Source organism: Rhodococcus sp. NPDC059969, assembly GCF_042738325.1.
Classification (GTDB): Bacteria; Actinomycetota; Actinomycetes; order Mycobacteriales; family Mycobacteriaceae; genus Rhodococcus_F.
Map to the genome: position 1 here is coordinate 173,015 of NZ_JBHWUF010000009.1, position 57,149 is coordinate 230,163.

The following is a 57,149-nucleotide window of genomic DNA, read 5'->3' on the forward strand; positions in this document are numbered from 1 at the left end:
CACGTCACAAATGCCGGATAGAAGTGCGGTGGGGTAGCGACTAGGCTCGAGCCGTGAACCGACGGACAAAAATTGTATGCACACTTGGACCTGCGACAGCTTCTGGCGACCGCATCCGTGAGCTCGTGGAGAGCGGCATGGACGTGGCTCGCCTCAACTTCAGCCACGGCGAGCATGCCGATCACGAAGAAAACTACATTCGCGTCCGCGCCGCGTCGGACGCCACCGGAAAGGCCGTCGGTGTTCTCGCCGACCTCCAGGGGCCCAAGATTCGCCTCGGCCGATTCAAGGACGAGCGGACCACCTGGGCCAACGGTGAAGAGGTTCGAATCACCGTCGACGACGTCGAGGGAACACACGATCGCGTCGGGACCACGTACAAGGAATTGGCGCGCGACGCCAAGGCCGGCGACCGACTGCTGGTCGACGACGGAAAGGTCGGCCTGGTCGTCACTTCCATCGACGGTAACGACGTCGTCTGTCGGGTCACCGAAGGCGGTCCGGTCAGCAACAACAAAGGCCTTTCGCTGCCCGGCATGAACGTCTCCGTTCCTGCCCTGTCGGGCAAGGACATCGCCGACCTCGAGTTCGCCCTCAAGCTGGGCGTCGACTTCATTGCACTCTCCTTCGTTCGCTCACCCGCGGACGTCGAATTGGTTCACGCCATCATGGATCGAGTCGGGCGCCGCGTTCCCGTCATCGCGAAGCTCGAGAAGCCCGAGGCCATCGACAATCTCGAAGCCATCGTGCTCGCATTCGACGCCGTCATGGTCGCCCGCGGTGACCTCGGTGTCGAGTTGCCGCTCGAGCAGGTCCCGCTCGTCCAGAAGCGCGCAATCCAGATTGCTCGTGAGAACGCGAAGCCGGTCATCGTCGCCACGCAGATGCTCGAGTCGATGATCGAGAACTCGCGTCCCACTCGTGCAGAGGCATCCGACGTTGCCAACGCCGTCCTCGACGGTGCGGATGCTGTCATGCTGTCGGGCGAGACTTCGGTGGGCAAGTACGTCATGGAAACCGTTCGCACCATGGCCCGCATCGTCGAAGCCGTCGAGAACGAATCGACCCGAGTCCCACCCCTGACTCACGTCCCGCGCACCAAGCGCGGTGTCATCTCGTACGCAGCGCGTGACATCGGCGAACGTCTGGACGCCAAGGCATTGGTTGCATTCACACAGTCTGGTGACACGGTGCGACGACTGGCTCGCCTGCACACTCCGCTGCCGCTGCTCGCCTTCACACCGTTGCCCGCAGTACGTAGTCAGCTGACGCTGACGTGGGGAACCGAGACGTTCCTGGTCGATGCGGTGGCCACCACCGACGAAATGGTGCGTCAGGTCGACAATGCTTTGCTCTCCCTCGGGCGGTACGTCAAGGGCGACCTCGTGGTCATCGTTGCCGGGTCCCCTCCGGGAACCGTCGGCTCCACCAACCTCATTCACGTCCACCGCATCGGCGAAGAGGACCACTGAGTGACCCACGCGAATGCGTCCACCGACCTCGGCACTCTCCTCGGTCTGTTGGATCTGGAGCAGATCGGTGACGACGCGTTCCGTGGACACCACCCCGAGCAAGTAGGTTCGCGGACGTTCGGCGGTCAGTTGGTGTCTCAGGCACTGATGGCCGCCGGACGGACCGTCGACGGTGAGCGCCCCATCCATGCCGTCAACGCCCATTTCATTCGGGGTGGAGATGTCAAGGCGCCCATCGAGTATCGGGTGGAGCGTCATCGTGACGGGCGTGCTTTCGCCAACCGTCAGGTGACGGCCTATCAGGGTGAGAACGAATTGTTCGTGATGCTCGCGGCGTTCCAGGACTCCGGCAAGGGGCTCGACCATGCCGTCGAGATTCCGGATGTTCCACTTCCGGAGTCCCTGCCGCCGATCGGCGATCATCTGGTCGGGTACGAGGAGAAACTGCCGCATTTCAGTGCGGCGCTCAAGCCGATCGACATGAGGTACGCCAACGATCCGGCGTGGATACTCAAAGGCACCGGTGAGAAACTCAACCACAATCGGGTGTGGATGCGCCCCGACGGCGATCTTCCGGATGATTCACTCGTACACGCTGCGACGCTTGCATATTCGTCGGACACCACTGTGCTCGATTCGATTCTGACCACTCATGGATTGTCCTGGGGCCATGATCGTATCGTCGCGGCGACGGTCAACCACTCGATCTGGTTCCACCGTCCGTTCCGATTCAGCGATTGGGTCCTGTACGCGACCGAATCGCCCGTCGCTGCAGGTTCGCGTGGTTTGGCGACCGGACGGTATTTCTCGGTGGAAGGACTGCTGTTGGCAACAGTGGTTCAAGAAGGAATGATCAGGCACTTCCCGCGCAAGGGGGAGTGAGAAGCGGGCCCGGGTCTGTGCTCGGGCCCAGGTTCAGGCCGACTTGCGATACTGCGGTGAGAGTTCGTCGGCGCGGTCCCACGGAGACCAGTCGACTTCGCGTCCATCGAGTTGGGCCGCAACAACTTCCAAGCCCGCGTGCCAGCCCGCGGCATGGGCGTACGCGGACTCTTCGTCTTCCATCGTGTGGGTGAGGGTCAGCCAACAGCCGCCGGTGCCGTCCGGAGCCAGCTCCCAATGCAGAGTGTCTGCGTCCCAGAGGAATTCGAGAATTCGGTGTGGGTGGACGCTGATGACCGTGCCACGTGTCACGTGATCTGCGGGTAGTCCGAAACGCTCGACCTGTTCCGGCGTGACCTTGAACAGCAGATCTGCGCCGGGAGTGAGATCGAAATCGACGTCCGCCGGGAACCAGGCGTCGAGGTACTCGCGTTCCGTTATCACTTTCCAGACTTTGTCCGGTGCGTGCGGAATCGCCAGTTGGAAGCTCAGTGACACCCGACCGTCATAGGTCAGGTTTATCTTGCCGTTGTCCATCGGTGCCTCCAATGCTTGGTGCCCGTGCGGTTGCCCCCATCGTGCCATCTAATTGCACAGGATGGAATAACTGCAGGTCAGATCGTTACCTATTGATAGGTTATGTCGATTTGTCTCGTTTTGAGAGCGGCGTTCTCGATGCGTTTCGTGGCGGTGAAACAACCGCGCGGTACGCTGGCCACGCACGACTGGCGCGGGTGGGAATTACCACCGGGGAGTGCACATCGCGAGGCATCGACCGCCTGGGTGCTTCACACATCTTGTGTGAAGGGGGATTCATGTCTACCGAAAATCTGCCCAACCGGAACGTGGTGGCTCGAATAATCGACGGACGCGCAATTGCCGATGCTGCGCTCGCGGACTTGTCACTGCGCACGAGGCAGTTTCGTGATGAGACCGAGCACGTTCCTTGCCTGGCAGCGGTTATCGTGGGAGCGGACCCGGCCTCGAAGGGCGTATGTACAGATGAAGGCCAAACGGTCTGTCGTCGTCGGAATGACGTCGCGGACGGTCGAACTCCCGGTGAGTATAACCACTGAAGAACTCGTCGACGTGCTGAGAGCGTTGTCGGCGGACCCTTCGATCGACGGCATACTCCTGCAACACCCGGTGCCAGGCCACATCGACGAACGGGCTGCGTTCGACGCCATCTCGGCCGACAAGGACGTCGACGGCGTCACTTCGGCATCTTTTGCGGCAATGGCGTTGTCCGGAGGTGGATTCGAATCGTGTACGCCGAGTGGCATCCTGCGCCTCCTCGACGCCACAGGCGTCGAACTCGCCGGAAAGCATGCCGTTGTAGTGGGCAGAAGCCCCATCCTCGGATTGCCGATGGGAATGCTCCTCCTGCGTCGGGACGCAACCGTGACGTACTGCCATTCGCGAACCGTCGACCTGGCCGCTCACGTCGGTACGGCGGACGTCGTCATCGCTGCCGTCGGCGTGCCGGAACTCGTCAAGGGTTCGTGGATCAAGCCCGGGGCAGTAGTGATCGATGCGGGGTACAACGCGGGCAACGTCGGCGACGTGGAGTACGGCGCCGCGCTCACTCGCGCCGGTGCAATCACACCGGTGCCGGGTGGTGTCGGCCCCATGACGGTTGCAGTACTGCTGGAACAAACTCTCGCCGCGGCAGTTCGGGCGACTGAGGTTCGGGCATACAGTGAGAATCATGACAAACGTGGTGGACCGAATCGGTGATGTAAGCGCTTCGCTTGTAGATCTGTACAAAGATCTGCACGCGCACCCCGAGTTGTCGTTTGCGGAGCATCGGACCGCCGGAATCGTCGCGGATCGATTGCGAGACCTCGGCTTCGAGGTTCATTCCGGAGTCGGCGGAACCGGAGTAGTAGGCGTTCTCCGAAACAGCAGGAGCCTCCGAAAGAGCATTAGCGCAACCGTTCTGCTTCGGGCGGACATGGACGCATTGCCGGTCGAGGAAGTCACCGGTCTCGATTATGCAAGCACGGAGCGAGGAACCGACAAGGAGGGCAACGACGTTCCGATCATGCACGCGTGCGGGCACGACATGCATGTTGTTGCGTTGCTCGGCGCCGCTCGGATCCTCAGTGAAACCGTCGACTCGTGGTCGGGCACGCTCGAGGTCGTGTTCCAGCCTGCAGAGGAACTCGGTGCCGGCGCGCAGGCGATGGTCGACGACGGGTTGTACGACCGCATTCTCAAACCCGATGTGGTTCTCGGCCAACACGTTGCGCCGGCACCGGCGGGAATCGTCGGATTGCATTCCGGGGCAGCATTCGCTGCGGCTGACAGCATGCTGGTGCGGATGTTCGGGAGGGGCGGGCACGGATCGCAGCCTGAGACCACGATCGATCCGATCGTCATGGCGGCATCGGCAGTGATGCGGTTGCAGACGGTGGTCTCCCGCGAGATTGCCGGCAGTGATACAGGTGTACTGACAGTGGGCCAGTTTCACGCAGGTACGAAGAACAACATCATCGCCGATCATGCGGAGTTCGGTTTGAGCATTCGGACCGTCGAACCGGAAGTCCGAACCCGGGTATTGGACGCGGTGCACCGAATCGTCCGCGCAGAGGCGCAGGCATCCGGCGCCGTCCGTGATCCCGAACTGATTGCACAGGAGTCGTTTCCGGTGCTGATCAACGACGGCGCGGCCTGCGATCGTGTGAGCGCTGCGTTCAGAGGCGTGTTCGGGGAACACGGCGTCATCGATCCTGGACCGGTCACCGGGAGTGAAGACGTCGGGATCCTCGCCGACGCGGCCGGAGCGCCGCTGGTGTACTGGCTCCTCGGCGGTGCGGATCCCGAGGCTTATCTGAAGGCCGCAACAGCGGGAACCGTCGGGGAGGACATCGCATCGAACCACTCACCGCGGTACGCCCCGGTGATCCAGCCGACCCTCGACAACGGAATCGCCGCGTTGACCACAGCTGCGCTGGAATGGCTGAGCTGAGCGCGCAATTGGGTATCGAGGGTCAGTTGTCGGCTGCGGGGATGTCGATAGTCAGCTGGGACGGGGAATCGGATGTCGACACCGTGTACGCCGGCCGGGTCTGGAGAGTGCCGATAAACGACTGCAGGATCGTATCGTTCGTACCGGCACTCTCCATGCGGGTGATGTTTGTGACGTCGAGGGGAGCCGAGACAAGACTCGGATGCGACCGGACTCCCATCAGATCGACCTGAAGTATCGATCGACTACCGACATCTACGACTGTGCTGTCTCCCGCTCGGATTGCTTCACTGACGTATTCGGTTTTCCAGAACACCGGTCCGTCGCCGTCGAAGCGATAGGTGATGCGGGTGAAACCATCGTGATCGGTCACGTCGATCGCGGTCACGTCGACGGGTGGATTCGGTGAAGCGATCGCTGTGTCGCTGGGCAATGAGGGAAGTGTGGAGATATCGGTGGACGCGGCCTCGATCGGGCGAGGGCCGACCTGAAGGGTGCCGGTCCGTGTTGCAGCGTCGAGGAGGACCTGGGTGGAAGAGACGACCTGGGTGGAAGATCCGCCGGCAGTGTCGGATTCGTCGTCTGTCTGACATCCGGTGAGCAGGCAGATACAAGACATGGTTCCGAGCAGAGCAATCAACCGGCGACCGTTCATGGATCGAACCTAGCGGCGGTTGATCCGGGGTACAGCCGAATGCCGAAACCTTGCGGTACGGCCGGCTGCTGCAGTGGTGCCCTCGGTGAGACTCGAACTCACACTGGACGGGTTTTGAATCCGTTTCCTCTGCCAATTGGGATACGAGGGCTTGTTGCGATGACTACATTAGAAGATGCGATTTCAATGTCAAACACCGGTACCCTCTAATCGTTCGCGTCTCGTGTCGGGGCGGTTCGATGGAGGAGGATGGTGGCCATGAATTCGCCGCAGCCGCAAGGCAATCAGCTCGCACCCCGTCGTGTTGTCGTCGCTGAAGACGAGGCGTTGATCCGCATGGATCTGGTCGAGATGCTCCGCGAAGAGGGCTACGACGTCGTCGGCGAGGCCGGTGACGGACAGGTGGCGGTCGAGTTGGCCGAGTCACTCAGGCCCGATCTGGTCATCATGGACGTGAAGATGCCCAGGAGGGACGGCATCGACGCGGCTTCGGAGATTGCCGCCAAGCGCATCGCTCCTGTTGTTATTCTCACAGCGTTCAGTCAGCGCGAGTTGGTCGAGCGCGCACGCGATGCCGGCGCCATGGCCTACTTGGTCAAGCCGTTCTCCATCAGTGACTTGGTGCCTGCCGTCGAATTGGCGGTCAGTCGCTTCCGAGAGGTGACCGCGCTCGAGCGTGAGGTCGCCGATCTGTCCGACCGACTGGAAGCACGCAAGCTCATCGAGCGCGCCAAGAGTGTTCTGATGGTTCGCCAAGCGCTCACCGAACCCGAGGCGTTCAAGTGGATTCAGCGCGCCGCGATGGACCGTCGCTCCACGATGAAGGCCGTCGCACAGGTCGTACTCGAAACTCTGGGCGGCGAACCGGACGCTTGAGCAAAGTGTCCGAGTTTCGGCTGCTGCGTCGACCGTCGAAACGCCGCGCAGCGCTACGGCCGTGTAAACACTGTGCGCCTTCAGATAACAGTCAGGTCACAGGGCTTTCTTGAAGGATCGCGAAACGGTTCCAAGGTCTAGCGTCTGATCCCACAGCGAGCGCCAGTTCGGGTGGCGCGAGCACCGGCTGATCTTAGGAGCGTGGGATGGCTAGACGAACACTTGTGCGTACTGCTGCAGTTCTCGGCGCGGCATCACTGGCACTTGCAGGCTGTAGCTCGGACAAGTCGGATGACTCGTCTTCGAGCGGCTCTACGTCCGGCGCTTCCGCCGCGACGACATCCGTCACGACCGATTGCACCCCGGAGCAGGCCAAGGCCGGCGCCACCCCGTCCACGGAAGCGCTGCGCATCGGCACGCTTCTTCCCGACACCGGCAGCTTGTCGTTCCTCGGGCCGCCGATGGTTGCAGGCACCCAGCTCGGCGTCAACGATGTCAATGCCGCTGGAGGCGTTCTCGGCCAACCCGTCCAACTGATCCCTGGCGATTCGGGTGACACCACGACGGACACCGCCAATTCCACCGTCGACCGCGAATTGGCGGCAGGCACTCAGGTGATCGTCGGCGCCGCGTCGTCGTCGGTCTCGCTCAAGGTGATCGACAAGATCGCCAGCGCGGGCGTCGTGATGTTCTCTCCTGCCAACACGTCGGACCAGTTCGTCTGCTATCCAGACAAGGGCATGTACTTCCGCACCGCTCCGACGGACGTACTGCAGGCTCAGGCCGTCGCACAGCTCATTTCGGACGACGGTGGTCAGCGCGTAGCCATCATGGCTCTCAACGACCCGTACGGGACGGGTCTGGCCGACAACATCGAAAAGAATTTGATCGATTCGGGTGTCCCCTCAGATCAGATCGAGAAGATCATCTACGACCCGAACGCGCAGTCGTTCAACTCCGAAGTCGATCAGGTCAAGAACTTCAATCCGGATGCAGTTGCATTGGTGGGCTTCGAAGAGTCGGCGAAGATCATCACGCGCATGCACGAAGTGGGCATCGGCCCGTCGGACGGAATGGCGATGTACGGCGTCGACGGCAACATGGGTAACGCGCTCGGAGAATCCGTGGCGAAGCCGTTGCTCGACACGATGCAGGGAACGACGCCGCTGACGGATGTCGGAGCTGCCTTCCAAGATCGTCTGAAGGCGGTCAACCCCTCTCTGATCGACTTCAACTACGCCGGAGAGTCGTACGACGCGGTGGTGATCTCGGCACTTGCTGCCGAGCAGGCGAAGTCGACGGCGGGCACAGACATCGCGGCGAACATCAACAGCGTCACCGAAGGTGGCACCAAGTGCACGTCCTACGTGGAGTGCTTGCCGTTGGTGAAGGCGGGTACCGACATCGACTACGACGGCATCACCGGTGAGTTGGACTTCAACGATTCGGGCGAGCCGTCCATCGGTTCGTACGGAAAGCTCAAGTTCGGCCCTGAGAACACGCTGACCACAGAAGGATTCGTGGTGGTGGGTAAGTAAGTCGTAGGCAAGTAAGCAGTCGACGAGAATGGGCCAGGGTCGCGAGACCCTGGCCCATTCTCATGTCGTGCCTACTTCTCTTTGCTCCCGGCGAGCGTTCCCAGATACAGCTCGATCACCTTGGGATCGTTCATCAGATTGGCGCCGGTATCGGTGTACGCGTTCTTGCCCTGATCGAGTACGTAGCCGCGATCGCAGATCTGAAGGCAGCGGCGCGCGTTCTGTTCGACCATGATGACCGAGACACCCGCAGCATTGATCTTCTTGCAACGGATGAACACCTCGTCCTGGAACATCGGGGACAGGCCCGCGGACGGTTCGTCGAGGAGCAGGACCGACGGATCCATCATCAAAGCCCGGCCCATCGCGACCATCTGACGTTCGCCGCCCGAGAGTGCGCCGGCCTTCACCTTTCGTCGTTCACTCAGGAGTGGGAACAATTCACTCACGAAGGCGAATCGCTCTGCGAATGCCTTGGGTCGCAGATAAATTCCCATCTCGAGGTTTTCTTCGATAGTCAGAGTCTGAAAGACGTTCTGTGTCTGGGGGACGTACCCGACTCCCTTCTGCACGAGGACGTGAGCGGGCGCGGACGTGATGTCGTCCTCACGGAGAGTGACCGATCCTTCGCGAACCGGTATCAAACCGAACAATGACTTCAGGAGTGTCGACTTGCCTGCGCCGTTCGGTCCGATGATTCCGACGATTTCTCCCTCCTTCAGGAAGAAGTTGCACTCACGCAGGATGTTGACGCCGGGAATGTAGCCGGCGACGAGGCTGTCGGCGCGGAGCAGTGCACCTGCCGACAGTCGCTGATGCTCTTGCGCTGTCGCGGCGAACTCTGCGGGCGTGAGTGAACGTGCTTGGTTCTCGCTCATGGCTTCTCGTGCCTTCCGCGCGGTTCCTCGGGACTCGATTCCAGCGTCGCGGCGAGATCGGCCGGGAGATTGTCGATGTCGGGCTCCGAGAGGTCACCGCCCGCCTCGAGGGTTTCGACCTCGGCTTCTGCCAGGGCGGCTGCCAGAACGGCCGTCTCGCCCACCGGATTTCCGTCGTCGTCGAACTCGAGGGCCTGGTCGTGGTGGCTGCCCAGATACGCGTCGACGACAGCTGTGTTGGACGAGAGTTCGTCCGGAGTGGACTCGGCGATGACGCTGCCCTGTGCCATGACCACCACCCAGTCGCTGATGTCTCGGATCACGTCCATGTCGTGCTCGACGAAGACGACCGTCATTCCGTCGTCGCGCAATGACTTGATGTGACCGAGCAGGCTTTGCGTCAGAGCGGGATTGACGCCTGCCATGGGTTCGTCGAGCATCACCACCGAGGGCGAGGTCATGAGTGCGCGAGCCATTTCGAGCAGTTTGCGCTGTCCGCCGGAGAGGGAACCGGCGAGGTCGTCAGCTTTCGTGTCGAGTTTGAAACGCGCGAGGAGTTCGTTGGCGCGCTCGGTGATCTCGCGTTCCTGACCCTTCCAGATCCACGGGACAAGCGAGGCGAAGATGCGTTCACCTCGTTGACCGGTGGCGCCCAGACGTACGTTGTCCAGCACCGTGAGTTTGGACAGCGCCTTGGTCAACTGGAACGTCCGTACCACTCCTTTCCTGGCTACCTGGTGGGGATACATGCGGCCCAGCGATTGACCGTCCATCGACCACGTACCGGTGTCCGGACGGTCGAAACCGGTGAGGAGGTTGAAGAGGGTGGTTTTCCCGGCGCCGTTGGGGCCGATCAGACCCGTGATGCACCCGCGTTGAATTTCGAGGTGGCCGACATCGACGGCTTTGAGGCCGCCGAACGTGCGCGAGACGTTGTCCGCGATCAGTACCGGGTCGGGTTTTGCCGATCCCGGAAGATGTGGAACGTCGGCAAAGATCTGTGCTCTGGTATCGGCGTCAAGCATTGAGTTGCACCTCCCGCTTGTTACCCAGTATTCCCTGCGGTCTGAAGACCATCAGAAGAGCGATCATCAAGCCGAGCAGGACGTACCGAGTGGCTCCGACCTGTTGTTCGGTCAGCGAGAGCAGCGGATTTTCGCCGGAGATCGCCTGACGCAACAAAGCGTCGGGAATGGCGAGGAGGAACCAGAACAGCATTGCGCCCACTACCGGGCCGAAAACCGTTGCCGCCCCGCCCAGAATCAGTGCGCCGAATGCAAAGAACGTCTGCGCGGTCGAGTAGAAGTCGGGGTTGATGGACTTGGTCTGGAGGGCGTTGAAAACACCGGCCAGACCACCGATCACGCCGCCGAGAACCAGGGCCTGCATCTTGTACACGAAGACGTTCTTGCCCAACGATCGCGCCGCATCCTCGTCTTCACGAACCGCCTTGAGGACACGCCCCCATGGGCTGTGCGTCAACAGGTAGACAAATCCGCACAAGATCAGGACCAGCGTCCAGCCGACGACCATGGACCAGAGATCGTCGCCGTAGAACTTCACGCCGAGAAACGAGTACTGCTTGGCCGAGTCGAACGGGCTCAGTGCGGTGAACGGATCTGCGAAACCGAACAGGCCGTTGGTGGAACCGGTGACCGAATCCGACGCGGTCGAGCGGAAGATCAGACGCAAAATCTCCGAAGCCGCAATGGTGACGATGGCGAGATAGTCGGCGCGCAGACGCAGCGTCGGAATACCGAGCACGAGCGCGAGAAGACCGGCCGCGGTGAGTCCGACGAGGATGCCGAGCCAGAGCGGCTGGTCGTAGGTCACGGTCATGATTCCGACGCCGTAGCCGCCGAGAAGGGCAAAACCGATCTGACCGAAGTTTAGCAGTCCGGCGTAGCCGAAGTGCAGGTTCAGCCCGATTGCCAGCAGCGCGTAGAAGATTGCCGACGGCCCGATCAACTGGGCGAAGGAAACCTGGAAAGCTCCCATGATGTCCATGTTCGTCACCCGATCCTTTGTCTGGATCCGAGGATGCCCTGGGGGCGAACCACGAGGATCACGATCAAGACGAGAAGTCCGCCGATGTATTTGAGGTCGGGGTTGATGATTAGCGTCGAGAGTTGGACCAGAAGTCCGACGATGACGCAGCCGAGTAGCGCCCCGTACGCCGTTCCCAGACCACCGAGGGTGATTCCGGCGAACATCAGCAGCAACAGTTTGAAGCCCATCTCCCACTGGACGCGTCCGCCGAGCTCGGAGATACCGAACAGCACACCGCCGAGAGCAGCCAATCCGCCGCCGAGGCCCCAGACGAACATGATCACGCGCTCGACGTTGATACCGGACGAAGCGGCGAGGTCGCGGTTGTCGGAGACGGCGCGCATGGCTTTTCCGATGCGAGTCCTCTGCAGAAGTAGTGCGACGCCGACCAGGACTACCAGACTGACGATCATGACTACGGCGTTGGCGTCGGTCAAAGCGATGGGGCCCCAGTTCTTCTCGACCTGCCCCTGGTAGTCGTCGAAGGGTTCTGCTCGATCGGAGAAGAAGATGAGGATCAGGTAGCGCAGGGAAATCGCGAGACCGATGGAGACCACCAGTTGTGCGATCAACCCGGTCTTGCGTTTACGTAGGGGCTTCCAGACGATTCCGTTGGTCAGCAGTCCGATCCCGATACCGACGAAGATCGCGAGAACGGTGGCGGGAATCAGCGGAATGCCGAACGAGGTGTTGATCACCCAGGCTGCGACGGCACCGAGGGTGACCATCTCGCCGTGCGCGAAGTTCGTCAGACCGGTCGTGCCGTAGATCAAACTCAGACCCACACCGGCGATCGCGATCACGAGACCGAACCGCAGACCGTCGACCGTCGTGCGGATGAGTTTCTCGCCGAAGCTGACATTCGAGGCGGTACGAACCTCGCCGAACGAGAAGATCACGGTGTTCGCGCGGCCGGCCACCACCTCGCGTTCGACAGTGGCTTGCACACTCACCCCGTCGGGGAGGGTGTCCGCAACGATCTCGAATGTGTAGGTGCCCGGGGCTACGGCCAACTCCCAACGGCCGTTCGATGCCGACTCGCCGGTGGCGACCTCGGTGCCGGAGGAATCGAGCGCGCGCACCGTAACGCCCTCGAGTCGGGTGCCACCGTTGTTGAGATTGCCGCTGACGGGCACGGCGTTGTCGGGAACCGGTTTTGCCGGTCCTGACGAGGTCGGCGGTGCAGGGGAGTTGGTCGGTGCAGGGGAGTTGGTCGGTTCCTGGGCCCCGGCAGTTCCGGCCAGGCTGAGTAATGCGAAGAACGTGAGTAACGCAAAGGCCAGTAGTCGGCTGAGTGTTGCGAGGGTATGCCGTTTCACTACGGGTGGAGCCACGTACGTCCTCCGAGCGGGTCGGGACTAGCGCGTCTGGACAAAGGTGCCACGCAGCGGAGGGCTTGATCCGTTGCTGCGATTTCCGGACTCTAACGGCTCTGTTCGCTTCAGATGGGGTTCTGAGATTTCCGGGATGTTTCGGTTCCGTATCGAAGGCCGATGGCTGCATCAATTGTCCGATTCTTGTGCCTGTTCCTGCGTAAACAACGGCGAAGGCGTCGATGTCGGTCGCGATCCCTAGACTGATGAACCGTGAGCCCCGCAACCACAACTCGGTCCAGCACGTCCACCGCTTCAGCCGGCACCACCGGCAAGGCGGACGATCGCCCTCTTCTGATGCTTCTCGACGGGCATTCGTTGGCGTTTCGCGCCTTCTACGCGCTGCCTGCAGAGAACTTCAAGACACACAGTGGGCAGGCCACCAATGCGGTGTACGGCTTCACGTCGATGTTGATCAATCTTCTCCGCGACGAACAGCCGACCCACTTGGCTGCGGCCTTCGACGTTTCGCGTCAGACGTTTCGCGCCGACCTGTTCCCTGAGTACAAGGCGCAGCGTGCGAAGGCTCCGGACGAATTCAAGGGCCAGATCGACATCACCAAGGACGTTCTCGGCGCGCTGGGCATCCCGGTCATGGCCGAGGAAGGTTTCGAAGCCGACGACGTGATTGCCACGTTGACCACGCAGGCTGAGGCCCTCGGATACCGAGTTCTCGTCGTGACCGGCGACCGCGACTCGCTGCAGCTGGTGACCGACAACGTCACTGTGCTCTACCCGAAGAAGGGCGTCTCGGAGCTCACCCGATTCACGCCGACGGCCGTCGAGGAGAAGTACAGCCTCACTCCGTCGCAGTATCCGGATTTTGCTGCCCTGCGCGGCGACCCGAGTGACAACCTCCCCGGTATCCCCGGCGTCGGGGAGAAGACCGCCACCAAGTGGATCCGTGAGTACGGCGACCTGCAGGGTCTGGTCGACAACGTGGACAAGGTCCGTGGCAAGGTCGGCGACTCACTACGCGAGAACCTTGCAAACGTCCTGCTCAATCGCCAGTTGACCGAAATGGTTCGCGACGTTCCGTTGCCGTACACGCCCGAGCAGTTGGTGTTGGCTCCGTGGGACCGCGAGAAGATTCATGCGTTGTTCGACGATCTCGAGTTCAAGGTTCTCCGCGATCGACTGTTCGCGACCCTGTCGTCGTCCGAACCCGAAGCCGAAGAGGGCTTCGAGGTCAGTGGCGACGCACTCGCCCCGGGTGCGGTTGCCGCATGGCTCGACGCTCACGCGCGAACCGGTGAGCGTCACGGCGTGACGGTGCTCGGAACCAGAACTCCGTTTGCCGGCGACGTCACTGCACTCGCGATCGCGGCCTCCGACGGCGAATGCGCATACATCGCGGCATCGACGGCAACGCCGGAAGATGAAGCGGCTCTCGGTGATTGGCTTGCGGATGCATCCCAGCCGAAGGCGCTGCACGAAGCCAAGTGGGCGATCCACGCTCTGCGTGGGCGCGGTTGGACGCTCGGCGGACTGACCAGCGACACCGCTCTGGCCGCCTATCTCGTCCGGCCGGGTCAGCGCACCTTCAATCTCGATGATCTGTCGCTCCGCTACCTCAAGCGTGAACTGCGTGCCGAAACATCCGGCCAGGAACAGCTTTCACTTCTCGACGATTCCGAACAGCTCGACGCCGAAGCTGCCGAGACCGCGATGCTCAGCGCTCAGGCCGTTCTCGACTTGGCGGCTGCGTTGGACACGGAGTTGGAGTCGATCGAGTCCAAGGCGCTCCTCTCCGACATGGAACTGCCGTTGACGATCGAGCTCGCGCAGATCGAGGCCACCGGCATCGCCGTCGACAGCGCGCATCTGCACGATCTTCAGAGCCGTTTCGCGTCCCAGGTCGCCGACGCCGCAAACTCCGCGTACGAGGTGATCGACAAGCAGATCAACCTTGGTTCGCCGAAGCAGCTGCAGGTGGTCTTGTTCGAAGAACTCGACATGCCCAAGACCAAGAAGACGAAAACGGGCTACACCACCGACGCCGAGGCGCTGCAGGGTCTGTTCGACAAGACGGGACACCCGTTCCTCGAACACCTTCTCGCGCACCGTGATGCGACGCGTATGAAGGTGACCGTGGACGGTCTTCTCAAGGCCGTGGCCGAAGACGGTCGCATCCACACGACGTTCAACCAGACGGTTGCCGCGACCGGACGTCTGTCGTCGACCGATCCCAACCTGCAGAACATCCCGGTCCGCAACGATGCGGGGCGCGAGATCCGCGACGGATTTGTGGTCGGGCAGGGGTTCGACGTTCTGCTCACTGCCGATTACAGCCAGATCGAAATGCGCATCATGGCGCACGTGTCAGCTGACGAGGGACTGATCGAGGCATTCAACACCGGTGAGGATCTGCACAGCTTTGTCGGCTCCCGCGCATTCGGTGTACCGATCGAAGAGGTCACTCCTGAACTGCGTCGCCGGGTCAAGGCGATGTCCTACGGTCTGGCTTACGGACTGAGCGCTTACGGATTGGCTTCGCAGCTGAAGATTTCGACCGAAGAAGCGAAGCAGCAGATGGATGCGTACTTCGCTCGTTTCGGCGGTGTGCGGGATTACCTCCACGCCGTAGTCGAGCAAGCGCGTAAGGACGGTTACACCTCGACGCTCTACGGCCGTCGTCGGTATCTGCCCGATCTCAACAGTGACAACCGTCAGCGTCGTGAGGTGGCCGAACGTGCTGCCTTGAACGCGCCGATCCAGGGCACGGCGGCCGACATCATCAAGGTCGCGATGATCAACGTGCAGAAGGCTCTCGCCGACGCCGGATTGAAGTCGCGCATGCTGTTGCAGGTTCACGACGAATTGGTGCTCGAAGTGGTTGCCTCCGAGTTGGAGGAGGTCACTGCATTGGTCAGGGACAAGATGGCCACAGCCATCGAGTTGTCGGTACCGCTGGATGTTTCGGTGGGAACTGGTCGAAGCTGGGACAGCGCGGCTCACTGAGTCGGCAACAAAAGGGCTGGCTACGAAAAAGGCTGGGCCGGAATCGCATTCGATTCCGGCCCAGCCTTCTTTCGCTACTCGGCAGAGGCGGTCTGCTCTGCGATCTGCTTGCGGACCTCGTCCATGTCGAGTGCCTTGACCTGAGTCACCAGCTCTTCGAGCTGAGCGGCGGGAAGTGCGCCGGCCTGGTTGAACACGAGAACGCCTTCACGGAAGGCCATGATCGTGGGGATGGAGCGGATGTTGGCGGCCGCTGCGATTCCCTGCTCGGCTTCGGTGTCCACCTTGGCGTGAACGACGTCGCTGTGCTTCTCGGAGGAGGCTTCGAACGTCGGCGCGAACTGGCGGCACGGGCCGCACCAGGAAGCCCAGAAGTCCACGAGGACGACGTCGCTGCCGTTGATCGTTTCGTCGAAGTTCTGTTGGGTGAGTGTCTGGGTGGCCACAGGGGTCCTTTCCATTGTGCGGGCTGTTGGTGTGTGCAACGCCCCGGAACCGCTGATTCTTCCCTGAGTGGATTTCAGCTTGCGTTCTCGGTCGCCCGAAACGTCCGGCGGTACGCCTGGGGCGTGGTGCAACGCAGGCGAATGAAGTGCTGGCGAAGTACGGCGCCGCCGCCGAATCCGACGCGCTCTGCGATGACGTCGACGGAGAGGTCCGAATTCTCGAGTAGTTGCTGGGCGGCCAGTACTCGCTGATCGCTGAGCCAACGCGCGGGGGTAGTCCCTGTTTCCGCTTGGAAACGACGCGCAAAGGTGCGAGCGGACATGTTCGCTCGCGCTGCAACCATGCCGACAGTGAGGTCGACGGCGAGGTTCTCCGTCATCCAGTCGAGGAGCGGGGCAAGAGTTGCGCTCGGCGTCGAGGTGAGGGGAGTGGCGACGTACTGAGCCTGACCGCCGTCACGATGGGGCGGTACCACCATCCTTCTCGCGATGCCGTTGGCCACGCGAGAGCCCTGTTCCTTGCGGACGATATGCAGGCACAGATCGATTCCTGCTGCGGTGCCGGCACTGGTGAACACCGGATCTTCGTCCACATACAGCACGTCCGGATCGACCTTGGCTTCCGGATACGTCTGGGCCAGCCTTTCGGCGTGACGCCAATGCGTCGTGCATCGCTTCCCGTCCAGCAGTCCCGCCGCCCCGAGGACAAACGCGCCGGTGCACAGGCTAGCCACCTTGGCGCCCCGGGCCACGGCCTCACGGAGCTTGATCAGCAGGGGATCGACACTCGAGTCGGGGCTCGGTGAGCACATGTACGCGTCGCCTGCGTCGTAGGTGCCACCGGCGGAAACGACGATGAGATCGGCGTCATCGAGAGAGTCGAGGTTGTACGGAACATCGATGTTGTAGCCGAAGCGTGTTCGGATCGGGCCCGGAACTGCGGCGATCAGAGAGAAGTCGTACGTCGGGAGGCCGTCGTCGGATCGGTCGAAGCCGAATACTTCACATGCCACGCCGAGTTCGAACGCCTCGGTCATCGGCATCAGTGGGACCACCACTTTCGCGAGCATCTTTCGAGTGTGACAGAAAAACGGCAAAGTGGCAGAAAATCGTCCAAGTCTGGCTTTTCTGCCACTATTGAAGGGCGCGGCCTTGCGTCAGGCTGGACACATGGCAATCATCGTCATTACTCTCCTGGTCCTCCTGGTCCTGAACTTACTAGCTCTTGCCGGCCGTACGCCCGACACCCGTCACGACGTCAGTCCTCATGGAGACTTCACTCTGTGAGGGTGAGTCTAGTTTTTCAATACACCGCAGCTGCGGTGGTGTGGGGAGCCAGTTTCCTCTTCATGAAGATCGGGCTCGAGGGTTTGTCCTTCACGCAGGTAGTTCTGTGGCGCTTGGTCTTCGGCGCTCTCGCGCTTGTTCTCGTGTCAGCGGTGAGTCGGATCTGCATACCGAGGGACTTTCGCGTCTGGAAACACATGGCGTTTCTCGCAGCGACGCAATGCATCGTGCCGTGGCTGCTGTTCAGTTGGGCCGAGCAGAGCATGTCTTCCGGACTCGCGAGTATCTACAACGCCACCACACCATTGATGACTATGGCTGTCTCGCTTGCCTTTCTGCCGGGTGAGACGCTGACGCGATACAAATCGCTGGGGTTGCTGCTCGGATTCGCCGGAGTGCTGATCGTGTTGGCGCCGTGGAATCTCGGCGTCGGCGGAAGCCTCAGTGCTCAGTTCGCCTGCCTGGGAGCGACTGCGTCGTACGGGATTTCGTTTGTCTACCTCAGACGCTTCGTGCTTCCGCTCGGGATCGACACCCGCACGGTCGCGTTATTGCAGATCAGTATCGGTGCACTCGTGATGGTTCTCGCCTCTCCGGTCATCGCGAATACACCGATGCACCTGACGCCGGCAGTTGTCCTGTCGATGATCGCGCTGGGCGCGCTGGGGACTGGGCTCGCGTTCATCTGGAACACCAATGTGGTTCAAGGGTGGGGGCCGACTGCAGCGTCGACTGTCACCTACCTCAGCCCAGTCGTGGGCGTCGCGCTCGGGGCAATAGTGTTGAACGAGAGCATCGGCTGGAATCAGCCGGTTGGTGCACTCGCGGTGATCGCGGGAATCCTGGTGACCCGACGAGCAACCCGATCTGTCACAGTGGCTGCGTCAGTAACCATTCCGTCTTCTGTTCGCCGTCCCAGCGCCTGATCGCTCCACTGCGCCCGTGAATCACGTCGGTGCCGACCAGAGCGATGGCCTCACCCAGACGTGCAGGTTCGACGCGCCGGGCGAGCGTCACATGCGGCGTCCACCCGCCAGGCTCGACGTGGGCGGGAAGCGCAGTCGATCCGACTGTTGCTTCGGCTATCTCTCGGTGCAGGTGAAGGAGCGCGCGCGAAGGAATGACCGAGCGGGCCAAGACCATCTGCTTGCCGCCGAATACGACGTAGCCACCCAGCCGGATTTCGAAGTCCGGGGCCGAGAAGCGTCGCTTCAACAGTTCGTCGATCTCCGCGGGGATCTCGCGGGCGACGAACAGCGTGATGTGCGGGCGGTTGGACGGGCTGTGATGGGACGCCTGACTTGGGAATCCGGCGTCGGCGAGAAGCTGCCATTGCGCGCGCACTGCCGACTCACTCACCGGATCGAGGAGCAATTCCACCGACTGGACCATGGTGAGCAATGATTGCCTGATGACAGGTGCGAGCGCAATCGGTACGCCGGCCATGCGGCTGGGACTCATGCACGGCGACGGAATCGGCCACGAAATCGTCCCGGCCACACGGCAGATCGTGGATGCGGCGTTGTCAGCGGTTCATGCGCCGCCCGTCGAGTGGGTCGAGCTTCCGCTCGGGAGCACGGCCATCGACAGCCACGGCACACCGATTCCCGACGAGACCATCGATGCGTTGGAGCTGCTGCAGGGTTGGATTCTCGGACCCCACGACAGTGCGTCCTATCCGGAGAGGTTTCGCGGACAACTCACACCCGGCGGCGTCATCCGGAAGAAGTTCGAGTTGTTCGCGAACATTCGACCGGCAGCAGCGTTTCCCGGTGTCAAGGCGATGGTGCCCGACATGGATCTGGTGATCGTCCGCGAGAACACCGAGGGGTTGTACGCGGACCGGAACATGGCAGTCGGCAGCGGCGAATTCATGCCGACGCCCGACATCGCCTTGGCAGTCGGTGTGTTCACGCGCGCCGCATGTGAACGGATCGCACGCACTGCCTTCGCGTTGGCGTCGCGCCGGCGCAATCACGTCACCATCGTCCACAAGGCTAACGTCCTCACGCTGACCACCGGCCTCTTCCGCGACGCCTGCCGAACCGTCGCCGCAGAGTTCCCACACGTAGTCGTCGACGACGAGCACGTCGACGCGATGGCGGCGCACCTGGTTCGGCGCGGCGGCGACTTCGACGTCGTAGTGACCGAAAACATGTTCGGCGACATATTGTCCGATCTGGCGGGCGAGCTGTCCGGATCACTCGGAACCGCGCCGTCGATCAACGCTTCCGAGACGCAGGTCATGGCTCAGGCCGCGCACGGTGCAGCACCCGACATCGCCGGGAAGAATCGCGCGAACCCAACGGCACTGTTCCTCTCGAGCGCGATGATGCTCGACTGGCTCGGTGATGCGCGTGGCGATCGGTTGTTGTCTGCGGCGGCAGGCCGGATTTCGGACGCCGTTCGCACGACCATCGCGTCGGGCATCGCCACCGCCGACCTCGGCGGTTTGGCATCGACCAGCGAATTTTCCGAAGTCGTGTACGCACACACTCTGCGTCGCTGATTCTTGTACGACAGGCCGGAATCTTGCGAAGTCGGCGACGGTGGAACTCCTGCCGTAACCTACCGTTCGACTGAATTTCGGATGGACGTTGCAAGTGCGGCGATCGACGAGTGGAGAGCAGAGTCGTGGTCGGTGAAAACGCACGGGCACCAAGGCCACGTGGCGTAGGTAGTGGCGCTGGTAGTGGCGAGGGAATGCGTGCCAACCTGGTGCGAGTCTTGTTGGTGGGCTTGATCGTCGCTCTGTGCGGTGGGTGCGTCACCAACAACGAGGGTCTCGTTCCCGAAGGACCTCCACTCGATGTCCAGAAGGTGCCGGAAATCGCTGCTCTCCTGCCGCCCAAGGTGACGGAGTCGGGCAAGTTGCAGGTCGGGGTGAACATTCCGTACGCCCCAAACGAATTCAAGGACGCGGATGGCAACATCGTCGGCTTCGACGTCGACCTGATGAACGCCGTTGCGGCCGTGCTCGGTGTCGAAGCTGTCTTCAACCAAGCCGACTTCGACAAGATCATCCCCGCTATCCAATCGGGAAGCTACGACCTCGGAATGTCTTCGTTCACCGATTCCAAGGAGCGGGAGAAGACAGTCGACTTCGTCACGTACTACAGCGCGGGTATCCAGTGGGCGCAACGTCCGGACAATCCCGTCGATCCCAACAATGCGTGCGGATTGAGGGTTGCGGTGCAGACCACAACCACCGAGGACATCGACGAAGTACCTGCCAAGAGCGAGGCGTGCGTTGCCGCGGGCAAGCCGCCGATCGACAAGATCAAGTACGACAGCCAGGACGATGCGGCCAATGCGCTCATTCTCGGTCGAGTCGACGCGCTGTCCGCTGATTCGCCAGTGACCGGCTATGCGATCAAACGGAGCAAGGGCCGGATGGAAGCTGCGGGAGAACCCTTCGATTCGGCACCGTACGGCTGGCCGATTGTGAAGGGTTCGGCCCTTGGACCCGCCCTGCAACAGGCAATGCAATACCTGATCGACAACGGCGTCTATCAACAGATCGCGCAGACCTGGAGTGTCGAGGCCGGCGTCATCGAAGTATCCAAGATCAACGGCGCGGAGAGCTGATGAACATGACAACAACTGAGACTGGCGATCCGGTGCCGATCAAGGCGATCCCACTACGTAGACCTGGTCGTTGGATTGCCGCGGTCGTCGTCGTGGTCCTCTTCGGACTGTTCGTTTACGGCGCGGCGACCAACGAAGCCTTTGCGTGGGGGACTTACGGTCAGTACCTGTTCGACAAACGGATCTCCGCTGGTGCGTGGACAACGATCCAGCTGACGGTGCTGGCAATGGTGATCGCGATCGTCCTCGGTGTGATCTTGGCAGTCATGCGACTCTCTCCCAACCCGGTGCTTCGCGCCGCGGCCTGGGGCTATCTGTGGATCTTTCGTGGAACCCCGGTTTACGTGCAGTTGGTCTTCTGGGGCTTGTTCCCGTCGATCTACAAGAGCATCGATCTCGGTATTCCTTTCGTGCATCAGTTTGCGCACATCAATCTCCAGGACTTGCAGGCAGCGTTTCTGTTTGCGGTGATCGGTTTGGCATTGAACGAGGCCGCATACATGGCCGAGATCGTCCGTGCCGGCGTGAGTTCGGTCAACGAGGGCCAGACCGAAGCATCTGTCGCGTTGGGTATGACGTGGAGTCAGACGATGCGCCGCACGGTCTTGCCGCAGGCCATGCGCGTCATCATTCCGCCGACCGGTAACGAAGTCATCAGCATGCTCAAGACCACCTCACTCGTGACGGCAGTCCCGTACAGCTTCGAGTTGTACGGTCGAGCGCGCGATATCTCGGGCGCCAATTTCGAGCCGATTCCCCTGTTGATGGTTGCGGCAACGTGGTATCTCGCAATCACGAGTTTGCTCATGATCGGGCAGTACTACGTCGAACGTCACTATTCGAAGGGCGCAACTCGTGCACTGACCACGCGCCAGCTTCAAGCACTAGCCGACGCGCAAGGCAAAGCTACGGTAGTGGAAACGCTTCCGGACACACCCGGAGGAGAACGCAAATGACACCCATGGTGAAAGCCGACCGAGTCTGTAAGAACTTCGGCGCACTCGAGGTCCTGAAAGGGATCTCGCTCGAAATCGACCCCGGCCAAGTTCTGTGCCTCGTCGGACCGTCAGGGTCGGGCAAGTCGACCTTCCTGCGCTGTATCAATCACCTCGAGCAGGTCAACGCCGGCCGTCTGTACGTCGACGGCGACCTGGTGGGCTACTCGGAGAAGAACGGTAAGCTGTACGAACTCCACCCGCGAGCCGCGGCCAAACAACGCCGCGACATCGGGATGGTGTTTCAGCACTTCAACCTGTTCCCGCACCGCACCGCTCTCGAGAACATCATCGAAGCGCCGACGCAGGTCAAGCGTGTCAGCAAGAAGAAGGCCGTCGAACGAGCGAAGGACCTCCTCGATCAGGTCGGGTTGAGCGCCAAAGCCAACGCGTACCCGGCCCAGTTGTCTGGCGGTCAGCAGCAGAGAGTTGCCATCGCCCGCGCTCTCGCGATGGACCCCAAGCTGATGCTGTTCGACGAGCCGACGTCCGCGCTCGACCCCGAACTGGTCGGTGAAGTTCTCACCGTGATGAAGCAGTTGGCCAAAGAGGGCATGACGATGGTGGTCGTCACCCACGAGATGGGCTTCGCCCGCGAGGTCGCAGATCAGTTGGTGTTCATGGACGGCGGAGTTGTGGTCGAGGCAGGCGAGCCCCGCGAACTCCTGGCCAATCCGCAGCACGATCGGACCAAGGCGTTCCTGTCGAAACTGCTGTAGCCGTCAGGGTTTGACGGCGCTGAAAATTGCAGTGCCCGGAAAGAGTTGGCCGCGGAGGGGACTCCACTGTCCCCATTCGCGGTCCAACCACTCCGGCCATTCGGGCTCGATGATGTCGCGGATCTGAAGTCCGGCCGCGACGATCTCACGAACCCGGTCACCGATGGTTCGGTGATGCTCGACGTAGGTGGGGACTCCGTTGTCGTCGACCTCGACGTACGGGGTGCGGTCGAAGTAGGGGAGCGTTGCCGTCAGTCCCTTGGGCCCGGGATCGTCGGGGAAGATCCATCGGATCGGATGGTTGACCGCGAAGACCCACGATCCGCCGGGACGCAGAACTCGGGCGACCTCGTTCATGACCCGTTGTGAATCGGCCACGAACGGGACGGCTCCGAACGCCGAACAGACGATGTCGAAACTCTCGTCGGCAAATGGCAGGAGTTCGGCACTCGCCTGAATCAACGGGACTGCCGGTCCGCCGGCCTTCATTGCGTCCTGTCCGCGCGCGAGCATCCCCATCGAGATGTCGAGGCCGACGGCCCGAGCGCCGTGTCCGGCGAGCCACCGGGCACAGGGAGCCGAGCCGCAACCGACCTCCAAAATATCTTTGTCGACTATGTCACCCAGCAAGTGATGATCGCCCTCGTGCAGTCCTTCGGGGCACCAGACGAATTCACCTTCTGCGCTGTTCACGCCCAGAAACTCGCCGTGGGTTCTGTGGTAATCGTCGGCGTCGGCGTCCCACCACGCGCGGCTGGCGCGGTCGCTTGCACTCGAATCGACACGGACCCGGCCGACACCGCTGGTACCGAGAATGGAATTGGCGGCGGCATGGCGCTCGTCAGACATGAACAACACAGTAGAACGGGTGACTCGGCCGCAGGGTACCCGGGTTTGCCCGGCAAGATAGCCGACGCGTAGTCTTACCCACGCGAGTGTCTGTCATCCGACCGATTGTCTATACGAGGTCTTTACCAAGATCATCTTGGCCAGGATCTCGGAGTCAGTCGGAACGAGAGAGCTCGCGGTGCGGTTCTGCGGTGTGGAATGTGATCCGGTATTCGGTTGTTCGTTATTGATGCAGCTGGGTACATAGATCTAGTACTTCCAAAAAAGTACTTCCAACATTTGTACGCCACAGTTGCGCATCTCGTCCGACAAAATCCATCAACCGACCACAACTCGTCCGGAGCAATTCAACATATGCCCTCCACAACCGTCACCTCGCCGCAGGTTGCCATTAACGACATTGGCTCCGCCGAGGACTTCCTCGCCGCCATCGATGCCACGATCAAGTACTTCAACGATGGTGACATCGTCGAAGGAACCATCGTCAAGGTCGACCGCGACGAGGTTCTGCTCGACATCGGTTACAAGACCGAAGGCGTCATCCCTTCTCGTGAGCTCTCCATCAAGCACGACGTCGACCCCAACGAGGTCGTCTCCGTGGGAGATGCGGTCGAGGCTCTCGTCCTCACCAAGGAGGACAAAGAAGGTCGACTGATCCTGTCGAAGAAGCGCGCTCAGTACGAGCGTGCCTGGGGCACCATCGAGGAGCTCAAGGAGAAGGACGAGGCCGTCAAGGGCACCGTCATCGAGGTCGTCAAGGGCGGCCTCATCCTTGACATCGGTCTTCGTGGCTTCCTCCCCGCTTCGCTCGTCGAAATGCGTCGCGTCCGCGACCTCCAGCCGTACGTCGGCAAGGAGATCGAGGCCAAGATCATCGAGCTCGACAAGAACCGCAACAACGTGGTCCTCTCGCGCCGCGCATGGCTCGAGCAGACTCAGTCCGAGGTTCGCAGCGAATTCCTGCACCAGCTCCAGAAGGGCCAGGTCCGCAAGGGCGTCGTGTCCTCCATCGTCAACTTCGGTGCATTCGTGGACCTGGGCGGCGTAGACGGTCTGGTTCACGTTTCCGAGCTGTCTTGGAAGCACATCGATCACCCGTCCGAGGTTGTCGAGGTCGGCACCGAGGTCACCGTCGAGGTTCTCGACGTCGACCTGGACCGCGAGCGCGTCTCCCTGTCGCTCAAGGCAACGCAGGAAGATCCGTGGCGTCAGTTCGCCCGCACGCACGCCATCGGTCAGATCGTGCCCGGCAAGGTCACGAAGCTGGTTCCGTTCGGTGCATTCGTGCGCGTCGAAGAGGGAATCGAAGGCCTCGTTCACATCTCGGAGCTCGCTGAGCGCCACGTCGAGGTTCCGGACCAGGTTGTCGGCGTCGGCGACGATGCACTCGTCAAGGTCATCGACATCGACCTCGAGCGTCGTCGTATCTCGCTGTCGCTGAAGCAGGCCAACGAGGATTACAACGCCGAGTTCGATCCGTCCAAGTACGGCATGGCCGACTCGTACGACGACCAGGGCAACTACATCTTCCCCGAGGGCTTCGATCCCGAGACCAACGAATGGCTCGAGGGCTTCGACAAGCAGCGTGAAGAGTGGGAGAACCGCTACGCCGAGGCTGAGCGTCGCCACAAGATGCACACCACTCAGATGGAGAAGACCGCTGCAGACGAGGCCGCTGAGGCTGCCACCGCTGCTGCCGGCTACTCCTCGGAGACGGCTGCTGCAGACGACACCGAGGCTCCGGCTGCTGCCGGCTCCGCTCCGGCCGAGTCTGCTGGCGGATCGCTTGCCAGCGATGCACAGCTCGCCGCACTTCGCGAGAAGCTGTCGGGCAACGCATAAGGATTACCGCTTGATCTGATCAAGCGAGATCTGTGAAGAACCCCGCCCCTGCACTTGCAGGGGCGGGGTTCTTTTCCTGTCAGGTATCACTTGCCGGCGCAAGATTGCGTGAGTGAACACAAAAATGACCGGCACCGAATGGTTGCCGGTCATTTTGTATTTCGTGAAGAAAACTCAGTTTGCGGGAGCAGGCACCCAATAGGTGGCGGTCGCTTCGGCTGTGCGCTTACGCATCGATGCGAAGCTGTGTCGGCCTTGGCTCACGAGCATCGTGAACCACGTACGACGGTGCTCTGCCAGGGCAAAAGCAACTTCGGGAAACTCTATGCAGTGCACGCCGTTCGGCATTCCGAGGCGGTGCTGACCGTGATGGTCGCGATCTGCTCGCATGGCGTCCACTTTCTCGAGAAGTTGCAGGTACAGGTGCGTTCGCTAGAACATAACCGCACGGTCACCGAAATTGTGGTATTTGAGCCTCGAAGGCCTCGGCGTGTTCGATCCGTAGGCGTGTCTGAATCTCTCGGGCGCAGAGATGAGAGACTGTCGAGTGTGTTGAGAGTAGGCCTCACTGGAGGCATCGGAGCCGGTAAGTCGACAGTGTCGAAAATCCTCAGCGAACTGGGAGCCGTCATCGTCGATGCCGACTTGATCGCCCGAGAAGTGGTCGAGCCCGGTACTCCTGGACTTGCCGCTCTGGTCGATGCATTCGGCGACGGGATTCTGTCCGAGGACGGCAGCCTCAACCGCCCCGCGTTGGCGTCGTTGGCGTTTGCCGACGACACGTCACGCGGAACTCTGAACGGCATCCTTCACCCATTGATCGGTGCGCGGACGATGGAGCAGATCTCGTCCGCGCCGTCGGATGCAGTGCTCGTTCAAGACATTCCGCTCTTGGTCGAGGGTTCCATGGCGCCGGCATTCAACTTGGTCGTCATCGTCTACGTCGACGAGGAGGAGCGAGTTCGACGCCTGGTGGGCGCACGCGGTATGCCGGAATCCGACGCGCGTGCGCGCATCGCAGCGCAGGCAAGTGACGATCAGCGTCGTGCTGTTGCCGACGTGTGGCTCGACAACAGCGGCGAGCAGGGTTCACTTGACGACGTGGTCCGCGACCTGTGGGCGAATCGACTTGTTCCCTTCGAGAAGAACCTCCGCGAGGGCACGGTGGTGCGCGCGCTTCCCGAGCTGACTCCTGCTGACCCGACGTGGCCGGCGCAGGCGGAACGAATCATCGGCCGGTTGTCACTGGCGGCCGGTGACCGCGCGCGCCGTATCGATCACATCGGATCGACCGCAGTGCCTGGTCTCGATGCCAAGGACGTGATCGACATTCAGATCACTGTCGAGCACCTCGGCGTTGCCGACGACCTCGCGCAGGATCTGGCCACTGCCGGGTTCCCCCGGATCGAGCACATCGTCGCTGACGACCCGAAACCGTCGTACCTCGGTGGCGAGACCGATCCGGCGGTCTGGGCGAAGCGAATTCACGGCAGCGCAGATCCAGGCCGCCGCGCGAACATCCACATTCGGGTGGACGGTTGGCCGGGTCAGCAGTTCGCGATCCTCTTCCGTGACTGGCTTCGCGCCGACGCGTCGGCGCGTGCCGAGTATGCCGAACTCAAGGTCAAGGCAGCTTCGAGCGCTGCCGGCATCGACGACTACGCCTCGGCGATCGACGCCTATCTGGGGGTCAAGACCCCGTGGTTCGACGCCGCATTCCACCGGGCGTGGGAATGGGCCGAGAAATCAGGCTGGTCCCTCTAACGGCTCAGCGCCACGTGACCGGCATGCCCAACGAGTCGAGCCAGGCGTCGAGGTTGTGACCGTGGGCGGCGATACCGTCGATGGCTCGGGCAGCCTTCAGCATTGCGCGCTCGGACGTCTTCGGGTCGAGGATTCCGACGGTGTTCGCCTCGAGCAACTCGTCGACGTCGAGCAGTTCGATGCTGTGTCCGGTCTGCACGATCAGGTCCAGGTAGTGGTCCTCCGAGGTCCACAAGTGCTCGCCGCGGGTGAATTCACCGATGTCGACGTAGAAATCCCAGTCTTTGACGTGTTCCGGGGTGAAGTGGAAAATCGATGCCCGAATTCCGAGGTCGGGAATGATCCAGGACTCGAGATAGTGAAACTGGGGATGGTCGGCGTGGCGCGCCATGTACAGCCCCCACGGTTCCTCGCGGTAGTGCTCGACCGGGCGAACGAAACCCTTGGGATCGACGTTGGTGCGAGCTGCGATGTCGAAGGTTTCGACCTTCGGCCGGTGAATGTGGGGACGTTCCTCGCTCATGGTCGAAGAACCTACCGCCGAAGTGCGATTTCAGCTGAATGCGGACGAGCGGGCATTGTGTCGGTGGGTGCGCTTACCCTGGTTTCATGGCGTTTGCTTCCGAACATCCCGTGGTCGCCCATTCCGAGTTTCGTCCGGTTGGTGACATCGAGCGCTCAGACGCGCGCTTCGAGGTCGTCAGTCCGTACGAACCGGCAGGCGATCAGCCGGCGGCTATCGCCGAGCTGGAAAAACGGATCAACGAGGGGGAGAAGGACGTCGTCCTTCTCGGTGCGACCGGTACCGGTAAGTCCGCGACCACAGCGTGGTTGATCGAAAAGCTGCAACGCCCCGCTCTGGTGATGGCTCCGAACAAGACTCTGGCTGCTCAGCTCGCGAACGAGCTTCGGGAGATGCTTCCCAACAATGCGGTCGAGTACTTCGTCTCGTACTACGACTACTACCAACCCGAGGCGTACATCGCCCAGACCGACACCTACATCGAGAAGGATTCGTCGGTCAACGACGACGTGGAGCGGCTGCGCCACTCGGCGACGTCCAGCCTTCTCTCACGACGGGACGTGGTCGTGGTGGCCTCGGTGTCGTGCATCTACGGCCTCGGTACGCCGCAGTCGTACCTCGATCGCTCGATTCAGCTCGACGTCGGTGTCGAGGTACCGCGCGATGCATTCCTGCGTCTACTCGTCGATGTCCAGTACAACCGCAACGACATGGCGTTCACGCGAGGTTCGTTCCGCGTGCGCGGCGACACGGTCGAGATCATTCCGTCCTACGAAGAGTTGGCGGTACGCATCGAATTCTTCGGTGACGAGATCGAAGCGCTGTACTACCTGCATCCACTGACCGGTGACATCGTTCGTCAGGTCGACACGGTCCGTATCTTTCCGGCGACACACTACGTCGCCGGCCCAGAACGCATGGAGCGTGCGGCCAAGGACATCGAGGCAGAACTCGAAGAGCGGCTCGCCGAACTCGAGGGCAAGGGCAAGCTTCTCGAAGCTCAGCGTCTGCGCATGCGAACGCAGTACGACCTCGAGATGATCAAGCAGGTCGGGTTCTGCTCCGGCATCGAGAACTACTCGCGCCACATCGACGGCCGCGGTCCTGGAACTGCCCCCGCAACGCTGATCGACTATTTCCCCGAAGATTTCCTTCTGGTCATCGACGAGTCGCACGTGACCGTCCCGCAGATCGGCGCCATGTACGAAGGCGATATGTCGCGCAAGCGCAACCTGGTCGAATTCGGATTCCGGCTGCCGTCGGCCACCGACAACCGCCCCCTGACGTGGGAAGAATTTAGTAAGCGGATCGGTCAGACCGTCTACCTGTCGGCAACCCCCGGCAAGTACGAGTTGGGTCAGTCCGGCGGTGAGTTCGTCGAGCAGGTGATTCGCCCGACCGGATTGATCGATCCCGAGGTCATCGTCAAACCCACCAAGGGGCAGATCGACGATCTCGTTCACGAGATCCGTGAGCGCGCCGAACGCGACGAGCGTGTGCTGGTGACGACTCTGACCAAGAAGATGTCGGAAGACCTGACCGACTATCTTCTCGAACTCGGTATTCGCGTCCGGTATCTGCACTCGGATATCGATACGCTCCGGCGAGTCGAGCTGCTCCGGCAGCTCCGCCTGGGGGAGTACGACGTGCTGGTCGGCATCAACCTCCTGCGTGAGGGACTCGACCTTCCCGAGGTGTCGCTGGTCGCGATCCTCGATGCCGACAAGGAAGGCTTCCTCCGTAGCTCCACCAGCCTTATTCAGACGATTGGTCGAGCGGCTCGAAATGTGTCCGGCCAAGTGCACATGTATGCGGACAAGATCACCGCATCCATGGCGCAGGCGATCGAGGAAACCGAGCGACGGCGCGAGAAGCAGGTCGCCTACAACGAGAAGATGGGCGTCGACCCACAACCGCTACGCAAGAAGATCGCGGACATTCTCGATCAGGTGTACGAGGAGGCGGAGGACACTGCGGCGTCCGTGGACGTCGGTGGTTCGGGTCGCAACGCGACGCGTGGTCGGCGCGCGCAGGGTGAGGCCGGTCGCGCGGTCAGTGCCGGTGTGTACGAGGGGCGCGATACCAAGTCGATGCCTCGCGCCGAATTGGCGGATCTGGTCAAGGAACTCACCGATCAGATGATGAATGCTGCACGCGACCTTCAGTTCGAGTTGGCTGGGCGATTGCGAGACGAAATCTCGGATTTGAAGAAGGAACTTCGAGGGATGGACGCCGCAGGCCTCAAGTAGGTCGCCTCGCGCACGTTCGTGCTCGCGCCCGCTACGGTTTCAGGTATGGATGCACAGACTGCAGGCAAGACCGCGCGGACTCTCGAACTTCTTCACTCGCTGGCCTACTTCGTGCCGGAGACGGAGAAGGAACTTGTCGGCGTCGGGTTGGAACCTGGCCGAATGGTGTACTTCGCGGGGCGATCAGCGCCGCTCGGCGCTCCGCCCGCGACTGTCGTCACGGCCACCTTCTTCAACTTCAATCCTGAACTGATCGCCAGTGTCATTCCGCGTGCCTGGGAATTGGCAAGGGCCACAGAGGTTGTCGCGGCGCGGTATCGAGCAGTCGACGCGGCGTACGTCCGCCTGTTCGGTGCAGATGTGACGGGGTCGGCGGACATGGCCGAGGCCGCCGAACTCGTCTCGATCGCGGCGCAGAACATTCCCGGAGTGGACGGCCGCCCGCTGTACGCGGGTTGGGCGTCGCTCGACTGGCCGACCGAACCGCACCTGCGTTTCTGGCATGCGCTGACACTGCTGCGTGAGTATCGCGGCGACGGCCACATTGCTGCCCTTCAGACCGCGGGATTGAACGGACTGGACGCGTTGATCACGCACACAGCCACGGGAATCGGGTTTCAGCGTAAGTTCGCACAGACTCGCCGCGGGTGGTCGCAGGAACAGTGGGACGAGGCAGTGGAAAGCCTGAAGGATCGCGAACTGCTCGACCGTTCGTCCGGTGCGCTGACCGAGGACGGGCAGGAACTGCGCGACGTCGTCGAAGACCTGACGGACGACCTTGCGCTTGCCCCATGGGATGCGCTCGGTGAAGAAGGTGCCAAGCGATTGCTGGAATTGGCGACGCCGTGGCGTGCTGCCCTGGTCGAGCAGGAAGTTTTCCCGGCGGCGCTGTTCGGGCCTCGCTTCGGCAAACTTCGCTGATCGGTCACTACGGGACAAATGTGTCTGTGACTGATGATCACATTCACTGTGGGCTTGTGGCGTGTACTGCAAATAACACTATCCGCGGCACAATCCCGCTAATGTCAGCGCAGCGGTTGTCGAGCGGGCGCAAGAGCGTTGCGCCCGGTGCCGGCCGTACCGTCCGTCCCGTAACCATGGAGGAATGAATGAGTGCCTACCGGACCGTTGTCGTAGGAACCGATGGCTCCGAGTCGTCACTGAAGGCAGTCGACAGAGCTGCCGCCATCGCCAGTGGCTCGGACGCTCAGCTTGTCATCGCGTGTGCGTACTACCCGGCTGATCCCAAGGACGTGAGCGCTGCCGCTGACGCATTGGGTAACGAGGCCTACCAGGTCACCGGTTCCGCTCCGACCTACGAGATCCTTCGTACGGCGCGAGAGCGTGCACACGCCCAGGGCGCCAAGGACGTTGTCGAACGCGCCATCGTCGGCGCTCCCGTCGAATCGCTTCTTGCTTTGCTCGACGAGGTCAAGGGCGATTTGCTCGTCGTCGGAAATCGCGGATTGAACACTCTGACCGGGCGTCTGCTCGGTTCGGTGCCTTCCGATGCCGCGCGCAAGGCGACGTCCGACGTTCTGATCGTGCACACCGTTCGCTGATTTACCGGCAGTAGTCGGCTTCGGCCGCATCGACGAACACTTCAGCCAGCTGATCGACGCTGGGAAGTGGCGTCGATGCGGCCGAGCCGTTTCCGCTCGCGATCACCGGTTCGCTCGCTCCATTGAGTGATACCTGCCGCAGATTCGCGATGATCGTCTCTCGATCCGTGCCGGCCGCGAGCTGCTGGCAGACGCCGTCACCGAGCGCCTGCAACATGTCGTCGGAAAACGCGGGGTTCACCCCAGACGACGCGATCGCCGCTCGCAGACGTTCGGCGTCGTCCACCGGGGTTTCTGTGGGTGCGGCAGCAACAGCAGCGATGTCGTCGCTGCCTGCAGCTGCCGTCGAACTCGAATCATCTTCTGAACAACCTGCGGTCACCGCTGCCAGCATCCCGACACCGATCACCACGCGAGCGATCTTGCGGATGGGTGCGGCGGAACTTGCGGGCAGGCCAAGCACGAGAGGTCATTCCTTCAGTCGTCGACACAAATTGGAGTGACACCACCATTCGTGGTGTCACGCACGAACCTACTCCGTGAGGCTCACGAATCGAAGGCCAACTCTGCTGCCTCGAAGCCGTCGAGAACCGCGGGGAGCGACTCGATGTGAATGATGCCGAGCCTCTGGGTAGCTCGGGTCAACGCGACGTAGAGGTCGTTCATTCCCCGGGGTGACTCGTCGAGAATGTCGGCGGGTTCGACTATCAACACGGTGTCGAACTCGAGCCCCTTGACGTCCTTGACCGACAGGACACTCACGGTCTCGCTCGCAAGGCCCGCCAGATCGGCAACAACCCCGGAGCCGGCGATCACGGCGGTGATCCCGGGATGTGACTCGGACTCGATGCAGCAGCGCACGGTCGATTCCAATTCTTCGGCCGTGGTCTTGAGTGCCCAAGGCGCGAATCCGCTGTCGCGCACCGACCGGGGCACCGACTGCTCCGGGTCGATCTCTTCGAGCACGCGGTGAGCGACATCCATGATCTCCGACGGAGTTCGGTAGTTCACGGTCAGTTCGGTGAGCTTCCAGCGCTTGGCGACGTAAGGCTCGAGGATCGTCTGCCAGGACGAGGTTCCCGCAGGATCACCGGTCTGGGCCGTATCGCCGACCAACGTCATCCACCGATTCGGTATGCGCCGCATCAGCATTCGCCACGCCATCTCGGAGAGCTCTTGGGCTTCGTCGACAATCACGTGACCGTAGGTCCAGGTTCGGTCGCCGGCAGCGCGCTCCGCCGTGGTCTGGCGCTGGCCTTGATCGTGGCGCTGGGCGAGTTGGCTGGCGTCGATCAAGTCGTACGCCATCAGGATCTCAGGATCCATCTCGTCCTCGAGGTCCTGTGGTGCGGAGCCGGTGAGGATGTCGAGGGCACCCTGGGCGTCGGCGATCTGTGCGCGCCATTCGCGTTGTGCGCGTTCGCGTTCGGCGGCGTCGTCGACGCCGAGGATCTCGGCGAGTTCGTCGAGAAGGGGAGCGTCGGCCGCACTGAATCCTGGCCCGACGCTCTGCAGAAGCTCGTCGCGTTGTCCGTCGTCGAGTTGCGGCGCTGCCTTGGCCAACCTCGCCGGAGACGTCCACAGTTCCGCGAGGATTTGCTGCGGCGACAATTCTGGCCAGAGCTTTCCGATGGCGGACATGATGTCGGAGTCCTCGCGCATCTCGTCGCGAATGTCGGCGATGTCGTCCCGGCTGAGGAGTGAGCCGCCGTCGACGAGGTTTCCGCCGATGAGTTCGGCCATCTGCAGCGCCAACGCCTCGATGACCGCTGCTACGAAGATCGGGCGCGCCAGGTTGTGTGGGCGACGCGACGATCGAGCCCGACCGCGCGCCTTCGTGACGGTTTTGCGATCCAGCTTCAAGTCGTACGTGTCGAATCGCAGGGTGATCGGCTTGGACGGAACTTCCTGTCGATCCCTGACGGCGTTCTTGAGCACGTCGAGAATCGCGAGCGAACCCTTGATCTCACCGGCGGCGAGGGAATCGGTACGTGTTGCGCGCACTCCGGGGTACAGGTCACCAATCGTCGAGAGCAGGACGCCGGTCTCACCGAGTGAAGGGAGGACCTGGCTGATGTAGTCGAGGAAGGTCGCGTTCGGCCCGATGATGAGAACGCCGGCCTTGGCCAGCTGCTGACGGTACGTGTAGAGCAAGAAGGCAGCACGGTGAAGTGCGACAGCTGTTTTGCCGGTACCCGGACCACCCTGAACCACCAGAACGCTCTTGTGTTCGGAGCGGATGATGGCATCCTGCTCGCTCTGGATGGTCTCGACGATGTCGTTCATCTGGCCCGTACGTGCTGCGTTCAGAGCATCCAGGAGTGCGCTCTCACCGGCGACGCCGCCGGCTTCGGTGACTACTCCGGCGGCGCGGGCTGCATCGAGGTCCAGGTATTCGTCGTTGATGCCCGTGACCGTGCGGCTACGGCTGCGAATATGACGTCGCCGTTTCACACCTTCAGGTGCCGCCGGCGTCGCCAGATAGAACGGCCGTGCCATCGGGGCACGCCAGTCGAGGAGCAGCGTTTCGTAGTCGTTGTCGGTGTCCAGAATTCCGAGTCGGCCGACGTAGCGTCGCTCGTCGTCGAAGTCGATGCGTCCGAAACACATTCCGTTCTCGGCTGCGTCGTACTTGGCGAGATCCTCGGTGTACATGGCATTGAAGGACTCGCGTTCACTGCGTGCCTGCGGGGTGCCGCCGGTCTCGAGGAGGACCGTGCTCAAGCGTGTTTGGGCATACTTTCGAAGATCGTCGAGACGGGAGTACAGCATCGTCACGTACTGCTGCTCGAGCTCTTGCTCGTTCAGTGACGGGTCCGCGTCGGGCAAAGGATCTCCTAGGCTTGATGAGAAATTCATGCGCTGCAAAAGCGCCAAGACAGTCTAGTTCCCCCAGATGAACTGCCGCATAGATACAGGTCAGGCCACCCGAAGGTGGCCTGACCGTGATTTTCGGTGCACTCAGTGCGTCAATTCGTCCTTCTTGGCGCGAGCCTTTTCGAGTGCTTTCTCGGCGCGCTTGCGGGCCCGCTTACCCAGCACCTCGGTCTGTTCCGACGCCGTCTCTGCCCACTCGTTGCTCTTCTCGAGCGCGAGTTCGGCGAACTCGGAGCTGCGCTTGCTGGCCAGCTCGGCCAGTTCGGCGCTGCGCTCGCGTGCGGTCTCGGCCAGTTCGGAGCCGCGCTTCTGCGCGACTTCGAGGATGTCCGGGCCGCGTTCCTTGGCGACCTCGCTGAATTCAGCGGCACGCTTGCTCGCGATCTCCGCGAACTCGGAACCACGCCCCTTGGCGAGTTCGAGCCAATCCGTTCCGTGTGCCTTCGCGGTTTCGGCAAGTTCGGAACCGCGCTCGGATGCCACCGACAAAGCATGTTCGACGCGATCGCTCGTGTGATCGGTCTGCGATGCGACCAACGGAAGCGCCGCGGCGATAGACGCCTGTGCCTTCCTCGCGGCGCGGCGGCCACGCCAGCCGAGCGACGGCTTGCCCTCGGTGTCGACGGACGCGATCATCAGTCCGCCGAGCAAGCTGACGTTCTTGATGAAGTTGGTGCGCTGCATCGCTCGCAGTGACGGATCGGTTTCGTTCCAGAAGTCGTGGCCGGCCAGTGTGGTGGGCACCAGGCTTCCGGCGAGGACCAACGACGCGAGCCGCGGAGCCTTGCCTGTGGCGAGCAGGGCACCGCCACCGATCTGGACCGCGGCGTTGATCTTGACGAGTGTTTCCGGATCAGCAGGCACCTTCTGCGTCACTGCTCCTGGCAGCGTCTCGACGGATTTGTCGATCAGGGGTGACGCTTTGGCTGCTCGCTGAGCGGGGTTGCGCAAAGCATCGATTCCCCCGGCGATGAAGATCGTGGAAAGCAGTGGACGAGCAATTCGACGTACCAGCATGTTTCAAGCCTCCCGATGTAGGTTCGTTTTCCACCCTAGCGATCTCACGCGGAATTGGTCCGGTTCGGCGATCCGGCGACGCCCGACCCGGCTGACGGATTCCTGGTCGCCGAAGTGCGTTGTCCTGCGTCGATGACTTCGTCGTGGGTTCGGACAACTCGCTCGGAAGTATCCGTTACCGCGTATCCGCCCACGGCGTGTTCGAAGGCGGCACACAATGCACACCGATCGAGCACGATGGTGGTGTGACCACCAAGATGACTCAGAACTTCGGCTCGACCCTTCCCTCCGGCTGGGGACAGCTGTCGGACGAGGAGAACGTGAAAAACTGGGAGATCTTTCGTGCGCGCTACGGGTTCACGCCCGGCATCGACGCACGATCTTGGCCCGCTATCGCCGAACCCATCCCATCCGTGGTCTTCGATTTGGGTGCGGCGCCAGCTGCGACTCCAGGGGCGTGGGCCGCTCGCGTCGATGCGATCAACGCCGAAGCGTTGCGCTGCTTTGTCACCGTCTGGAACGACGACCCCAACTTCGTCGTTCTGGATTGGCAGCATCCGGGCCACACCTTCGACGCGGAGGCACATGCTGCTGCGAATGAGCTTGCGGAGTGGCGTGTTCCGGTCTATCCGAACGGTGACTACTACATATTCAGTCGGGACGACTTCACGGAAGGGACCTTCGGCCATCCGTGGGAACGCACGCTGTGTGTGTTCGGGGAACGGATGGTCGAAGGACTGGGCCGGACTCTGTCGACCTGGCTTCCGCGACTTCGAGTCAACGGTGAGCAGGTCGACAGCTACGAAGCCGGTTAGCGGGGTCCAGTACGGAACAGGTGAAACGTCACCAACCGCGTTCGCGCCACTCCGCCAGGTGCGGGCGCTCGGCGCCGAGCGTCGTGTCTTTGCCGTGCCCCGGGTAGACGACGGTTGCGTCGTCGAACCTTCCGAACAGCTTGTTCTCCACGTCGTCGAGCAGGGAAGTGAACTTCTCGGGGTCGGCAGTCTTGCCTACTCCTCCGGGGAAGAGTGAATCACCGGTGAAGAGGTGAACCTGCCCGCTCGGTTCGGTGAGAGCCAGCGCGATGGAGCCGGGAGTGTGTCCGGACAGGTGAATGACGTCGAGGCTCAAGTTGCCAACGTTCACCTTGTCGCCGTCTTCGAGGAGAACGTCCGGGGTGACGGGAAGGACATCCGCGTCGAGGGGGTGAGCAGCGGTCGGCACCTTCGTGGCGGCGTGGACGTCCTGCAAGGCCAGCCAGTGGTCACCGTGCTGGTGGGTGGTGACGATGGAATCGAAAACAGGTGCTTCCTGTTCGATGAGCGCGATGATCTTCTCGGCTTCGTTGGCCGCATCGATCAGGAGAGATTTCCCGGTCGTGGAACAGACGACGAGGTAAGTGTTGTTGTCCATGGGGCCGACCGACATCTTCGTGATGACGGCGCCTTCGACTGTGCGCCGCTGAGGGGCCGAATCGGGGGAGACCTGACCGGTGTAGGAGTCGTCGATCACGATGGGCTGATTCGTCATGAATCGCAGGCTACCTTCGAATAGGGGCAGGTAGAGCGATGGGCTCGCTTGGTGAGATAAACGTGTCGGTGGCTCGGCCTACGATGACGATCGCTCGAGGACTCGCGTTTGCGAGGCCGCTCGAGACTTCTCCGGGGGGACGGCCCCAGATGATTGACAATGAAGGGAATTGGTGTGGCGGATCGCCTGATCGTGCGGGGTGCGCGTGAGCACAATCTGCGAGGAGTCGATCTCGACCTCCCGCGAGACAGCCTGATCGTCTTCACCGGGTTGTCGGGCTCCGGCAAGTCCAGCCTCGCCTTCGACACGATCTTCGCCGAAGGTCAGCGCCGCTACGTCGAGTCGCTCTCGGCATACGCGCGTCAGTTCCTCGGTCAGATGGACAAGCCGGACGTGGATTTCATCGAAGGACTGTCCCCTGCGGTGTCGATCGACCAGAAGTCGACCAACCGCAACCCACGTTCGACGGTGGGCACCATCACCGAGGTCTACGACTACCTCCGACTCCTCTATGCCCGCGCAGGTTCAGCGCACTGCCCGGTGTGTGGTGAGAAGATCGCCCGTCAGACGCCCCAGCAGATCGTCGACCAGGTGCTCGAGATGGACGAGGGCATCAAGTTCCAGGTCCTCGCACCTGTCGTCCGTACACGTAAGGGCGAGTTCGTCGATCTCTTCGATCAGCTCAACACCCAGGGCTACTCGCGAGTGCGCGTCGACGGTGTCGTCCATTCACTCGCAGATCCGCCGAAGCTCAAGAAGCAGGAAAAGCACGACATCGAAGTCGTGGTCGACCGCTTGCAGGTCAAGGCGAGTTCGAAGCAGCGCCTGACCGACTCGGTCGAGACCGCACTTCGATTGGCTGAAGGCATTGTCGTCCTCGACTTCGTCGACCGTGAGGAAAATGCACCTGATCGGGAACGTCGCTTCTCCGAGAAGTTGGCCTGCCCGAACGGCCACGCACTCGCCATCGACGATCTCGAACCCCGCTCGTTCTCCTTTAACTCGCCCTACGGCGCCTGCCCGGAATGCACCGGCCTCGGTATCCGCAAGGAGGTCGACCCGGACCTGGTGGTTCCCGATCCCGACCTGAGTCTCGAAGACGGAGCAATCGCGCCGTGGTCGATGGGCCAGAGTTCGGAGTACTTCGGACGGTTGCTCTCCGGCCTCGGCGACATCCTCGGTTTCGACATGAAGACGCCGTGGAACAAGTTGCCGGCGAAGGCCCGTAGAGCAATCCTCGAAGGCAGCGAGGAGCAGGTTCACGTCCGGTACAAGAATCGGTACGGCCGTACCCGTTCTTACTACGCGGAGTTCGAAGGTGTGATGCCGTTCCTGCATCGCCGGCTCGAGCAGACCGAATCGGATCAGATGAAGGAACGGTACGACGGGTACATGCGCGATACCCCGTGCCCGGCGTGTGGTGGGGCTCGCCTGCGCCCGGAAATCCTGTCGGTAACTATCGCGGCTGGGGACTTCGGCAGTAAGTCCATCGCCGAGGTCTGTGAACTGTCGATCTCCGATTGCGCGGACTTCTTGAACAGCCTCACTCTCGGCTCGCGCGAAGAGGCGATTGCGGGTCAGGTCCTCAAGGAAGTTCAGGCACGACTCGGGTTCCTGCTGGACGTCGGCTTGGAATACCTTTCCCTCTCGCGTGCCGCGGGCACGTTGTCCGGTGGCGAGGCCCAGCGAATCCGCTTGGCAACGCAGATCGGTTCCGGACTCGTCGGCGTGCTGTACGTACTCGACGAGCCGTCCATCGGCCTGCATCAGCGTGACAATCGACGACTGATCGAAACCCTGACGCGCTTGCGCGACCTCGGCAACACGTTGATCGTGGTCGAGCATGACGAAGACACCATCCGTACATCTGACTGGGTGGTCGACATCGGACCGTACGCCGGCGAGCACGGCGGCAAGGTCGTCCACAGTGGGCCGTACGAAGAACTGCTGACGTGTGAAGAGTCCCTGACCGGCGCCTACCTGTCGGGTCGCAGCTTCATCGAGGTTCCGGCCATTCGTCGGCCGGTGGACCGCAAGCGTCAGGTCACAGTCGTCGGAGCTCGCGAGCACAATCTCGACGGCATCGACGTGAGCTTCCCGCTGGGCGTTCTCACCGCTGTCACCGGTGTCTCCGGCTCGGGTAAGTCGACGTTGGTCAACGACATTCTTGCGACGGTCATGGCGAACAAGCTCAACGGCGCACGCCAGGTGCCCGGCCGTCACACACGAATCAACGGTCTCGATCAGCTGGACAAGCTCGTGCAGGTCGATCAGTCTCCGATCGGCCGGACTCCGCGATCGAATGCGGCGACGTACACCGGTGTCTTCGACAAGATCCGAACCCTCTTCGCAGCCACCACGGAAGCGAAGGTCCGCGGATACCAGCCTGGTCGGTTCTCGTTCAACGTCAAGGGCGGACGCTGCGAGGCGTGCTCCGGCGACGGAACGCTGAAGATCGAGATGAACTTCCTGCCGGATGTGTACGTGCCCTGCGAGGTGTGCCACGGCGCTCGGTACAACCGCGAAACGCTCGAGGTCCACTACAAGGGCAAGTCGATCGCCGAGGTTCTCGACATGCCGATCGAGGAAGCAGCCGAGTTCTTCCAACCGGTCACCTCCATTCACCGGTACCTCAAGACTCTGGTCGACGTCGGTCTGGGCTACGTTCGACTGGGTCAGCCGGCTCCCACCCTGTCCGGTGGTGAGGCACAACGCGTCAAGCTCGCCGCCGAACTGCAGAAACGGTCGACCGGCCGGACCGTGTACATCCTCGACGAGCCCACCACGGGTCTGCATTTCGAGGACATCCGCAAGCTCTTGATCGTCATCAACGGTCTGGTCGACAAGGGCAACAGCGTGATCGTGATCGAGCACAACCTCGACGTGATCAAGACGTCGGACTGGGTCGTCGACATGGGACCCGAAGGTGGATCCGGCGGCGGAACCGTTGTGGCGCAAGGTACTCCGGAGGACGTGGCCGCGGTCCCCGAGAGCTACACGGGCAAGTTCCTCAGTGAAGTTCTCACCGCACAGCACGCACCGGTCAAGGCCAAGCCGATCACCAAGAAGCGCGCAACGAAGGCAGTTGCAGCTAAGAAGGCTGCGCCACGGAAGAAAGCCGCTTCCGTGAGCTAGCAGAAGTCGGTCAGCGATGCCGGGTCGGAATCCGACCCGGCATCACTGCTCTGTCGGTCAGGAAGCGGTGGCCTCGAGGATCACCTGGGCAACGTCTTCGGGGCGCGACCACATCGGCCAATGGCCGGTCGGGAGGTCGACATACGTCACTGGGAGTTTCGCCAGTTCCGCGGCCATCGGATGACCCCCGTCGGCCATCTGGGCGATCACCGCTGACGGGAACGTGCTGCAAACGACGGTTGACGGCACCTGGTAGCGCTTCTCGTTCGTCAGGACAATCGGCTCACGTGCCGGTCCGGCCGGTTCGGGGACGGCGTTGGCGCGAAACGCGTCGAGAGCTTTCTCGTCGAGTCCTTCGAGGCTGCTGCCGTCTGCTTCGAGTTCTGCCCACGTCGGCAGAGGTATCTCGACGACATCTGCGGCCAAATCCGGCCGCAGCGCTGCGCCGTCGGGCATCGGGCCCGAGTCGACGTAGACGATCCGAGCGACGCGATCCGGGATGCGATCGGTGACTGCGTACCCCACCGGGCCGGCGCCGCTGTGAACGACCAGGACCGTGCGTTCGTCGGAATCCGTTACAGCGTCGATGACTGCGCGGACGTGGGCGTCGAAGGTGACCGCTGATCGATCTGCATCGACGGCGTCGAGTCCGGGCAGCGTCAGACTGGTCACGCGGGTGTCGGAACGCTCGAGGTGTGGGAGAACTGCATCCCATGCCCATGAACCGAGCCAGAATCCGGGAACAAGAACGATGTGAGTTTTCATGTACTCACTGTGCAGCCGGGATGGTGACAACGGACTGTCACTAATTATGTCACCGTTTGGTATCGAAATCTGAGACACTCGTGGGTGTGAATCGAGCTGCGAGATTGCATGCTCTTGTCGAGGAGCTTCGGCGACAGGGCGATCGAGGGGCTACGTGTTCCCGATTGTCCGAGGAATTCGGTGTCACCACCCGAACGATCAAACGCGATATCGAGACGCTGATGATGTCGGGTGCGGCGATCGAGGCGCGCTCAGGCCCTGGGGGTGGATACCGACTCGTAGGTCGCGCCACGCTACCGCCGGTGAATTTCACTGTTCCGCAAGCAGTTTCAATCGCGTTGGCGTTGACGGCGATGGGCGATGCTCCGTTTGCGCCGGATGGACGTGCGGCGCTGGCAAAACTGCTCGACGTGATGGACGAGGAGAGTCGTCGTAAGGTCGCCGAACTCGGTGGCCGCGTGTGGATTCGCGGAGACGTCGGGGCTCTGACGGATTCGCGCGCGAACCGGCAGGCAGTCGAGCAGGGTCTCGAACAGAGTCGCGTCGTGTCGTTGCACTATGTGGATGGGGACGGTTCGGAGACGGTGCGGGCAGTTGAGCCGCACATTCTGGCGCAGGACCGTGGCCTGTGGTTTCTCATCGGCTGGTGTCGCCAGCGCGACGCCGTGCGGTGGTTTCGACTCGATCGAATGCGTCGGGCCACGCTGACGAACAATCACTTCACACCACGGGATTCGAGCGTCTTCGGCCAACCGCCCGACGACGCTCGGCCTGTCGCGCCCCGAAGGTGAGTGACTCAGTCGATCATGTTGCGGGCTGCGGCAACGGAATCCGTGATCAGCTCGGTCAAGACGGCTGGGTCGACGTCGCTCAGCCGTTTGACGTACAGGCAGCCTTTACCGATCTTGTGCTTGCCGAGGCGCGCGAGCGTGTCCGTGTAATCGTCGAAGTTCAGCGACAAGTACAACGTGAGTGCGGTGGCTCTGGGGGAGAACCCGATCAGTGGCGTGTCTCCCTCGTGGCCACTCGCATACCGGTAGTGCCGTGCGCCGAATCCGATGATGCTCGAGCCCCACATCACAGCAGGCTCGCCCGTGGCGGCCGACAGCAAGGAGATCAACTCCACACTGTCGGCGCGCTTGCGGTCGTCGACGCGGGAAATGAACGCGTCGACGTCCTCGGGCGTCGGTTGAGTCTTGTTGGCGGTTGCCAACTCAGTAGACCGGGCCGGTGAACTTCTCGCCCGGTCCCTTTCCTGGCTCGTCCGGATGCGAGGAGGCCTCACGGAATGCGCGCTGCAAGGCTTGGAGACCTTCGCGGATGGGTCCGGCGTGGGGGCCGAGGTACTCGACCGACGCAGTCACCAGTCCGGCAAGCGCGGTGATGACTCGACGCGCTTCGTCGAGGTCGAGGTAGGGGCTGGAAGACGGGTCGGCATCGGAGAGGCCGAGTTTCTCGGCAGCCGAACTCATCAGCATCACTGCGGCGCGGCTGATGACCTCGACCGCGGGAACTTCGGAGAGTTCGCGGACGTCGGGATTCGCGCCGTCGGTGTTCTGATCTGCCTCGAAGTTCTCACTCATGGATGTAAGGATTCCATCAGGCCGTGATCGTGTTGAATCGGGCCTCTCCCCGATGTGGGGGACCGGCACCGATTTCTTTCATCTCCGGCGACCTGTTACTCTTGTTGCAACGACCGCCTCCGACTTGTTCGGGGGCAGCAAGTGGAGTCCGACTCCCACCTCTGCACGGCAGGTAATACTGCAGTTCAGCGGTTCCGGTCACCTGATAGCGAAGATCCGTTCTTGTAATGGAGATCAGTTCTTCGTCAGGTTCCTCGCACAGTCGAGGAGATAGGTTTCGGCGTGAGCTGGATCTTATGTGATCGGTCGACATCGGGCCCCGCGGATGAGCAATCATCACAGCGGGGCTTTTTTGTTGGGGTGCGGGCGGTACGGGCTGCGTGCGGTCATGAAGACCGCACCGTTCAACCTAGGAGGCCCCATCAGCACTGAGACCCGCATCAACGATCGTATCCGCGTTCCCGAGGTTCGTTTGGTCGGACCTGGCGGCGAACAGGTAGGCATCGTGCGTGTTGAAGATGCACTCCGCTTGGCCCTTGAGGCCGACCTCGACCTGGTCGAGGTAGCTCCTGATGCCCGTCCACCGGTCTGCAAGATCATGGACTACGGCAAGTTCAAGTACGAGGCTGCACAGAAGGCACGTGAGTCACGTAAGAACCAGCAGCTGACGGTCATCAAGGAGCAGAAGCTCCGACCCAAGATCGACGACCACGACTACGAGACCAAGAAGCGCAACGTCGTTCGCTTCCTCGAAGCCGGTTCCAAGGTCAAGGTCACGATCATGTTCCGCGGACGTGAGCAGTCACGCCCCGAACTCGGCTACCGCCTTCTGCAGCGTCTGGGAGCAGACGTCGCAGATCTCGGATTCGTCGAAACCTCGGCAAAGCAGGACGGCCGAAACATGACGATGGTGTTGGCACCGCACAAGGGCGCCAAGACTCGCGTCAAGGCGCAGGAGAGCGCTCAGGCGCCAGTGGCTCAGGCCGCACCGCGTCCGGCTCCGGCCGCACCGGCTACGAGTGAAGCAGCTCCGGAAGCACCGGCGACCGGCGATGCCGCTCCCGAGGCTCCGGCCAGCTAGTCGATTTCCCAAGATCCACCACGTAACAAGAACTGAGGACTCCATGCCCAAGATGAAGAGCCACAGCGGCGCCTCGAAGCGATTCAAGGTGTCCGGCAGCGGAAAGCTCATGCGCCAGAAGGCCGGCCGTCGCCACCTTCTCGAGCACAAGTCCAGCAGGGTTACCCGTCGTCTCGACGGTGTCGCTGTTGTCAGCCCTGACGACGCTCCGCGCATCAAGCGCATGCTCGGCATCTGAGTCGCCCCCTTACTGACCACCCGGGGTCGTACTTTCAGCCCCTAGATTGACAGGATTTTTCAAGTGGCACGCGTAAAGAGGGCGGTCAACGCCCAGAAGAAGCGTCGTTCAATTCTTGCTGCATCCAGCGGCTACCGTGGACAGCGTTCGCGTCTGTACACCAAGGCCAAGGAGCAGCAGCTCCACTCGCTCACCTACGCGTACCGCGACCGTCGTGCGCGCAAGGGCGAGTTCCGCAAGCTGTGGATCACGCGTATCAACGCTGCAGCTCGCGCAAACGACATCACGTACAACCGCCTCATCCAGGGCCTGCGCCTGGCAGAGGTCGAGGTCGACCGCAAGATCCTGGCTGAGCTCGCCGTCTCCGATGCCGAGGCCTTTGCCGGCCTGGTCGCACTCGCGAAGGCCGCTCTGCCGGCTGACGTGAACGCTCCTGCCGGAGAAGCAGCCTGATTCACGCATCACAGCAACGGCCCGTGGACCCGCTCACCGAGCGGACTCCGCGGGTCGTTTCTGCTGTCAAGCTCCTGCGCACAGCAGAACGACGTAAAGCAGGACGTTTCCTCGTCGAAGGCGAGAACTCGGTCACCGAACTGTTGAACGGTGCGCTCGCGAACGGCGAGAACCGCCCGGTCCACGACCTCTTCTACACAGAAGACGCAGCCGAGCGGTATCAGCACGTCATCGATCGGGCGCTGACCGCGGGAGTTCGCGTTTCTCTTGTCACCGATCGGGCAATAAAAGCTCTGAGCGATACCGTCACGCCGCCCGGTCTTGTTGCTGTCAGTGATCTCCTCGACGTACCGCTGAGCGCAGCCGTCAACCAGGACACCCGCCTGCTCGCAGTGCCGGTCGAGGTCAACGAACCCGGCAATGCCGGCACCGTCATTCGCATCGCCGACGCGGTGGGCGCCGATGCGGCAATCCTCGCCGGTGACAGCGTCGATCCGCACAACGGCAAGGTGGTTCGTTCGTCGGCGGGCAGCCTCTTTCACCTGCCGGTTGTCCGCGAACGAGACACGGTGTCGGTGATCGAACAGATTCGCGCCGCCGGCATTCAAATTCTCGCGACCGAGGCCGACGGCGAGGTCGATCTCGACGAGGCCGACGAGTTGCTGAGCAAGCCGACGGCCTGGCTGTTCGGAAACGAAGCTCATGGTCTCGATCCGGCGATCGCAGCGCAGGCCGATCATCGGGTGCGGATTCCGATCCACGGCCGCGCCGAAAGTCTGAACCTTGCAACAGCGGCGGCAATTTGCCTGTATGCAAGTGCGAGGGTGCAGAATCGCACGACCGATCGCAGCTGAAAACTCGCGCGAAGACCTCACGGAATCCCATTTGCGGAAGCCTGAGACAATACAAGAGCAGAGACAATGCTCGAACGGGCTCGAAAGCTCGCAAGCAGTACGAGTAGCACGCAGTACGAGTAGCACGCAGTACGAGAAGCAAACCGAGAAGCGACAGGAGTGTCACAGCCGTGGCCAAAAATGAGGGCGCGACACCGCCGGAGGTCGACGCGAGTGTGCTCACCGAAGAGGCGTTGACCGCTGCGGCTGAGAATGCCGAGAAGGCGCTCGCGGACGCCGCTGACCTGGATGCGCTGGCGCACGTCAAGGTGGAGCATCTGGGGGACAAGTCCCCGATCGCCCTCGCTCGCCGGGGACTCGGCAGCCTTCCGGGTAAGGAAAAGGCGGACGCAGGCAAGCGCGTCAACATCTTCCGCACCCGGATCAACAACGCGTACGACGCCCGTCGTGAGGTCCTTCTCGCCGAGCGTGACGCCGCGGTGTTGGTCGCCGAGGCAATCGACGTCACTCTGCCCTCCGATCGCCACCCCGTCGGTGCGCGTCACCCGATCAGCCTGATTTCCGAGCAGGTCGCCGACGTATTCGTCGCGATGGGTTGGGAAGTTGCCGAGGGCCCCGAGGTCGAGACCGAGCACTTCAACTTCGACGCGCTCAACTTCTTGCCGGATCACCCTGCCCGCACGATGCAGGACACCTTCCACCTCGCGCCCGAGAACTCTCGCCAGGTGCTGCGCACCCACACCTCACCCGTGCAGGTTCGCACCATGCTCTCGCGTGAGGTGCCGATCTACGTGGTGTGCCCTGGTCGCACGTTCCGCACCGACGAACTCGATGCGACGCACACGCCTGTCTTCTCGCAGGTCGAAGGACTGGCCGTCGACAAGGGCCTGACGATGGCCAACCTGCGCGGCACTCTCGACGCGTTCGCTCGCGCCCTTTTCGGCCCCGAGACGCGTACCCGTATGCGCCCCAACTACTTCCCGTTCACGGAACCGTCGGCAGAGGTCGACGTCTGGTTCGCGAACAAGAAGGGCGGGGCAGGCTGGGTCGAGTGGGGTGGCTGCGGCATGGTCAACCCGAACGTTCTGCGCGCCAGCGGTATCGATCCTGACGAGTACTCGGGTTTCGCATTCGGAATGGGCCTCGAGCGGACCCTGCAGTTCCGCAACGGCATCCCGGACATGCGTGACATCGTCGAAGGCGACGTGCGTTTCACGTTGCCCTTCGGTGTCGCAGGCTAACTGATCCGGTCCGCGGAACCTTCACAAAGACTTATCGACAAACGAGAGAGCTGAGCAGACGTGCGAGTAGCGCAATCCTGGCTGACCGAGATCCTGCAGCGGGCAACTCCGGACTGGGAGGTGACCCCGGAAGAGTTGGACGCCGGGTTCGTCCGGGTGGGACTCGAAGTCGAGGAACTCGACACACTCGAGGCGATCGACGGCCCCTTGGTCGTCGGCAAGGTCGTCTCCATCACCGAACTGACCGAGTTCAAGAAGCCGATCCGCTTCTGTCAGGTCGAGGTCGGTGAGCCCGAGCCTCGCGGCATCGTCTGCGGCGCGCGCAATTTCAACGAGGGCGACCTCGTCGTCGTTGCACTGCCCGGCGCGGTGCTGCCCGGCGGATTCGAAATCGCCACTCGCAAGACGTACGGCCAGGTGTCCGACGGCATGATCTGCTCCGTCTCGGAACTCGGTATCGGCAAGGACCATTCGGGCATCCTGGTGCTCGAGCCCGGTACCGCCGAACCCGGCGCAGATGGCAACGAGTTGCTCGGTCTCGGTGACACGATCATCGAACTGAACATCACCCCGGACCGTGGCTACTGCTTCTCGGTCCGCGGCCTCACGCGTGAACTCGCCTGCGGATTCGATCTCGAATACGCCGATCCCGCTTCGGTTCCCGCGCATCCGGCCGAGGGTGAAGCCTGGCCGGTGCATCTCGAACCGGAGTCCAAGGCGTCGCGTTTCGTGATGCGAAAGATCACGGGAATCGATCCCGAGGCGGTGAGCCCGTGGTGGCTGCAGCGTCGACTGCTGCTCTCCGGTGTTCGCCCGATCTCGCCGGCCGTCGACGTCACCAATTACGTGATGCTCGAACTCGGTCAGCCTCTGCACGCGTTCGATGCGACCGCGGTGCAAGGCGACCTGGTGGTCCGTCGCGCCGAGGCGGGGGAGAAGCTCACGACGCTCGACGACGTCGAACGCACGCTTGATCCCGAAGATGTTGTCATTGCCGACGATTCCGGAGTCATTTCTCTGGCGGCCGTCATGGGCGGCGCGACCACCGAGGTGGGAACGGCAACGACGGACATCCTGCTCGAAGGCGCTACCTGGGATCCGCTCGCAGTCTTCAAGACGGCGCGCCGTCACAAGCTGCCGAGCGAGGCGAGCAAGCGTTTCGAGCGCGTCGTTGATCCGGCGATTCCGCTCGCGGCTGTCGATCGCGCAGCCGCTCTGCTGGTCGAGATTGCCGGCGGCCGGATCGAGCCGGTCCTGACCGACGTGGGTGACGTCGCCCCTCGCGCTGCCATTCGCATGGATATCGACCTGCCCGACCGTGTCGCTGGAGTCACGTACCCCAACGGCACCGCCGCTCGCCGTCTCACCCAGGTCGGGTGCAACGTCGAGGTGGGTGTCAGCGAAGAGGGCCACGGCCAGTTGGTCGCGACGCCGCCGTCGTGGCGTCCGGACCTGGTGCAGCCTGCAGACCTCGTCGAGGAAGTACTTCGTCTCGAAGGTCTCGAGCAGATCCCGTCGGTCCTTCCCGCCGCTCCGGCCGGACGCGGTTTGACTGCGTCGCAGCGGCGCAAGCGCACGGTCTCGAAGGCTGTCGCTCACGCCGGCTATGTCGAGGTCCTTCCTCCGGTGTTCCTGCCCACCAACGTCTTCGACGTCTGGGGCCTCGACGCGGATGATCCGCGCCGGAACACCAGCAAGGTGCTCAACCCGCTCGAATCCGATCGTCCGGAGTTGGCGACAACTCTGCTTCCGGGTCTGCTGGAGATCTTGGCTCGCAACGCTTCTCGCGGTCAGCGTGATCTGTCGCTGTACGGCATCGCGCAGGTCGTGCTGCCAGGCCCCGACACCAAGCCCGTGGATGCATTGCCGGTCGATCGCCGTCCGACGGATGAGCAGATCGCGAACCTGATCGCGTCGTTGCCGGCTCAGCCTGTTCACATCGCTGCTGTGCTGAGTGGATTGCGGGAGCCGAGCGGCCCCTGGGGTCCGGGCCGTCAGGCCGAGGCTTCGGACACTTTTGCAGCAGTGCGGGTCATCGCGGCTGCAGCAGGCGTCGAGGTGGAACTGCGTGCGGCGCAGTACCTGCCGTGGCATCCCGGCCGCTGCGCCGAGGTGCTGGTCGACGGCAATGTTGTCGGTCATGCCGGCGAATTGCACCCGGCCGTTCTCGAGCGTGCCGGACTGCCTGCGCGCACCTGCGCATTGGAAATCGACCTGGACGCTTTGCCGTTGGTCGAGAACTTGCCCGCGCCGCGCATTTCGCCGTTCCCCGCAGTGCTCCAGGACGTGGCAGTTGTCGTCGATCGCGACATTCCCGCGGCCAAGGTGCAAGAAGCTCTGCGTTCTGGCGGTGGCGAGCTTCTCGAAGACATCCGTCTGTTCGACGTCTTCGAGGGCGAGCAGGTCGGTGAAGGTCGCAAGTCGCTCGCGTTCGCATTGCGCTTCCGCGGCGTCGACCGCACGCTGACCGAGGACGAGGCCAGTGCCGCGCGTGACGCGGCAGTGGAGGCGGCGTCCAAGGCTGTCGGTGCGCAGATGCGGGGCTGATTTCCCCAACTGATCACAGAGCCCACGACCATCCCTGGTGGTCGTGGGCTCTTTTGTGCTACCGATTTCCCGGTGATTCGATGCGGCTCGGCAACCACACGTCCGGGGCGATCGTCGATGTCCTGCGTCCGTTCTGATCGAGTACGTGACCGAGCAGTTTGCGCAGATACAGCACGATGGATCGTTCCGTGATGCAAAGGCCCGGAATCTCCTTGCGCAAGCGAATTTCGAAGGCATCGAGTTCTGCCGGAGAATGCAGCCACAACTGAACAACGAGGTTGTCAGCGCCGACCACGGCGAAGCAATTCCGAACTTCCGGCGCCCTACTCAGCACTCGACCCGCTGCGTCGAGAAGTTCGGGTTCGATGCGGCACCACAGAGTGGCGAGCACAGGAAGCCCGGCCAGTGGACGGGCGAATTCACACCGCAGCGCCACCAACCCCGAGGACGTGAGCCTGTCGATCTGGCGTTTGCACGCAGCGGGACTGACACCGATCGCGTCGGCCAACTCCCGCATGGGAGTGCGCCCGTCGTAGGCGAGCATTGTCAGAACCCTGCGATCCTGTTCCGAGATGCCGACTGTGCGTGCTCTTCCGGCTTGACGTGTGTCACCAGTGGTCAGGACACCGCGCTCGGCAGGCGCCAGCGCGTTGAGTCGCCAACGACCTCCTTCGGTGAACCAACGTGTGATGACAGACGTGCGTAGCGCCGACACGCCGTCGATCGTTGCGACCTCCTCCGAGATGAAACGTGACATCGACGCCAAGTCCGCAGTGCCGGCCGTGACGAGCAGATCTGCTCTGCCCGTTGATGCTTCGATGGTCACGGCGTGGGCCAAGCGAGTCAGCCGCACCGCGACGGCGTCGAGAAGTGCAGGTGAGCAATCGATTTCGATGATCGCTGTGACGATGCTGCCCAGCACCTGTGGCCCTGGAGTGACCGTGACCCAGGCCAACGACGATTCGGAGAGTCGATTCCAACGACGGGCGAGAGTCGCGGCGTCGAGTTCGAGTGGTCCGGCCAACGAAAGCCACGTGGATCGAGGTGCGAGCTGGAGCGCATTGATTATCCTCAGATCGATTTCATCTATCCCGCGACCGTTGCCGACATCTTGTGCGCTCATAACGTCATTATCCGGCATATTGCTGCAAGATTCGGACTATCTGCGACGCTCGACGGATGATCACAGAGGAGAAGTACGCGCTGATCGGAGCGGGCCCGTCTGGATTGGCCGGCGCGCGAAACCTCGATCGGGCCGGGATAGCGTTCGACGGCTTCGAGAGCCACGACAACGTCGGTGGGCTCTGGGACATCGACAACCCGCACAGCACCGTCTACGAGTCGGCGCACCTCATCTCTTCGAAGGGCACCACCGCGTTCGCGGAGTTCCCGATGGCGGATTCGGTGGCCGACTACCCGAGCCACGTCGAACTCGCCGAGTATTTCCGCGACTACGCCGACACTCACGATCTTCGCAGGCACTTCACCTTCGGTTCTACGGTCATCGACGTTTCGCCCGAGGATTCGCTGTGGCAGGTCACCACGCGCAGCCGCAACGGTGAGAAAACGGTTGCGCGGTACCGAGGCGTGATCATCGCAAACGGAACGTTGTCGAAGCCGAACATGCCGACGTTCCGCGGCGACTTCACCGGCACGTTGATGCACACGAGCGAGTACCGCAGCGCCGAGATCTTCCGTGGGAAGAAGGTACTGGTCATCGGAGCGGGCAACAGTGGATGTGACATCGCAGTGGACGCCGTCCACCAGGCAGAGTCCGTCGACCTGAGCGTTCGGCGAGGCTACTACTTCGTTCCGAAGTATCTGTTCGGCCGTCCCTCGGACACCTTGAATCAGGGAAAGCCGTTGCCGCCGTGGATCAAACAACGCGTCGACACGCTGGTGCTCAAGCAGTTCACGGGAGATCCGGTGCGGTTCGGATTTCCGGCGCCGGACTACAAAATCTATGAATCGCATCCGGTCGTGAACTCGTTGATCCTGCACCACGTCGGACACGGTGACGTGCACGTGCGCGGCGATGTCGACCGGTTCGACGGCAGGACGGTTCATTTTGTCGACGGTTCGTCCGCCGATTACGACCTCGTTCTCTGCGCCACGGGGTATCACCTCGACTACCCCTTCATCGCGCGCGCGGACCTGGACTGGTCGGGCGCTGCCCCGGACCTGTTCCTCAACGTCGCGAGTCGTCGCCACGACAGTCTCTTCGTACTCGGGATGGTGGAAGCCTCCGGGCTCGGGTGGCAGGGCCGCTTCGAGCAAGCGGAGTTGGTGGCCAAATTGATCGCGGCACGCACCGAAGCTCCCGACGCGGCACGCGAGTTCTCGGCGGCGGCAGCCGGCCCACCACCCGATCTGTCCGGGGGATACAAGTACCTGAAGCTGGGTCGAATGGCCTACTACGTGAACAAGGACGCCTACCGATCGGCGATCAAGCGGCACATCGAACTGCTCGATACTGCTCTGGCGAAGGGAGGGCAGTGATGCTGATCGACGACGTGGTTCTCAACTTCAACCCGGGATCGTTGATGATCCTCAACGTGGTGCTCGCTGCGATCATGCTGGGGATCGCCCTCGACACCTCGGTCGACGACTTCCGTCGTGCGCTCACCAAACCCAAGGCGATGGCGGTGGGTATCGCTGCCCAGTTCCTGCTGTTGCCGGCAGTGACATTTGCCCTGACGCTGATTCTCTCGCCGGCTCCGTCGGTAGCACTCGGCATGATCCTGGTGGCGTGCTGCCCGCCAGGAAACATCTCGAACGTCCTGACACACCGGGCGGGCGGCGACGTCGCGCTCTCGGTGTCCATGACGGCGGTGTCGAACGTCCTCGCGATCTTCCTCATGCCGCTCAATCTTGCGTTCTGGGGGAGCCGACGCTCGGAGACCGACGCGCTGTTGCAGTCGGTGAACTTGAATGCGCTCGAGATGGTCGTTCAAATCGCGCTCATCATCGGTGTGCCGTTTGTTGTCGGCATCTGGGCGGCGCGAAAGTTCCCGGAGGTCGCGGCGAAAGCGCAGCCGTGGGTGAAGAACGGCTCGTTGGTGGCGCTTTTGATCTTCATCGTTGCGGGAGTGTCGGGGAACGCGTCGTACTTCGTCGACTACATCGGGGTGGTACTGCTTGCGGTCTTCCTGCACGACACGGTTGCCCTCGCACTGGGATACTTCTGCGGCGCCGTCACCGGGTTGAACGAATACAGCCGTCGCGCAGTTTCGTTCGAGGTCGGCATCCGCAACGCCGGACTGGGCCTCGGATTGGTATTCACGTTCTTCGACGGACTCGGCGGTATGGCCATCGTGGCCGGCTGGTGGGGGATCTGGGACATCGTCGCCGGGTTGGCTTTGGCGACGGTCTGGTCCAAGCGCCGTACCAGAAAGGCGGTGCCGGCATGACTGTCGCGCTGGTAACGGGCGGAAACGGCTTCCTCGGCACGGCTGTCATCGACGAACTGATCGCACGAGGCATCACCGTCGTCTGTGCCGACCTCACGGTGAAGGCAACACCGGACGATCGAGTCCACCGCGTTCGAGCGGACGTGTGCGACCCCGCAGAATTGGGGCGGGTGTTCGGTGAGCACCGACCGGACGTCGTGATCCACCTCGCTTCTATCGTGAATCCCGGCAAGAACACGACAGCGGAGCAGGAGTACCGCGTCGACGTCGACGGGACACGAAACGTGCTCGCGGCCTGCGTCGAACACGGGGTTGGACGGATTGTCGTGTCTTCGTCCGGGGCGGCGTACGGCTACCACTCCGACAGCCCGGCGTGGATCACCGAGGACGTTCCCGTTCGCGGCAACGACGAATTCACTTACAGTCGGCACAAACGCCTGGTCGAGGAGATGCTCGCCGAGTATCGCGTCGTACATCCGCGGTTGGAGCAAGTTGTATTCCGGATCGGCACGATCTTGGGGGAGAGCGTCGACAACCAGATCACCGCGTTGTTCGATCGCCGCAAGCTGCTCAAGGTCGCCGGGAGCGACAGCCCTTTCGTGTTCGTCTGGCACACGGACGTGGCGAGCGCCTTTGCCGAGGCTGTGACCGGAAACCAGGTGGGCATCTTCAACGTCGCGGGCGACGGTGCGCTGACAGTCGACGAACTGGCTTCTCGAATGGGCAAGAGCACGGTGACGCTTCCCGCGTGGCTCCTCCGGGGCGTTCTACGCGTCGGACGGCGATTGGGTTTGACGGAACACGGTCCGGAGCGGGTCGGATTTCTCCAGTACCGGCCGGTCCTCGACAATCGGCGGCTCAAGGAACAGTTCGGATACGTCCCCGAGTATTCGAGCGAGGACGCGTTTGCGGCTTACCTCGCCTCACGCTGACCCCTTTCGGCAGGCGGTCGTGGAAGGATCGGAGTTGTCCGTCGACGTTTCGAGAAGGGACTGCCAGTGTCACACAATGATGGGGCCGAGAATGATGGGTCAGCACCCGGTATTTCCGTGCACCAGGTAGTCGAAGCTGCTGATGCACTCGACGACAAGGACTTCCTCGCGGTCGTCCGCGCAGTGGTCGAGCGTCGTCCGAGATTGTCGGTCCTTCTTTCCGTGGTGGACACCGCTGCCGCGAGCCTCGATCCGACCCGTGTCGAGGACGCGGACGCGGACGCGGACACGATAACCGACGCCGAAGAGGTCGAACTGCCCGACACTGTTGTGGAGGTCGACGAGATCATCGATGTCCCGGTGGTCCTTGCGACAGATCCGAGAATCCCCGAACCCGACTACACCGAAGGGGGAGTCCCCACTTTCGACCGCGTTCGGGAGAAGATAGAGGGGCGCTTCGGTACTTCCATAGGTTCGTCCGAATTGGCACACGAAAGTCCTGCCGGAAAGTCCGTCGACGAGCAGTGGGACGAGCGCCAGAAGGCTGCAAAAGCCAAGCTCGAGGAGATCCGGCGATCCATGGGTAAGTAATTATGCATTCCGATGCACAATGATGCATACTGTGTGACATGACTGAAGGTGGTACGACCGAGAACACACGCAAGCCGATCAGAGTCGCCGTTGCCGGCGCCAGTGGGTACGCCGGTGGTGAGGTTCTGCGTCTGCTTCTCGGGCACCCCTCCTATACCGACGGCACTCTGGTGATCGGTTCGCTGACCGCCGGTGGCAACGCCGGTTCGACGCTCGGTGAGCATCACCCGCACTTGCTCCCACTCTCTTCGCGGGTACTCGAAGAGACCACTGTCGAAATTCTCTCGGGCCACGACGTCGTCTTCCTCGGTCTCCCGCACGGAAATTCGGCTCAGTACGCCAAGCTGCTGCCCGAATCGACGGTCATCATCGACTGCGGTGCGGACTTCCGGCTGCAAGATTCCGCAGCCTGGGAGAAGTACTACAAGAGCACTCATGCCGGCACTTGGCCCTACGGGCTTCCTGAACTGCCCGGCGCCCGCGAGAAGTTGGTAGGCGCAACCCGCATCGCCGTTCCGGGCTGCTACCCGACGGCGGCGAGCCTCGCGCTGGCCCCCGCCGTTGCCGCGGGGATCGTGGACTCACACGTGAACGTGGTTGCGGTCAGTGGCACTTCGGGCGCCGGCCGGGCGCCGAAGGCTGATCTGCTGGGTTCGGAGGTCATGGGCTCGGTCCGCGCATACGGCGTCGGCGGCGTGCATCGCCACACCCCTGAGATCATTCAGAATCTCTCGGCAGCAGGCGGCAAGGACATCACAGTGTCGTTCACTCCGGTCCTCGCGCCCATGCCGCGCGGTATCCTCGCGACCTGCACGGCGGCCACCACCGCGACCGAAGAGCAGGCACGCGAAGTCTATGAAAAGGCATACAACGACGAGCCGTTCATCCACGTGCTGCCTGCCGGAGTCTTCCCGCAGACCGGCGCCGTGATCGGATCCAACGCAGTACAGATCGGTGTCACCGTGGATGCCGACGCCGGTCAGCTCGTTGTCATCTCGGCAATCGACAATCTCACCAAGGGCACCGCCGGTGGCGCTGTGCAATCGATGAACCTTGCCCTTGGCCTACCCGAGACCGCAGGTCTCTCTACCGTGGGAGTAGCTCCGTGAGCACCGACAATCCGCAGCAGATCGACAACCCAACCGAATCCGACGTGGTTCACGTCGCCGGGGGACGTCTGCTCCGTACACAGGGCGTCACCGCACCTGCCGGATTCCGCGGTGCCGGAATTGCTGCCGGTATCAAGAAGAGTGGCAAGTCGGACCTCGCACTGGTGCTCAACGAGGGCCCTGATCTGGCCGCTGCCGGCGTCTTCACCCTGAACAAGGTCAAGGCGGCTCCGGTGTTGTGGTCTCAGCAGGTCCTGACGACGGGCAAGCTGCGCGCGGTGGTGCTCAACTCGGGCGGCGCGAACGCCTGCACGGGCGCGGGTGGATTCCAGGATGCACACAAGACTGCCGAGGAAGTTGCTTCGGCACTGAGCAATTGGGGAACCGAGACGGGCGCGATCGAGGTCGCCGTCTGTTCCACCGGACTCATCGGTGACCGGTTGCCCATGGACAAGCTGATCCCCGGTGTCACTGAGGTCGTGCACGAACTTGCCGGCGGAATCTCCGGCGGCACCGACGCGGCATACGCGATCATGACCACGGACACCGTGCCGAAGCAGGCGTCGCTGCACCACGCGAACAAGTGGAACGTCGGCGGAATGGCCAAGGGCGCAGGCATGCTCGCGCCTGCGCTGGCCACCATGCTGTGCGTCGTCACGACCGATGCCGTCGCAACGGCCGAGCAGCTCGACACCGCGTTGCGCGCCGCCACCCACCTGAGCTTCGATCGTCTCGACGTCGACGGCGCGACGTCCACCAACGACACGGTTCTGCTGTTGGCCTCCGGTGCCAGCGGTGTGGCGCCGACCCAGGACGAGCTCAACGCCGCAGTATTCGCAGTGTGTGACGACCTCGCCGATCAGTTGATGGCCGACGCCGAGGGCGTCACCAAGCGGGTCAAGGTGACGGTTCGCGGCGCAGCGTCCGAATCCGACGCGCTGATCGGCGCCCGGACCGTTGCTCGGGACAGCTTGGTCAAGACGGCGCTTTTCGGATCCGACCCCAACTGGGGCCGCGTCCTCGCAGCAGTGGGTATCGCTCCCATCGAGCTCGATCCAGACCGAATCAGTGTGTCCTTCAACGGGAGTCCGGTCTGCATCGACGGCGTCGGCGCTCCGGGGGCACGTGAGGTCGACCTGAGCGGGATCGACATCGAACTCGACATCGATCTGGGAATCGGCAACGAGTCCGTGAGCATTCGCACCACGGACCTCTCGCATGCCTACGTCGAAGAGAACTCGGCGTACTCGTCATGACCGAGACGTATCCCGTCATCAGCGAGCATCAGAAGGCACATGTCCTTGCGGACGCGCTGCCGTGGCTGCAGCGATTCCGCGACAAGGTGGTCGTGGTCAAGTACGGCGGAAACGCCATGATCGACGAGACGCTCAAGACGGCATTTGCCGCCGACATGGCGTTTCTGCGGACTGTCGGCATCCATCCCGTCGTCGTTCACGGCGGTGGCCCGCAGATCAATGCGATGCTGGCACGCCTTGGCATGAAGGGTGAGTTCCGCGGTGGTTTCCGTGTGACGACGCCCGAGGTGATGGATGTCGTGCGGATGGTGCTTTTCGGTCAGGTCGGCCGTGAACTCGTCGGCTTGATCAACGCGCACGGTCCTTACGCGGTCGGTATCTCCGGTGAAGATGCGCACCTGTTCACCGCTACTCGACGCACGGTTACGGTCGAGGGGGAGCAGACCGACATCGGTCTGGTCGGAGACGTCACCACCGTGAACCCGGACGCGGTACTCGATCTCATTGCGGCAGGACGTATTCCGGTGGTCTCGACCATCGCACCCGACGCCGACGGTGTCGTCCACAACATCAACGCCGATACCGCTGCTGCCGCACTGGCCGAGGCGATCGGTGCCGAGAAGCTCGTTGTCCTCACCGACGTCGAGGGCCTGTACACCGATTGGCCGGACCGATCCTCGCTGGCCACCGAAATCGACACCGACGCCCTTGCTCAGTTGTTGCCGAGTCTCGATGCCGGCATGGTGCCCAAGATGGAGGCCTGCCTTCGCGCGGTGCGCGGAGGTGTGCCGTCGGCGCACGTGATCGACGGCCGGCTCGAACATTCAGTCCTACTCGAACTTTTCACCGGCGAAGGAATCGGCACGATGGTCGTGCCGGGCTCCTCGGTCGCCGGTCCCCAGCAGGGAGTTACCCCATGAGCACGATCGATCTCCAGCAGCGGTGGTCCGCTTCGCTGATGAACAACTACGGCGTACCCCGGGTTGCTCTCGTTCGCGGTGACGGGGCCGTCCTCACCGACGCCGACGGCAAGCAGTACGTCGACTTCCTG

Annotated in this window: 53 protein-coding genes, 1 tRNA gene and 1 pseudogene (1 of these 55 cut by a window edge); 34 read left to right on the top strand and 21 right to left on the bottom strand. The window is 62.3% G+C overall.

The window, feature by feature from the left end; translation table 11 throughout:
• The first annotated feature begins 53 nt into the window (after window positions 1-53).
• A complete protein-coding gene (gene pyk, locus ACFWAD_RS22985) occupies window positions 54-1,472 on the top strand; it encodes a pyruvate kinase (RefSeq protein WP_214890328.1) in 1,419 nt (472 codons plus the stop codon).
• Window positions 1,473-2,354 carry an acyl-CoA thioesterase II gene (locus tag ACFWAD_RS22990; RefSeq protein WP_230813279.1) on the top strand — a complete coding sequence of 294 codons (882 nt, stop codon included), beginning with the start codon at window positions 1,473-1,475 and terminating at the stop codon, window positions 2,352-2,354.
• Between the two features lie 33 nt (window positions 2,355-2,387).
• Here the strand turns inward: ACFWAD_RS22990 and ACFWAD_RS22995 are convergent, their stop codons facing one another.
• A complete protein-coding gene (locus ACFWAD_RS22995) occupies window positions 2,388-2,891 on the bottom strand; it encodes an SRPBCC domain-containing protein (RefSeq protein WP_042923025.1) in 504 nt (167 codons plus the stop codon).
• Between the two features lie 278 nt (window positions 2,892-3,169).
• On the opposite strand from ACFWAD_RS22995, the pseudogene ACFWAD_RS23000 reads away from it, so the two are divergent.
• Window positions 3,170-4,091, top strand: a pseudogene (locus ACFWAD_RS23000) (bifunctional 5,10-methylenetetrahydrofolate dehydrogenase/5,10-methenyltetrahydrofolate cyclohydrolase).
• Window positions 4,063-5,325, top strand: a complete 1,263-nt coding sequence (locus tag ACFWAD_RS23005) for an amidohydrolase (RefSeq protein WP_378548069.1) — start codon at window positions 4,063-4,065, stop codon at window positions 5,323-5,325. Before ACFWAD_RS23000 ends, ACFWAD_RS23005 begins: the two are co-directional and overlap by 29 nt.
• 22 nt (window positions 5,326-5,347) lie before the next feature.
• Here the strand turns inward: ACFWAD_RS23005 and ACFWAD_RS23010 are convergent, their stop codons facing one another.
• Complete coding sequence (locus tag ACFWAD_RS23010; protein ID WP_378548072.1) at window positions 5,348-5,980, bottom strand: hypothetical protein; 633 nt, start codon at window positions 5,978-5,980, stop codon at window positions 5,348-5,350.
• 74 nt (window positions 5,981-6,054) lie between these two features.
• A tRNA-Leu gene (locus ACFWAD_RS23015) sits at window positions 6,055-6,131 on the bottom strand.
• A 98-nt stretch (window positions 6,132-6,229) separates the two neighbouring features.
• Between ACFWAD_RS23015 and ACFWAD_RS23020 the strand changes: the two genes are divergently transcribed.
• Window positions 6,230-6,856, top strand: a complete 627-nt coding sequence (locus ACFWAD_RS23020) for an ANTAR domain-containing response regulator (RefSeq protein ID WP_095973349.1) — start codon at window positions 6,230-6,232, stop codon at window positions 6,854-6,856.
• A gap of 206 nt (window positions 6,857-7,062) precedes the next feature.
• Window positions 7,063-8,394, top strand: coding sequence for an ABC transporter substrate-binding protein (locus ACFWAD_RS23025; RefSeq protein WP_317828956.1), 1,332 nt, complete (start codon window positions 7,063-7,065; stop codon window positions 8,392-8,394).
• A gap of 71 nt (window positions 8,395-8,465) precedes the next feature.
• Here ACFWAD_RS23025 and ACFWAD_RS23030 read toward each other — a convergent pair whose 3' ends face one another.
• Genes ACFWAD_RS23030 through ACFWAD_RS23045 form a run of 4 tightly spaced genes read right to left on the bottom strand, consistent with a single transcriptional unit; the run spans window position 8,466 to window position 12,604 of the window.
• Window positions 8,466-9,272 carry an ABC transporter ATP-binding protein gene (locus ACFWAD_RS23030; protein ID WP_378449768.1) on the bottom strand — a complete coding sequence of 269 codons (807 nt, stop codon included), beginning with the start codon at window positions 9,270-9,272 and terminating at the stop codon, window positions 8,466-8,468.
• On the bottom strand, window positions 9,269-10,297 hold the full coding sequence (locus tag ACFWAD_RS23035; RefSeq protein ID WP_378548075.1) for an ABC transporter ATP-binding protein: 1,029 nt from the start codon (window positions 10,295-10,297) through the stop codon (window positions 9,269-9,271). Before ACFWAD_RS23035 ends, ACFWAD_RS23030 begins: the two co-directional genes overlap by 4 nt.
• A complete protein-coding gene (locus ACFWAD_RS23040) occupies window positions 10,290-11,279 on the bottom strand; it encodes a branched-chain amino acid ABC transporter permease (protein ID WP_003944088.1) in 990 nt (329 codons plus the stop codon). Before ACFWAD_RS23040 ends, ACFWAD_RS23035 begins: the two co-directional genes overlap by 8 nt.
• 5 nt (window positions 11,280-11,284) lie before the next feature.
• Window positions 11,285-12,604 carry a branched-chain amino acid ABC transporter permease gene (locus ACFWAD_RS23045; RefSeq protein ID WP_378548175.1) on the bottom strand — a complete coding sequence of 440 codons (1,320 nt, stop codon included), beginning with the start codon at window positions 12,602-12,604 and terminating at the stop codon, window positions 11,285-11,287.
• A 303-nt stretch (window positions 12,605-12,907) separates the two neighbouring features.
• On the opposite strand from ACFWAD_RS23045, the gene polA reads away from it, so the two are divergent.
• Window positions 12,908-15,655: a DNA polymerase I gene (gene polA, locus ACFWAD_RS23050; RefSeq protein ID WP_378548078.1), complete on the top strand. Its 2,748-nt coding sequence runs from the start codon at window positions 12,908-12,910 to the stop codon at window positions 15,653-15,655.
• A gap of 74 nt (window positions 15,656-15,729) precedes the next feature.
• Here the strand turns inward: polA and trxA are convergent, their stop codons facing one another.
• Together trxA and ACFWAD_RS23060 are read right to left on the bottom strand one after the other, a co-directional pair.
• A complete protein-coding gene (gene trxA, locus ACFWAD_RS23055) occupies window positions 15,730-16,101 on the bottom strand; it encodes a thioredoxin (RefSeq protein ID WP_214890358.1) in 372 nt (123 codons plus the stop codon).
• Between the two features lie 74 nt (window positions 16,102-16,175).
• Window positions 16,176-17,171 (bottom strand): helix-turn-helix domain-containing protein, encoded by a 996-nt coding sequence (locus ACFWAD_RS23060; RefSeq protein WP_378449765.1) that lies wholly within the window; start codon window positions 17,169-17,171, stop codon window positions 16,176-16,178.
• 213 nt (window positions 17,172-17,384) lie between these two features.
• Here ACFWAD_RS23060 and ACFWAD_RS23065 point away from each other — a divergent pair, with 213 nt between their 5' ends.
• Window positions 17,385-18,314: a DMT family transporter gene (locus tag ACFWAD_RS23065; RefSeq protein WP_378548081.1), complete on the top strand. Its 930-nt coding sequence runs from the start codon at window positions 17,385-17,387 to the stop codon at window positions 18,312-18,314.
• Here ACFWAD_RS23065 and ACFWAD_RS23070 read toward each other — a convergent pair.
• Window positions 18,259-18,834: a 2'-5' RNA ligase family protein gene (locus ACFWAD_RS23070; protein ID WP_378548084.1), complete on the bottom strand. Its 576-nt coding sequence runs from the start codon at window positions 18,832-18,834 to the stop codon at window positions 18,259-18,261. The two genes, ACFWAD_RS23065 and ACFWAD_RS23070, sit on opposite strands and share 56 nt — an antisense overlap.
• Here ACFWAD_RS23070 and ACFWAD_RS23075 point away from each other — a divergent pair.
• The 4 genes from ACFWAD_RS23075 (at window position 18,800) to ACFWAD_RS23090 (ending at window position 22,690) form a co-directional block, all read left to right on the top strand.
• A complete protein-coding gene (locus tag ACFWAD_RS23075) occupies window positions 18,800-19,897 on the top strand; it encodes an isocitrate/isopropylmalate dehydrogenase family protein (protein ID WP_378539708.1) in 1,098 nt (365 codons plus the stop codon). The genes ACFWAD_RS23070 and ACFWAD_RS23075 overlap by 35 nt on opposite strands.
• A 194-nt stretch (window positions 19,898-20,091) precedes the next feature.
• A complete protein-coding gene (locus tag ACFWAD_RS23080; protein WP_378548087.1) occupies window positions 20,092-20,976 on the top strand; it encodes an ABC transporter substrate-binding protein in 885 nt (294 codons plus the stop codon).
• Window positions 20,976-21,932 (top strand): amino acid ABC transporter permease, encoded by a 957-nt coding sequence (locus tag ACFWAD_RS23085; protein WP_019748635.1) that lies wholly within the window; start codon window positions 20,976-20,978, stop codon window positions 21,930-21,932. Before ACFWAD_RS23080 ends, ACFWAD_RS23085 begins: the two co-directional genes overlap by 1 nt.
• Window positions 21,929-22,690 (top strand): amino acid ABC transporter ATP-binding protein, encoded by a 762-nt coding sequence (locus ACFWAD_RS23090; protein WP_019748634.1) that lies wholly within the window; start codon window positions 21,929-21,931, stop codon window positions 22,688-22,690. Before ACFWAD_RS23085 ends, ACFWAD_RS23090 begins: the two co-directional genes overlap by 4 nt.
• 3 nt (window positions 22,691-22,693) lie before the next feature.
• On the opposite strand, the gene ACFWAD_RS23095 is transcribed toward ACFWAD_RS23090, so the two are convergent.
• Window positions 22,694-23,539 (bottom strand): class I SAM-dependent methyltransferase, encoded by an 846-nt coding sequence (locus ACFWAD_RS23095; protein WP_378449759.1) that lies wholly within the window; start codon window positions 23,537-23,539, stop codon window positions 22,694-22,696.
• Window positions 23,540-23,893: 354 nt separating this feature from the next.
• On the opposite strand from ACFWAD_RS23095, the gene rpsA reads away from it, so the two are divergent.
• Window positions 23,894-25,381, top strand: coding sequence for a 30S ribosomal protein S1 (rpsA, locus tag ACFWAD_RS23100; protein ID WP_230813265.1), 1,488 nt, complete (start codon window positions 23,894-23,896; stop codon window positions 25,379-25,381).
• A gap of 174 nt (window positions 25,382-25,555) precedes the next feature.
• On the opposite strand, the gene ACFWAD_RS23105 is transcribed toward rpsA, so the two are convergent.
• Complete coding sequence (locus ACFWAD_RS23105) at window positions 25,556-25,771, bottom strand: hypothetical protein (RefSeq protein ID WP_003944056.1); 216 nt, start codon at window positions 25,769-25,771, stop codon at window positions 25,556-25,558.
• Window positions 25,772-25,930: 159 nt separating this feature from the next.
• Here ACFWAD_RS23105 and coaE point away from each other — a divergent pair, with 159 nt between their 5' ends.
• Complete coding sequence (gene coaE, locus ACFWAD_RS23110; protein WP_378548090.1) at window positions 25,931-27,145, top strand: dephospho-CoA kinase; 1,215 nt, start codon at window positions 25,931-25,933, stop codon at window positions 27,143-27,145.
• A gap of 4 nt (window positions 27,146-27,149) precedes the next feature.
• Here coaE and ACFWAD_RS23115 read toward each other — a convergent pair whose 3' ends face one another.
• Entirely contained in the window at window positions 27,150-27,668 is a 519-nt protein-coding gene (locus tag ACFWAD_RS23115; RefSeq protein WP_378548093.1) for a DUF402 domain-containing protein, read from the bottom strand.
• Between the two features lie 86 nt (window positions 27,669-27,754).
• Here ACFWAD_RS23115 and uvrB point away from each other — a divergent pair, with 86 nt between their 5' ends.
• The 3 genes from uvrB (at window position 27,755) to ACFWAD_RS23130 (ending at window position 31,479) form a co-directional block, all read left to right on the top strand.
• Window positions 27,755-29,917 carry an excinuclease ABC subunit UvrB gene (uvrB, locus tag ACFWAD_RS23120; RefSeq protein ID WP_019748629.1) on the top strand — a complete coding sequence of 721 codons (2,163 nt, stop codon included), beginning with the start codon at window positions 27,755-27,757 and terminating at the stop codon, window positions 29,915-29,917.
• Between the two features lie 45 nt (window positions 29,918-29,962).
• Window positions 29,963-30,838, top strand: a complete 876-nt coding sequence (locus tag ACFWAD_RS23125) for a hypothetical protein (RefSeq protein WP_378548096.1) — start codon at window positions 29,963-29,965, stop codon at window positions 30,836-30,838.
• A 188-nt stretch (window positions 30,839-31,026) separates the two neighbouring features.
• Window positions 31,027-31,479 (top strand): universal stress protein, encoded by a 453-nt coding sequence (locus tag ACFWAD_RS23130; protein ID WP_019748627.1) that lies wholly within the window; start codon window positions 31,027-31,029, stop codon window positions 31,477-31,479.
• 1 nt (window position 31,480) lies between these two features.
• Here ACFWAD_RS23130 and ACFWAD_RS23135 read toward each other — a convergent pair whose 3' ends face one another.
• The 3 genes from ACFWAD_RS23135 to ACFWAD_RS23145 form a co-directional block, all read right to left on the bottom strand.
• The gene (locus ACFWAD_RS23135; RefSeq protein WP_378548099.1) at window positions 31,481-31,942 is read right to left on the bottom strand and encodes a hypothetical protein; all 462 of its coding nucleotides are present in this window, start codon (window positions 31,940-31,942) and stop codon (window positions 31,481-31,483) included.
• Between the two features lie 83 nt (window positions 31,943-32,025).
• A complete protein-coding gene (locus ACFWAD_RS23140; protein ID WP_378548102.1) occupies window positions 32,026-34,308 on the bottom strand; it encodes a HelD family protein in 2,283 nt (760 codons plus the stop codon).
• A 132-nt stretch (window positions 34,309-34,440) separates the two neighbouring features.
• A complete protein-coding gene (locus tag ACFWAD_RS23145) occupies window positions 34,441-35,373 on the bottom strand; it encodes a DoxX family membrane protein (protein WP_378548105.1) in 933 nt (310 codons plus the stop codon).
• A gap of 245 nt (window positions 35,374-35,618) precedes the next feature.
• Here ACFWAD_RS23145 and ACFWAD_RS23150 point away from each other — a divergent pair, with 245 nt between their 5' ends.
• On the top strand, window positions 35,619-36,188 hold the full coding sequence (locus ACFWAD_RS23150) for a DUF2716 domain-containing protein (protein ID WP_378548107.1): 570 nt from the start codon (window positions 35,619-35,621) through the stop codon (window positions 36,186-36,188).
• Between the two features lie 28 nt (window positions 36,189-36,216).
• Here ACFWAD_RS23150 and ACFWAD_RS23155 read toward each other — a convergent pair whose 3' ends face one another.
• A complete protein-coding gene (locus ACFWAD_RS23155) occupies window positions 36,217-36,903 on the bottom strand; it encodes an MBL fold metallo-hydrolase (protein ID WP_378539699.1) in 687 nt (228 codons plus the stop codon).
• Window positions 36,904-37,077: 174 nt separating this feature from the next.
• On the opposite strand from ACFWAD_RS23155, the gene uvrA reads away from it, so the two are divergent.
• Window positions 37,078-40,038 (top strand): excinuclease ABC subunit UvrA, encoded by a 2,961-nt coding sequence (uvrA, locus tag ACFWAD_RS23160; RefSeq protein ID WP_378548178.1) that lies wholly within the window; start codon window positions 37,078-37,080, stop codon window positions 40,036-40,038.
• Window positions 40,039-40,095: 57 nt separating this feature from the next.
• Here the strand turns inward: uvrA and ACFWAD_RS23165 are convergent, their stop codons facing one another.
• The gene (locus tag ACFWAD_RS23165; RefSeq protein WP_378539697.1) at window positions 40,096-40,803 is read right to left on the bottom strand and encodes an alpha/beta fold hydrolase; all 708 of its coding nucleotides are present in this window, start codon (window positions 40,801-40,803) and stop codon (window positions 40,096-40,098) included.
• 80 nt (window positions 40,804-40,883) lie between these two features.
• Between ACFWAD_RS23165 and ACFWAD_RS23170 the strand changes: the two genes are divergently transcribed.
• Entirely contained in the window at window positions 40,884-41,594 is a 711-nt protein-coding gene (locus ACFWAD_RS23170) for a helix-turn-helix transcriptional regulator (RefSeq protein WP_378548110.1), read from the top strand.
• Window positions 41,595-41,599: 5 nt separating this feature from the next.
• Here the strand turns inward: ACFWAD_RS23170 and ACFWAD_RS23175 are convergent, their stop codons facing one another.
• Both ACFWAD_RS23175 and ACFWAD_RS23180 read right to left on the bottom strand, forming a co-directional pair.
• The gene (locus ACFWAD_RS23175) at window positions 41,600-42,016 is read right to left on the bottom strand and encodes a DUF1801 domain-containing protein (protein ID WP_378539695.1); all 417 of its coding nucleotides are present in this window, start codon (window positions 42,014-42,016) and stop codon (window positions 41,600-41,602) included.
• Between the two features lies 1 nt (window position 42,017).
• A complete protein-coding gene (locus ACFWAD_RS23180) occupies window positions 42,018-42,386 on the bottom strand; it encodes a DUF1844 domain-containing protein (protein WP_020907885.1) in 369 nt (122 codons plus the stop codon).
• A 388-nt stretch (window positions 42,387-42,774) separates the two neighbouring features.
• On the opposite strand from ACFWAD_RS23180, the gene infC reads away from it, so the two are divergent.
• The 6 genes from infC (at window position 42,775) to pheT (ending at window position 48,800) form a co-directional block, all read left to right on the top strand.
• Window positions 42,775-43,467 (top strand): translation initiation factor IF-3, encoded by a 693-nt coding sequence (infC, locus tag ACFWAD_RS23185; protein ID WP_378450004.1) that lies wholly within the window; start codon window positions 42,775-42,777, stop codon window positions 43,465-43,467.
• Between the two features lie 43 nt (window positions 43,468-43,510).
• A complete protein-coding gene (gene rpmI, locus ACFWAD_RS23190; RefSeq protein WP_003944043.1) occupies window positions 43,511-43,705 on the top strand; it encodes a 50S ribosomal protein L35 in 195 nt (64 codons plus the stop codon).
• A gap of 63 nt (window positions 43,706-43,768) precedes the next feature.
• The gene (gene rplT / locus ACFWAD_RS23195) at window positions 43,769-44,158 is read left to right on the top strand and encodes a 50S ribosomal protein L20 (protein WP_019748616.1); all 390 of its coding nucleotides are present in this window, start codon (window positions 43,769-43,771) and stop codon (window positions 44,156-44,158) included.
• A 23-nt stretch (window positions 44,159-44,181) separates the two neighbouring features.
• Window positions 44,182-45,012, top strand: a complete 831-nt coding sequence (locus ACFWAD_RS23200; RefSeq protein ID WP_378548113.1) for a TrmH family RNA methyltransferase — start codon at window positions 44,182-44,184, stop codon at window positions 45,010-45,012.
• A 170-nt stretch (window positions 45,013-45,182) separates the two neighbouring features.
• The gene (pheS, locus tag ACFWAD_RS23205) at window positions 45,183-46,253 is read left to right on the top strand and encodes a phenylalanine--tRNA ligase subunit alpha (protein ID WP_003944109.1); all 1,071 of its coding nucleotides are present in this window, start codon (window positions 45,183-45,185) and stop codon (window positions 46,251-46,253) included.
• A gap of 60 nt (window positions 46,254-46,313) precedes the next feature.
• Window positions 46,314-48,800, top strand: a complete 2,487-nt coding sequence (gene pheT / locus ACFWAD_RS23210) for a phenylalanine--tRNA ligase subunit beta (protein ID WP_378548116.1) — start codon at window positions 46,314-46,316, stop codon at window positions 48,798-48,800.
• 58 nt (window positions 48,801-48,858) lie between these two features.
• On the opposite strand, the gene ACFWAD_RS23215 is transcribed toward pheT, so the two are convergent.
• A complete protein-coding gene (locus tag ACFWAD_RS23215; protein ID WP_378548119.1) occupies window positions 48,859-49,923 on the bottom strand; it encodes an Lrp/AsnC family transcriptional regulator in 1,065 nt (354 codons plus the stop codon).
• A gap of 56 nt (window positions 49,924-49,979) precedes the next feature.
• Here ACFWAD_RS23215 and ACFWAD_RS23220 point away from each other — a divergent pair, with 56 nt between their 5' ends.
• From ACFWAD_RS23220 to ACFWAD_RS23255, 8 genes are all read left to right on the top strand, one after another.
• Window positions 49,980-51,299, top strand: a complete 1,320-nt coding sequence (locus ACFWAD_RS23220; RefSeq protein WP_378548122.1) for a flavin-containing monooxygenase — start codon at window positions 49,980-49,982, stop codon at window positions 51,297-51,299.
• On the top strand, window positions 51,299-52,210 hold the full coding sequence (locus ACFWAD_RS23225) for a bile acid:sodium symporter family protein (RefSeq protein ID WP_378548125.1): 912 nt from the start codon (window positions 51,299-51,301) through the stop codon (window positions 52,208-52,210). Before ACFWAD_RS23220 ends, ACFWAD_RS23225 begins: the two co-directional genes overlap by 1 nt.
• Window positions 52,207-53,142 (top strand): SDR family oxidoreductase, encoded by a 936-nt coding sequence (locus ACFWAD_RS23230; protein ID WP_378548128.1) that lies wholly within the window; start codon window positions 52,207-52,209, stop codon window positions 53,140-53,142. The genes ACFWAD_RS23225 and ACFWAD_RS23230 overlap by 4 nt, the downstream gene beginning before the upstream one ends.
• A gap of 117 nt (window positions 53,143-53,259) precedes the next feature.
• The gene (locus ACFWAD_RS23235) at window positions 53,260-53,733 is read left to right on the top strand and encodes a hypothetical protein (protein WP_378548131.1); all 474 of its coding nucleotides are present in this window, start codon (window positions 53,260-53,262) and stop codon (window positions 53,731-53,733) included.
• Window positions 53,734-53,771: 38 nt separating this feature from the next.
• Window positions 53,772-54,842 (top strand): N-acetyl-gamma-glutamyl-phosphate reductase, encoded by a 1,071-nt coding sequence (gene argC, locus ACFWAD_RS23240; RefSeq protein ID WP_378548134.1) that lies wholly within the window; start codon window positions 53,772-53,774, stop codon window positions 54,840-54,842.
• Window positions 54,839-56,098 carry a bifunctional glutamate N-acetyltransferase/amino-acid acetyltransferase ArgJ gene (gene argJ / locus ACFWAD_RS23245; protein WP_378548137.1) on the top strand — a complete coding sequence of 420 codons (1,260 nt, stop codon included), beginning with the start codon at window positions 54,839-54,841 and terminating at the stop codon, window positions 56,096-56,098. Before argC ends, argJ begins: the two co-directional genes overlap by 4 nt.
• Window positions 56,095-57,018: an acetylglutamate kinase gene (argB, locus tag ACFWAD_RS23250; protein WP_378548140.1), complete on the top strand. Its 924-nt coding sequence runs from the start codon at window positions 56,095-56,097 to the stop codon at window positions 57,016-57,018. The genes argJ and argB overlap by 4 nt, the downstream gene beginning before the upstream one ends.
• A protein-coding gene (locus ACFWAD_RS23255; RefSeq protein ID WP_378548143.1) for an acetylornithine transaminase crosses the window boundary here: on the top strand, window positions 57,015-57,149 show its start. It continues 1,065 nt past the right edge of the window; 135 of the gene's 1,200 nt are visible here — the first part of the coding sequence; the start codon lies at window positions 57,015-57,017; the stop codon falls past the right edge of the window. The genes argB and ACFWAD_RS23255 overlap by 4 nt, the downstream gene beginning before the upstream one ends.

Excerpts from the sequence above, each read along its gene's own strand:
- ACFWAD_RS22995 (WP_042923025.1), bottom strand. The coding sequence starts at position 2,891 with ATGGACAACGGCAAGATAAACCTGACCTATGACGGTCGGGTGTCACTG.
- ACFWAD_RS23005 (WP_378548069.1), top strand. The coding sequence starts at position 4,063 with ATGACAAACGTGGTGGACCGAATCGGTGATGTAAGCGCTTCGCTTGTA.
- ACFWAD_RS23010 (WP_378548072.1), bottom strand. The coding sequence starts at position 5,980 with ATGAACGGTCGCCGGTTGATTGCTCTGCTCGGAACCATGTCTTGTATC.
- ACFWAD_RS23020 (WP_095973349.1), top strand. The coding sequence starts at position 6,230 with ATGGTGGCCATGAATTCGCCGCAGCCGCAAGGCAATCAGCTCGCACCC.
- ACFWAD_RS23025 (WP_317828956.1), top strand. The coding sequence starts at position 7,063 with ATGGCTAGACGAACACTTGTGCGTACTGCTGCAGTTCTCGGCGCGGCA.
- ACFWAD_RS23030 (WP_378449768.1), bottom strand. The coding sequence starts at position 9,272 with ATGAGCGAGAACCAAGCACGTTCACTCACGCCCGCAGAGTTCGCCGCG.
- ACFWAD_RS23035 (WP_378548075.1), bottom strand. The coding sequence starts at position 10,297 with ATGCTTGACGCCGATACCAGAGCACAGATCTTTGCCGACGTTCCACAT.
- ACFWAD_RS23040 (WP_003944088.1), bottom strand. The coding sequence starts at position 11,279 with ATGGACATCATGGGAGCTTTCCAGGTTTCCTTCGCCCAGTTGATCGGG.
- ACFWAD_RS23060 (WP_378449765.1), bottom strand. The coding sequence starts at position 17,171 with ATGCTCGCGAAAGTGGTGGTCCCACTGATGCCGATGACCGAGGCGTTC.
- ACFWAD_RS23075 (WP_378539708.1), top strand. The coding sequence starts at position 18,800 with ATGACAGGTGCGAGCGCAATCGGTACGCCGGCCATGCGGCTGGGACTC.
- ACFWAD_RS23070 (WP_378548084.1), bottom strand. The coding sequence starts at position 18,834 with ATGGCCGGCGTACCGATTGCGCTCGCACCTGTCATCAGGCAATCATTG.
- ACFWAD_RS23080 (WP_378548087.1), top strand. The coding sequence starts at position 20,092 with ATGCGTGCCAACCTGGTGCGAGTCTTGTTGGTGGGCTTGATCGTCGCT.
- ACFWAD_RS23085 (WP_019748635.1), top strand. The coding sequence starts at position 20,976 with ATGAACATGACAACAACTGAGACTGGCGATCCGGTGCCGATCAAGGCG.
- ACFWAD_RS23090 (WP_019748634.1), top strand. The coding sequence starts at position 21,929 with ATGACACCCATGGTGAAAGCCGACCGAGTCTGTAAGAACTTCGGCGCA.
- ACFWAD_RS23095 (WP_378449759.1), bottom strand. The coding sequence starts at position 23,539 with ATGTCTGACGAGCGCCATGCCGCCGCCAATTCCATTCTCGGTACCAGC.
- rpsA (WP_230813265.1), top strand. The coding sequence starts at position 23,894 with ATGCCCTCCACAACCGTCACCTCGCCGCAGGTTGCCATTAACGACATT.
- ACFWAD_RS23105 (WP_003944056.1), bottom strand. The coding sequence starts at position 25,771 with ATGCGAGCAGATCGCGACCATCACGGTCAGCACCGCCTCGGAATGCCG.
- ACFWAD_RS23115 (WP_378548093.1), bottom strand. The coding sequence starts at position 27,668 with ATGAGCGAGGAACGTCCCCACATTCACCGGCCGAAGGTCGAAACCTTC.
- uvrB (WP_019748629.1), top strand. The coding sequence starts at position 27,755 with ATGGCGTTTGCTTCCGAACATCCCGTGGTCGCCCATTCCGAGTTTCGT.
- ACFWAD_RS23125 (WP_378548096.1), top strand. The coding sequence starts at position 29,963 with ATGGATGCACAGACTGCAGGCAAGACCGCGCGGACTCTCGAACTTCTT.
- ACFWAD_RS23130 (WP_019748627.1), top strand. The coding sequence starts at position 31,027 with ATGAGTGCCTACCGGACCGTTGTCGTAGGAACCGATGGCTCCGAGTCG.
- ACFWAD_RS23145 (WP_378548105.1), bottom strand. The coding sequence starts at position 35,373 with ATGCTGGTACGTCGAATTGCTCGTCCACTGCTTTCCACGATCTTCATC.
- ACFWAD_RS23155 (WP_378539699.1), bottom strand. The coding sequence starts at position 36,903 with ATGACGAATCAGCCCATCGTGATCGACGACTCCTACACCGGTCAGGTC.
- ACFWAD_RS23165 (WP_378539697.1), bottom strand. The coding sequence starts at position 40,803 with ATGAAAACTCACATCGTTCTTGTTCCCGGATTCTGGCTCGGTTCATGG.
- ACFWAD_RS23180 (WP_020907885.1), bottom strand. The coding sequence starts at position 42,386 with ATGAGTGAGAACTTCGAGGCAGATCAGAACACCGACGGCGCGAATCCC.
- infC (WP_378450004.1), top strand. The coding sequence starts at position 42,775 with ATGAAGACCGCACCGTTCAACCTAGGAGGCCCCATCAGCACTGAGACC.
- rpmI (WP_003944043.1), top strand. The coding sequence starts at position 43,511 with ATGCCCAAGATGAAGAGCCACAGCGGCGCCTCGAAGCGATTCAAGGTG.
- ACFWAD_RS23215 (WP_378548119.1), bottom strand. The coding sequence starts at position 49,923 with ATGAGCGCACAAGATGTCGGCAACGGTCGCGGGATAGATGAAATCGAT.
- ACFWAD_RS23220 (WP_378548122.1), top strand. The coding sequence starts at position 49,980 with ATGATCACAGAGGAGAAGTACGCGCTGATCGGAGCGGGCCCGTCTGGA.
- ACFWAD_RS23225 (WP_378548125.1), top strand. The coding sequence starts at position 51,299 with ATGCTGATCGACGACGTGGTTCTCAACTTCAACCCGGGATCGTTGATG.
- ACFWAD_RS23230 (WP_378548128.1), top strand. The coding sequence starts at position 52,207 with ATGACTGTCGCGCTGGTAACGGGCGGAAACGGCTTCCTCGGCACGGCT.
- argC (WP_378548134.1), top strand. The coding sequence starts at position 53,772 with ATGACTGAAGGTGGTACGACCGAGAACACACGCAAGCCGATCAGAGTC.
- argB (WP_378548140.1), top strand. The coding sequence starts at position 56,095 with ATGACCGAGACGTATCCCGTCATCAGCGAGCATCAGAAGGCACATGTC.